The sequence below is a fragment of the Halolamina litorea genome (assembly GCF_026616205.1).
GTDB lineage: Archaea > Halobacteriota > Halobacteria > Halobacteriales > Haloferacaceae > Halolamina > Halolamina litorea.
Window position 1 is genome coordinate 1 of the sequence record NZ_JANHGR010000001.1, and the last position, 56123, is coordinate 56123.

Sequence of the window (56123 nt, forward strand, 5' to 3'; positions counted from 1 at the left end):
AGAAGAGGAGTTAGATAGACTCGGGATGTACGCGCCAAGGCAACGAGGCGTTGAGTCCGCGAGCACTAACAGACCGAAGCCATCACTCATCCGGTGATCGCTCTGCACTGTACCCGTATTGTACGGGTCCAGGTGCGAACTGGACTACGCTTACACACGGTTGTGGACCCTACCGAGCCTGGTATGATCGCGGTTCGATTCCGCGACTCGGCGTGAGACGGCCAGAGTGGTGAGGTAACACCCGTACCCATCCCGAACACGGAAGTTAAGCTCACCCACGTGTGGAGGAGTACTGGCGTGGGCGACCCGCTGGAAAACTCGACTCGCCGTCTCTCCATTCATTGCGGTTTTCATAACGATCGAAGAGCGGCCGCGTTCGCGACCGTTCTCGCTTTCCATCGTCGACTAGCGAGAGCGTTCGATACGGTACGCTTAAACGACTGAATATCCAACGAGAAACTGCGCCAAGGTGGCAGAGTCCGGCCTAACGCAGCGGCCTGCAGAGCCGCCCATCGCCGGTTCAAATCCGGCCCTTGGCTTTCTACTTCGTCGCTTCAGGCGTCTTTCGCGACTGCTTCGACCTCGATTTCCAGACACAGATCCGGGGCGGGAAGCGATGCGACCTCCAACAGCGTCGTCGCCGGCTTGACATCGCCGAAGAACTCCCGGTGAGCCCGGCCGATCGGCTCCCAATCGTCGAAGTCGACAACGTACACCCGAGTCACGACCACGTCCTCCGGGGACGCATCGAGTGCGTCCAGCGCCTCGTCGACGACCTCGAAGATGTGGCTTGCTTGCCCGTACGGGTCGTTCGGGGCCACCGTTTCGCCGTCCTCCACAGCAACGGTACCCGAGACGCGAACGGTGTTGTCGACCCGAACAGCTCGTGCGTACCCGAACTCCGCTTCCCAATCAGTGCCGCTGGTATGCTCGATCCGTCGTGGCATACCGTCCCATCCGCCTACTCGCTCGTAAACCCCGTTGCTCAGATGACGGCTCCCTCGGCGTCGACCTCCCCGTCGAACCGATCGCTCGACAGCGAATCGATGTCGACGAGGCTCGCACGTCCATCGACGATCAGTTCGGCGACGATAGTCCCGACTGCCGGGGCGTGCATGAACCCGTGGCCGGAGAAGCCGACGGCGTTGATCAGCCCCGGGAGGGTTTCCTCGATCACGGGGTTCGCGTCGGGTGTCGTCGCGTAGAGGCCGGTCACGGTGTCACGGACCGCCGACTCCGGCCCGAAGTAGCCACACATCTCGGCGACCGCTTCGAGGGTGTCGAGCGTCCACTCCAGATCGGCCGACTGTGGGAAATCGTCCGGGTCCGCGACGGGATGGCCGCCCGCGTTCCCGCCGACGGCCGCCAGCCCGTCGCCTTCCGGTCGAAACACCGCCCCGCCGTCCACGTCGATCGTGAGCGGCACGTCGTCGGGTAGCGGCGTCTCCGGTTCGGCGATCGCCAGCCGGTGGAGTTCCGGCGATATCGGTAGATCGACGCCCGCCATCGAGGCGACGCGCCCGGCCCACGGTCCCGCAGCGTTGACGACGAAGTCCGCATCCAGCCACTCACCAGCGGCGCGTACACCGGTCACCGTGCCGTCCTCGCGCCGGATGTCCGTCACAGCCGTCTTCGGCCGTACGTCGACGCCTCGTTCCCGCGCAGCCTCGGCGTAGCCCTGCAAACAGAGGTACGGGTCGACGAACTCGTCCTCGGCGTTGTACGACGCGCCGACGAACCGCTCGTGGTGCAACTCCGGGCAGTGTTCTCGGGCGGCCGCCGCCGACAGGTAAGTCGAGGGGACGCCGTGCTCGTTCTGCATCGCCACGTTCTCCCGGAGCGCGTCGGCGGTGTCCGGTTCGCGGGCGAGAAAGAGGTAGCCAACCCGTCGGCGGCGGATATCGACGCCGAAGCGCTCCTCGAACTCGTCCCACACGCGTTTGCTCGCCTGCGAGAGTTCGACGTTCACCGGCGTCGAGAACTGCGAGCGGATGCCGCCGCCGCTGCGCCCCGTGCTCCCCGACCCCAGCGTCCCCTTCTCCAGAAGCGTCACGTCGGCGCCACGGCCGGCGAGTTCGTACGCACTCGCGAGCCCGACGATCCCACCACCGATAACCACGACAGCGTCACTCATACCTCCTCACTCGGCTCCGTCTGCTTGAAGCTGTGGTCGAGGTGACGCACCACACAGTTATCCCCCCGCACGCAGAGCGACCCGTATGGATATCGAGACGTGGCGCGAGGCGTTCCCCGCCGTCGCCGAGGAAGGGCGAATCCACCTCAACAACTGCTCGGCCTCTCCGCTGCCCCAGCGCGGCATCGACGCCCGCCGGGAGTGTGAACGGGTGTGGGTGACCGAGGGGAACCCGTGGGAGACGTGGCTCGGGAAGGTGAACGAGGCCAAAGGACGGTTCGCGGGGCTGATCAACGCCGACCCCGACGACGTGGCGGTCCTCTCCTGTGCGACTCAGGCGTTCTCACAGGTCGCCAGCGCGCTGGAGTACGACGACCGCTCGGGAGTCGTCCTCTCGGAGTTGGAGTTCCCGACGACGCCACAGTTCTGGGGCGCACAGGAGCGCCGGGGCGCCGAGGTCCGGGTCGCCGAGTCCGACGACGGCATCACCGTCCCGGCGTCGGCCTACGAGGCCCACATCGACGACGACACCGCGTTGGTCTGTACGTCCCACGCCTACTCTTTCACCGGCGGGCTCTGTCCAGTCGACGCCGTCGCCGATGCGGTCCACGACGCCGGTGGCTACCTCTTTCTCGACGCCTACCAGTCACTGGGCGTCGTCCCCATCGACGTGGACGACCAGGACATCGACATGCTCGTCTCGGGGTCGCTGAAGTTCCTGCTCGGTGGCCCCGGCATCGCCTTCCTCTACGTCGACCCCGACGTGGCCGCCGAACTGGAGCCGACGAACCTCGGCTGGTTCGGCGTCGACGACATCTTCGGCTTCGAGACGGAGTCGCCCGAGTACGCCCCCGGCGCCCGGCGCTTCGAGCAGGGGACGCCGCCGGCGACGGCCGCCTATCAGGCGGACGCGGGCATGAGCATCATCGAGGAGGTCGGTATCGACACCATCCGAGAACGCACTCGTGACCACACCGGCTACCTCGTCGACGGCGCCCGCGACCGAGGGTTCACCGTGCGAACCCCCACTGATCCCGAGCAGCGCGGCTCGGTTGTCAACGTCCAGGTCACAGACCCCGCGGACACCACGGGCGCCCTGCTCGACAACGGCTTCAACGTCAGCCACCGGGGCGGCGGCGTGCGACTCTCGCCGCACTTCTACAACACGACGGCGGAACTCGACCGAGCCCTCGACGCCATCGAGGGGTACGGCACCCCGGTCTGAACGGGCCGCGGTCCCGCGGTCAGTCGTTCAGAGGTCGTACAGCTCGCCGTACTTCTCGGTGACGTAGTCGACGAAGTAGTCCGCCGTCAGCGGCTCGCCGGTGGCGACTTCGATCAGTTCGTCAGTCGGGTAGCGCTTCCCGTGGCGCTGGACGTTCTCGACCAGCCAGTCGTGGACGGCGTCGAACTCGCCGTCGGCGATGCGGGCGTCCACGTCGGGGACGTCCTCACGAAGCGCCGCCCAGAGTTGGGCTGCGATCACGCTGCCGACGGTGTAGGAGATGAAGCCGGGGAAGCTCTTCGACCAGTGGATGTCCTGTAGACAGCCCTCACGGTCGGTGTCGGGCGTGATCCCGAGGTACTCGTCCATCTTCTCGTTCCAGACTCGCGGCACATCCTCCACGTCGATATCCCCGGAGACGAGCGCGTCCTCGATCTCGGTCCGGAGGATGATGTGCATGTGATAGGTGAGTTCGTCGGCCTCGACGCGGATGAGGTTCGACTCCTTGACCTGATTCACCGCCTCGTAGGCGTCGTCAACGGTCACGTCGGCGGTCTCGGGGAATCGCTCCTGCACCTTCGGGAGGAACGCCTCCCAGAACGGCCGCGAGCGACCGATGTGGTTCTCCCAGAAGCGGCTCTGGCTCTCGTGGACGCCCAGCCCGCGCGGTTCGCCGATGGGCGTACCGTAGGCGTCCAGTTCGAGGCCGTGGCTGTAGTCGGTGTGGCCGAACTCGTGGAGCGTACTCGTCAGCCCGTCGATCAGTTCGGTCTCGTCGAATCGCGTCGTGATCCGCACGTCGGCCGGGGTCCCGTAGGAGAACGGGTGCGTCGAGGTCTCGAGTCGCGCGCGGTCCCAGTCGAGCCCCACCAGATCGAGTGCGTCACGGGAGAGGGCCTCCTGCGTGTCGGTGTCGAAACTCCCCGCGAAGGCGTCCGTGGCGAGGTCCGCGTCGCTGGCTCGGATCTCCTCGATCAGCGGCACCAGCGCCTCACGGAGTTCGTCGAAGACTTCCTCGACGCGTTCGTAGGGGACGTACGCTTGGCTGTGGTAGCCGACGGCCTGCTCCCAGAGCGCCTCGTAGGGGTCGGCGTCGGGGTCCGCGTGTTCGCCCCAGCGCCGGCGGGCGTCGACGTGGCGCTCGAAGTAGGGGGCGAACTGCTCGAAGTCGTCCTCGGCGCGCGCCTCGCGCCAGACGCTGCCGGCCTCGGCTGTGACGCTGCTCAGTTCCTCGGTCAGGTCCTCGGGGATGCGGGCGGCGACCTCGTGTTGCCGGCGCACCTCCCGGACGTTCGCGGCCTCGTCGGCGGTGAGCGCGTCGTCGTCGACGGCGTCGAGCCACTCCGCGAGCTCGTCGTCGGCGAGCAGCTCCTGCCCGAGCTGTTCGAGCGTCGAGCGCTGACTCGCCCGGACCAGCTCACCCTTGGGGGGCATCATCACTTCGGCGTCCCAGAACAGCAGGAACCCGGTCGTCTCCAGATCGGCGACCCGTCCGTACCGATCGACGATCCGTCGGTAAGCCTCGTCGGTGTCCATGCCCGCCGGTACACCCACCGGGGCATAAGCGTTCACCCGGGAGGTGGGGGTTGCCGGTTCAGAGGCCGATCCCGAACACCCGGTTCGCACCGATCGCGAGCGCACAGACCGTCAACAGCCCGGCGAGGGTACCGATCGCGACCGGCCACCCCGCGAGGTCCGCCAGCGCACCGACGCCGACGTTCCCCCCGGCGCCGATCAGGAGGTAGGAGCCCCGAGCCAGCCCGAAGCCCGCGCCCCGGTCGGCGTCGTCGAACTCCGTGAGCATGCGCGACTCCAATGCGGCGGGCCAACTCATGCCGACGCCGACCAGCGCGGTCCCGAGCGCGGCCGCCGGCAGCCCGATGCCGACCCCGCCGAGCAACAGCCCGTAGCCACCGACCGCGACCACGAACAGCAGCCCCGCGGCGCCGTCGCGGCTGATGACGTCCGAGACCGACCCCGCGATCGGCGTCGAGAGCGTCAGCGTCACGAAGAACACCGAGAGTAGCCCGCCGGCGGTCGTCGGGCTGAGGCCGTACTCGGCGCCGACGAACGTCGGGAGGAACGTCGCCGTCCCCTGCCAGGCGAACGAGCCGATACCCGCGAGCGCGATGACGTAGAGCACGCGACGGTTCCGGAGCGGCGGGAGAACCCGCTCGGCGGCGAACGCCCGGCGGACCGACGCCTCGGGGTTCGAGGGCGGGGTCGGCTCCACGCGCCACGCGAAGAGGACCAACGCGATCGACGTGGTCACGACCCCGAACGCGATCCCGGCCCGCCAGCCGTAGCGCACCGCGATGGCGACGACGACCACCGGCGTCGCTAGCCCCGCCAGTTGGCTCCCGGTGAGGTGGAGGCCGATCGCTCGGCCGGTTCGCTCGAACAGCGACTCCAGCAGCATCGCCGCCACCGGGTAGTAGAGGCCCGCACCCGCCCCGAGGAACAGCGCCGACATGAGGAACGTCGCGTACGTCGGCGAGACCGCGAGCAGGCCGCTCCCGACCGCCGTCAGCCCGACCGCCGCGAGCACCACCCGGCGCGCGCCGTAGCGGTCCCCGAGCACGCCGCTCGGGTAGGAGCTCAGCGCGTAGGCACCCCACATCCCCGTCAGCACCAGCCCCATCGCCGCGTTCGAGACGAGGAACTCCTCCCGGATCGACGGCAACACCGGGCTGACGGCGGTCCGGGCCGCCATCGTCGCGAAGTACGAGAACAGGCAGAACGCGAGGACCGTGTAGCGGTAGCGCCGCCCGTGGCTTCCGCTCACTCCAGGGGCTCCCACGTTCGCGGGGAGCCGTTGAGCCGTTCGGCACCGTCCTCGGTGGCGACGACGAGGTCCTCGACGCGGACGCCGAACGCGTCGGTGTAGATGGCCGGTTCGATGCTGAACACCATCCCCGGCTCCAGTTCGACGTGGTTCCAGCCTTCGAGGTAGGAGCCACCGATCAGGAACGGGGGCTCGTGGATGTCGAGACCGACCCCGTGGCCGGTGACGTGGGGGAAGCAGTCACCGTAGCCCGCGTCCTCGATCACTGCCCGCGCGGCGGCGTCGACTTCGTCGGCTCGAACCCCGGGTTCGACGGCGTCGACGGCGGCGTCGGCGGCCTCGATGACCGTCTCGTGGGCGTCGACGAACCCCTCGGGGGGCTCGCCGCCGACGACGACGGTTCGTGTCTGGTCGCTCAGGTAGCCGTCGACGATCGAGCCGAAGTCGAGGATCACCGGGTCGCCGGTTTCGAGTTCGCGGTGGCCGGCCCGATAGGGGGGGCTGGCGCTGTTGGGACCGCTGGCGACGATCGTCTCGAAGGAGGCACCCTCCCCGCCCTCCCCGCGCATCCGGTACTCGATCTCGCCGACCACCTCGTTTTCGGTCATCCCCGCGAGATCGAGTCCCCTGACCGCGCGGCTCACGTCGTCGGCGATCACGGAGGCCTCACGGATCGCGTCGAGTTCGGCCTCGTCTTTGGTCATTCGCAGCGGCGTGAGCACCTCGCCCGCCCGGTCCACGCCGCCGGCGACGGTCCGGAGGTCCTGGGCGAACGTCGACCACATCCGTTCGTTGACGAGCACGTCGCCCCCGAGGAGGTCGTGGCTCTCGAAGCTCTCCCGCAGGGCGTCGACGGGGTCATCGGTGTCCTCCCACGTGTGGTAGGTCTCGACCCAACTGGCGGCCCGTGCGCCGTCGGCGAACATCGCCGGGAGGAAGAAGAAGGGCTCGCCCTCGGCGGGCACCACCAACAGCGTGTGGCGCTTGCTCTGTTCCGTTCCGAACCCTGATAGGTACTGCTGCTCCGGGCCGGGTGACAGTACGAGCGCGTCGGCGCCGTGGTCGCGGAGCCGGTCGCGTGCCTCGTCCGTTCGCCGTCGTTCGTGATCCATGAGGTATGCCCATCTCCCCCACGACATAGCTTTGTCCCTGATTCCACACTGGTGGCTGTCAGGATCGCTCCGTTCACTACCTCTCGGACAAAAATCCGATCCAATTATAGACGGTATGTTTACAATTTCCGATAGATACTTTATGCCCCAGACATTCCTCAGTCCATGGCTCACGATAACAAGCCACTGACGCGTAGACGGCTACTCCGTACCGGCGCAGGCATCACTGCTGCCGGGGTACTTGCCGGCTGCACCGGTGGCGGCGGTGACGACCCGACCGACACCAGCGGCGGTGGCGGCACCGCGACCCCCCAACCGGGCGGCAGTCTGAGTATCGGACAGGCAAAGAGCGGGGTCCACTTCGACCCGATCCGGCAGATGAGCGTTCCCGCGTTGCTCGTCGCCAACCGGATGTACAGTTCGATCTACACCTACGGCGAGGGGACGGACCTCGAGCCACAGATCGCCACGGAGCTCCCCGAAGTCAGCGACGACGGCACCCGTTGGTCGTTCGACGTCCGGGAGGACGCCTACTTCCAGAACGGCGATCAGGTGACGCCCGAGGACGTGGCGTACTCGATCGAACAACCGGTCGTCGAGGAGACCCAGCTCGCGGCCGACTTCAACATGGTCAACTCCGTCTCGGTCGACGGCCAGACGATCACGATCGACCTGGACTTCCCTTACGCGGTGTTCCAGCACTCGCTGACCCAGAACGTCGTCCCGAAGTCGGTCCGTGAGGAGACGAAGACCGACGTGGGCTGGACCGAGGGCTACGTCGGCTCGGGGCCGTTCGAGCTCGTCGAGTTCCGCGAAGGTGAACACGCCCAACTCGCGTCTTGGAGCGACTACTGGGGGAAGGCTCCCAACCTCAGCGAGGTGGAGTTCGTCCCGATCCCGGAGCCGACGACCCGGCTCACCAGCTTCCAGAACGACGAAGTGGGCGTCATTCAGGACATCCCGCCGAAGCTCTGGGGCACCATCGAGGGCATGAACGACGCCACCATCTTCGAGCGGCCGGCTATCAGTTACTTCTACGGCTCGTTCAACTGCAACGAGGGGCCGACGACGGACCCCGAGGTCCGTCGCGCCGTCGACCTCGCGTTCTCGATGGACGACGCGGTCTCGAACTTCGTCGAACCCGCAGGGGTTCGCGTCAACAGCCCGATCCCGGCAGCGGTAGCCGACACGTGGGACTTCCCGACCGACGAGTGGGCCGACATCCAGTCGGACAAGAACGTCGACGAAGCCAAAGCGATCCTCGACGACCACGAGGAGATCCCCGCTGACTGGGAGATGAACATCATCGTTCCCCCGGACAACAAGCGTGAACAGATCGGTGTCACGATCGGGAACGGCCTCAACGAGGCCGGATACGGGGCGAACGTCCAGCGGCTGGACTGGGGTACCTACCTCGAGAAGTTCCTGACGGGCGACCCCAACGACTACCACATGTACGTCCTCGGTTGGTCCGGTCCGCCGGACCCGTCGGACTTCATGTACAACCTGTTCGCCCAGGACATGGCCGGGGTCAACCAAGGCCACTTCTACGAGAACGACGAGCTGGACGGCTACATCAACCAGGCTCGTGAGAGCTCCGACCGCGAGGAGCGAAAGGAGCTCTACGAGAAAGCCGTGCCGATCGTACTCGAGGAGCGCGTGAACCTCCCCTCCTACACGCTGAAGAACACGTGGGCGGTGAAGGACTACGTTACGGACTTCACGAACCACCCGATCGGGTACATCAACCCGCGGCTGGTGTCGAGCTACAACAACGTCGGCGTCCAGTAGACCGCGCGGCAACCACCCCCCCTTTCGGACCCTCAATGAGACTCTGCCACTATACAAATACGACCCCGGAGGTGATCTGACCGTGGGAATGGCACGCTACGCCGTTCGACGGTTGGTCCAGTCGATCCCCGTCCTCCTCGGTATCGCTACGATAACGTTTCTCCTGATAAACGCCATCCCGGGAGACCCGATTCGCATCATGGTCGGCCCCAACGCTGACGCCTCGATGGTCGAGGCGATCCGGGCACAGTACGGGCTGGACGAACCGATCCACATCCGCTACGTGACCTACCTAGGGAACCTCATACAGGGCGACATGGGCCGGAGTATCCACTTCGGCCAGCCGGTCTCCCAGAAGATCGCCGAGCGCCTGCCCGTGACGCTGTTGCTGTTGGTGTCGAGTTTCACTTTCGCCATCGCGACGGCGGTGCCGATGGGCGTCATCTCCGCACAGAAACGCAACGAACTGCCCGACCACGTCTCGCGTATCCTCGGGCTGATCGGTGTGAGCACCCCCTCGTTCTGGATCGGGCTGATGCTCATCATCATCTTCTCGTACCACATTCAGCTACTGCCCGCGACGAACCTCATCATGCCGTGGGCCGACCCCTCGACGGTCGACGGCGCCTCGAACGCCGTCGACGTGTTCGTCACCTCGATCGAACACCTGATCATGCCGACCATCACGCTCGGCACGCTCCAGATGGCCGCCATCATGCGCGTCCAACGCTCGTCGATGCTCGAAGTGCTCCAACAGGAGTACGTTCAGCTCGCGCGAGCCTACGGCGTCAGGGAGCGCACCATCCTCCGGAAGCACGCGTTCCGGAACGCACAGCTACCGGTCATCACCATCGTCGGCCTCCAGATCACGACCGCACTGGGTGGCTCCGTGTTGACCGAGACAGTGTTCAACATCAACGGTATGGGCCGACTGATCATTACCGCGATCAACAACCAGGACTACCCGCTCATCATGGGCACGACCCTCTTCTTCGGGGTCATGTTCGTCATCGGGGTCATCGTGACCGACCTCTCGTACGCGTACATCGACCCACGGGTTACCTACGACGAGGTGGACTGAAATGGCGACCGAAACAAGCGACGGCGAGAACCCGACTCGGGGCACCGTGAACGAGGGCGCCGCGCCCGACGCCGACGAGCAGGCCCGCCCGGAAGCCCGGGTCGGCTGGCGGTACACGCTCTCGCGGGTTCGCCAGGACTCGACGGCCCGCCTCGGGCTCTACATCATCGCGTTCATGACGTTCGTGGCGCTGTTCGCGTTCGTCGACTCGCAGTTACTCGACTACGCCATCGCCGAGCGGTTCCTCTACAGCCCCGTTGCCGACCCGGCGAACCCGCAGATCCTCCAGCCGCCGGTGGGGATCACCAACGAGTTCGGTACCGGCACCTGGGCGCACCCGCTGGGCACCGACCACCGCGGTCGCGACATCCTCGTCCGCCTGATCTACGGCACCCGGATCGCCATTCAGGTGGGGATCATCGCGACCGGCATCGGCGTCGTCATCGGCACCCTCGTCGGCGCCGTCGCGGGCTACTACGGCGACTACGTCGACGACGTGCTGATGCGCGCCGTCGAGACCATCTACGCGATCCCCTTCCTCGTGCTGGTGATCGCCTTCATGACCGCCTTCGGGCGGAACATGACCTTCGCCATGATCGGCGTGAGCATCACCACGGTTCCGGTGTTCTCCCGCCTGATCCGCTCACGCGTGGTGAGCGTGCGCGAGGAAGACTACATCGAGGCCGCCCGCGCGGCGGGGGTCCGTGACCGGAACATCATCCTCCGGCACGTCATCCCGAACAGCTTCGCGCCCGTGCTCGTACAGGCCACGCTCCAGATCGGCGTGAACATCCTGATCGTCGCCGGCCTCTCGTTCCTCGGCTTCGGCGCCCAGCCGCCGACGCCGTCGTGGGGACAGATGCTGTCGAACTCCCGCGGGTTCATGCTGCCGGACCCGTGGTTCAGTATCTGGCCCGGCTTGGCCATCCTGCTGACGGTGGTCGGCTTCAACCTCCTCGGGGACGGACTGCGCGACGCGTTCGACCCCAGACTCAACAACTAACATGTCCGAAACTCCACTCCTATCGGTTCGCGACCTGCAGACCCAGTTCTTCACCGAAGAAGGCACCGTCCGTGCGGTGGACGGCATCTCCTTCGACGTGAACGAACGCGAGATCGTCGGGTTGGTTGGCGAGTCAGGTGCCGGCAAGTCCGTCGCCGCCGCCAGCCTCCTCCAACTCGTCGAGGACCCCGGCCGCATCGTCAACGGCACCGTAGAGTACAAAGGCGAGACCATACTCGACGTGCAACAGGAAGACGGCGAGATCGTCGCCGGCGAGGGCTCTCTCTCCCCCGAGCAGATGCGGAAACGGATCCGCGGCAACGAGATCGCGATCATCTTCCAGGACCCGATGGAGAGTCTGAACCCCGTGTTCACAATCGGCGGGCAACTCCGGGAGGTCATCGAGATCAACCGCGGGCTCTCGGCGAAGGAGGCCCGCAAGGAGGCCGTCGACATGCTCCGCGAGGTCGGCATCCCCGAACCCGAGGAACGGTTCGAGGACTACCCCCACCAGTTCTCCGGCGGGATGCGCCAGCGCGTGCTGATCGCCATGGCGCTGGCTTGCGAGCCGAGCCTCATCATCGCCGACGAGCCGACGACGGCCCTCGACGTGACAGTCGAGGGCCAGATCCTCGAACTCGTCGAGGAACTCCAGGACCGCTACGACACCAGCTTCGTCTGGGTGACCCACGACATGGGCGTCGTCGCGGAGATCTGTGACCGCGTCAACGTCATGTACCTCGGCGAAGTCGTCGAGCAGTCGACCGTCGACGACCTGTTCTACGACACCAAACACCCCTACACGCGGGCGCTGCTGGAGTCGATCCCACGCCCCGACGTCACCGTCGACGAACTCAACCCCATCACGGGGGTGATGCCCGAGGCCATCGACCCGCCGTCGGGCTGCCGGTTCCACACGCGCTGTCCGGACGCTCGGGAGGCCTGCCGCGAGGTGGCCCCGACGTTCAAGGACGTGAGCGAGGCCGACGAGGCCCGCCACGCGACCGCGTGTCTGCAGTACGAGTCGGTCGGCTACGAGGACTCGACGCCGCTGGAGACCGAAGCCACCGCCGGCTTCGGTGCGGGGCTGACCGCCGGCTTCGGCGACGACGCGACTGCCGGGGGTGAGGACGATGAGTAGTCCCGCCGTCGAGGGCATCCTCGGCGACCGTGAGGTCGCCCCCGGCGAGCCGTTGCTCGAAATCGAGAACCTCACCAAGCACTTCTCGACGAACTCCGGGCTCCTCGGTGGGTTCGGGATCGAACGGGACGGGTTCAAACTGTCACTCAGCCGCGCGACCGACCCCGTCCGGGCCGTCGACGACGTGTCCTTCACGGTGCCGAAAGGCCAGACCGTCGGGCTGGTCGGCGAATCCGGCTGCGGGAAATCGACGCTCGCGCGGACGGTGCTCCGACTGATCGAGCCGACCGACGGCAGCATCAACTACAAGGGGACCGACGTGACCGACCTCTCGGGCGAGGAACTCCGGGCGCTCCGGAAGGACGTCCAGATCATCTTCCAGGACCCCCAGTCCTCGCTCGACCCCCGGATGAAGGTCGGTCCCATCGTCGAGGAGCCGATGCGCGCCCACGGCATGTACGACGCCGAGGGCCGCGAGGAACACGCCCGCGAACTGCTGGAGAAGGTCGGCCTCGACCCCCAGCACTACAACCGCTACCCCCACGAGTTCTCCGGCGGCCAGCGCCAGCGGGTGAACCTCGCGCGGGCGCTCTCGGTCGAACCGGAGTTCATCGTCTGTGACGAGCCGACCAGCGCGCTCGACGTGTCGATCCAGGCGCAGGTGCTCAACACGATGAAGGAGCTCCAAGCGGAGATGGGGCTGACCTACCTGTTCATCAGCCACGACCTGAGCGTCATCCGGCACATCTCCGACCGTGTCGCGGTGATGTACCTCGGCCAGCTCGCGGAAGTCGCCGACAAGGAGGAGCTGTTCGAGAACCCCAAACACCCATACACCGAGGCGTTGCTGGGGTCGATCCCCAACCCCGACCCGCGTTCCTCCGGGGACCGCGGCGTCCTCCGGGGCGACGTGCCCTCGCCGATCAACCCGCCGTCAGGCTGCCGGTTCCGGACGCGCTGTCCGGACCTGATCGCGCCGGCCGACCTCGACGTGAGCGGGGGCGAGTGGGACCGCATCCGAACGTTCGTCCGCGCGGTCGACCGCCGAACGTTCGAGGCGACCGGCCCGGACGACATCGCCCAGGAGTTCTTCCAGGGCACACTCCCCAGCGGGGAAGTCGGCGACACCGTCGACACCGCCATCGGCCACCTCGCCGAAGGGCGCTGGGACGACGCCGGGGAGTTGCTGAAGGACACCTTCACCGAGCCGTCGGTGTGTGCGACGGAGGTCCCGGCCTACGAGGTCGACCCCGACCACGGCGACGGCCGCCACTTCGCGGCCTGCCACCTGAACACCCCCGGCGGGCCCGAGGGAGCGACCGGTCCGTGAGCCTGCTGGACGGCCGAACCGCGGTCGTCACCGGCGGCGCCTCCGGCATCGGTCGCGGGATCGCGCTCGCCTTCGCCGACCACGGCGCCGACGTGGTCGTCGCGGACCTGCGCGAGCGCCCGCGCCGCGGCGGCGACCCGACTCACGAGGCCGCCCGTGAGCGCGGCGTCGAAGCCCGATACGTCGACTGTGACGTCTCCGACCCGGCCGACGTCGACCGCGTTTTCGCCGCCGCCGCCGCGCTCGGCGGACTGGACGTGTGGGTCAACAACGCCGGCGTGTTCGCAACGACCGACCCGACCGAGCCTGCGGAGGCCGCCGATGGCGACGCTGCCGCGGTTTCGGGGGTCTTCGACGTGAACGTTCGCGGGACGTACGACTGCACCGCCCGGGCCGGTCGCCGGATCGCCGAGGCCGGCGGCGGCAGCGTCATCAACGTCGGCTCGACCAGCGGGATCCGCGGCGGCGCCGACGGCGCCATCGCGGCCTACTGCGCCTCGAAGGCGGCGATCCATCAACTCACCCGGTCGTTCGCCCGCGCCTTCGGCGACGCGGGCGTCCGGGTCAACGCCGTCGCGCCCGGCGCCGTCGACACGGCGCTGGCCCGCGACCGGACTGAAAGCGAACTCGCGGCGCTGGAAGCGGAGGTCCCGGTCGGTCGGATCGGCCATCCCGACGACGTGGCGGGGGCGTGTGTGTTCCTCGCTTCGGGGTTGGCCGCGTACGTAAGCGGCGAGGTACTGGTCGTCGACGGCGGACTGACCGTCTGAAAAAAGGTGGTTCGTGACGTTAGCTGATCGTCCGAAGTTCCCGCTGGGGTGGGATGATGTACTCGTTGCCCTCCTCGGTCACTTCCACCATCTCCTCCAGTCCGAGGTAGCCCCACTCGGTGTCGACGCCCAGTTCGACCGTGTAGATCTCGCCCTCGCGGATCTCGGCCATCGGTGACTCGCCGTAGCGCTCCCAGCGCGGGCCCAGGAGCGTCCCGCCGTCGTGGGCGTTCCGGCCGACTTGGTGGCCGAGGGCGTGCTGGTACTCTTCCCAGCCCTGCTCGGTGAGGTACTCGCGGGCGGCGTCGTCGGCTTTGTAGCCCTGTACCCCCGGCTCGACCAGTTCCCGCCCGGCTTCGATGGCGCCGCGGACGTCGGCGAAGGCGTCGACGAGTTCGTCGGGGATCTCCTCGGCCTCCCCGTGGTAGTAGAGTCGCTGCATGTCGGCGGCGTAGCCGTCCTCGTTCACGCCGAAGTCGATGTGCAGCACCTCGCCTTCGGGCAGCGTCAGGTCGCCGGGGAGGGTGTGGCCGAGGTCGGACTCGGCGCCGTGGTGGACCGTCGGGCAGTAGTCCCACGACCACGCCGACCCCAGCCCGCGGTCGGTCATGTGGCCGTGGAGCCAGTCGCAGGTGTCGGCTTCCGTCCAGTCTGGCTCCCACGACTCGGTCATCGACGCCAGCAACTCGGCGCTGGTCTCGGCGGCGGTGACGATCCGCTCGCGCTCGGTCGGGGACTTCACCCCGCGGAGTTCGGCGACGACGGGGTCGGCGCTCACGAGCGAGCCCTCGTAGTCGGTCCCTTCGAGCAGTCCCGTCAGGCGTCGATACATGCCGTAGGTCAGGCCGTCGGCGGTGTTGTTGTCCTCGGAGAAGTTCACCGCGATCGTCTCGGGCTCGACGTCGTCGAGGATCTCCATGAACGGCTCGCGGAGCGACTCGTCGTAGGGGTGGACCTCGTGAACCCCGAGATCCCGGGCGTTCGGCGCGTCGTGGCGGCCGATGATGACGTGGCTCCCGTCTTCGGTGTAGAGGACCATCGTCGGCCAGACCACGTCGAACCCCAGCACGAACGGCAGGCAGGGTTCGGCGATCTCGACGGTCTCCCGGCAGAAGGTGAGCCACGCATCGGCGTCGCTTCCTTCGAGGATCTCTGTCGCCTGTGCGGACTTCTCTTCGACGATGACAGTGTCAGACATTACCTACCTGACGTGACGGGTACGAGGCCATCAACCTATGGGTCCCGGGGACCCGTGCAGCCGTCCGGAACCGACGGCAGGCTGCCTCAGTGGATACTGTTAACACGACTGTCGGCTATCCACGTACGATGTCCGATTCAGACTCCGCCTATGACCGACTCCACGAGCGCGCCGAGCGCGTCGGCGGCCTCGAAACCATCGACAACCTCCTCTTCTGGGACCAGCAGGTGATGATGCCCAGCGGCGGGACCCCCGGTCGCTCGATGCAGCGGGGCCTCGTCTCCGCGCTCCAACACGAGGCGTTCACCGGCGACGACGTGGCCGGCTGGCTCGACGCCGTCGACGACGCCGACCTCGACGACGATCAACAAGCGATCGTTCGGGAGGTCCGGCGCGAACACGAGCGGAAGGCCGCCGTCGACCGGGACCTCATCGAGGAGACCAACGCCGTCATCTCCGAGGCCAACGATGCCTGGGAGACCGCCCGCGAGGAGGACGACTTCGAGGTGTTCGCGCCCTATCTCGAACAGTTGGTCGAACTCAAGCGGGAGTACGCGAACCAGATCGACCCCGACGCCGAACCGTTCTCGGTGATCCTCGAGGAGTACGAACCCTACGTCGGCGTCGACACCGCCGAGTCGATCCTCGACTCCCTCCGCGAGCGACTCGTCCCGCTGATCGAGGAGATCCGCGAGAGCGACGTGGACCTCGGCGGCGCGTTCGTCGAACACGGCCCCTACGACGACGACCGGCAGATGGCCCTCTCGGAGGACGCCCTCTCCTTTGTCGGCTGTGACTGGGACCGCTCGCGCCTCGACACCTCCACGCATCCCTTCTCCTACGGGAACCGCTACGACATGCGGATCACCACCCGTTTCCACGACCACTCGCCCGTCGACGGCCTGATGAGTTCGCTCCACGAGTACGGCCACGCCTCCTACGAACACGGCCTCGACGAGGACCGCTTCCCGGACCCCCTCGGCCAGTCCCGCAGCCACTCCATCCACGAGAGCCAGAGCCGCTTCTGGGAGAACCACGTCGGCCGCTCGGAGGCGTTCTGGGGGGAGTTCCTCCCGATCGTCCGGAAACACTTCCCGCGGCTCGCGGAGGTCTCGCCCCGCGAGGCGTTCGAGGCGGCCAATCAGGTGTACGAGGACAACCTCACCCGCGTCGAGGCCGACGAGGTGACCTACCACCTCCACATCCTCGTCCGCTTCGAGATCGAGCGCGCGCTGGTCAACGGCGACCTCGACGTGGCCGACGTGCCCGCGGTCTGGAACGACAAGTACGAACAGTACCTCGGGATCACCCCCGAGAACGACACCGTCGGCTGCCTGCAGGACATCCACTGGAGCATCGGCCGGATCGGCACGTTCCAGGGCTACACCCTCGGAACGGTGTTCTCCGCCCAACTGCAGGAAGCGATGGAGGCGGAACTCGGCGCGGATCTCGAGGAACTCGTCGGCGACCGCCGCTTCGACGACATGCGGACGTGGATGAACGAGAACGTCCACCAGCACGGCAAGCGCTACCGGACCGACGAACTCGCGGAGGTGGCGACGGGCAAGCCCCTCACCGCCGACCCCTTCCTCGACCGGATCGAGTCGAAGTACCGCGACCTCTACGACCTCTAGGCGGACCGCCAGCGACCCGTCGACGAGGGCGGGCCGCCCGCCGGTGACCCGTTACCGAAAGAGGAACCGTTTTTACGCCGGGTCTACCACCATCGGGCATGCAACGACGCGCTGTGGCAGTCGCCGCCGCCCTCTTCCTCGTCGTCGGGGCGCTGTCGCTCGGACTCGTCCTCACCGCCGAGGCGCCGGAACTGACACTCGAGGACGACAACACGTTCCAAGAAGGGGACAGGTTCAACTTCGACGGCCAGACCTACACCGTGACGACCGTTGAGGCGTCCGAGTCCGGCGAGGGCGGCGAGACCACCTACGAGGCAGTGATCGAGTGGCAGACCGATGACGGGACACAGAGCACGACGCTCAACCAACACACCCGGACCACTCTCGGTGACGAGGAGTTCTTCGCCCACTTCGAGTCGGGCGAGGAGGTCACCCTCTCGGCGAACACCCTGGTGCTGAACCAGTACACCTTCGACACCGAACAGTACAACACCCACACCAACGGGCTCTGGGGCGTCACGATCCTCAGCGGCATCGTTGCGATCCTCCTGATGGGGATCGGCTACATGCCCTCGCGGTACTGAGTCGGCCTCAGCTCCCGTCTCCGAACAGCTCTTCGACGAAGTAGCGGTCGTAGTGGGTCCGACAGCCGGGGTTGAACCCCGCCCCACAGTCCGGGCACCTATCCTCGCAGGCCACGTACTCCGCCACCGTTAGCACCGAGCCACAGACCCCACACAGCACCGCGTCGGCGTCCGTGCCGTCTGCGGTGGCGTCGCCGTCGTCGTCGCTCGGGCCATCAGTCGTTGATCCGTCCCCGGCGCCGCCGTCTTCGCCATCCCGGTGGCTGTCGGCCGCCGATCCGCCCGTGGTGGCGCCCCACCGTTCGGCCTCGTGGTCGGCGACCGCGCGGTGACACTCGTAGCACGGGTAGAACGTCCCACAGCAGGGAAAGCGGATCGCGATCACGTCCAGGTCGCTGTCGTAGTGCCCACAGCGGGTCTCCGGGCCGACGCCCACGCCGCGGACCTCGTGGCCGTGTACGTCCATGCGTTCGCTGGTGGGCGGCGCCGAAAGGCTCTGTCGGCACGTCGCGCCGCAACAGCCGCTCACGGGGAGTGGGGGAAACGTTGGAAAAAGAACGGAAGCCGCGCGGTCAGGGCGCCTCGCCCGTCTCCAGCGTGAACTCCGCACGCGGGTAGGCGACGCAGGTCAGCGTGTAGCCGTCGTCGAGTTCGTCCTCCGAGAGCATCTCCTGGTTGTCGTGCTCAACGAAGTCCTCGCTCGGGCCGTCCGTGATGTGGCCCGCACAGGAGACACACTGGCCCTGTCGGCAGGCGTAGGGGAGGTCGAACCCTTCCTCCTCGCCCGCGTCGAGGATCGTCTCGTTGTTCGGCAGTTCGATCGTCTCGCCCTGCTTGACGAACTCGACCTCGAAGTACTCGACCTCGTCCTCCGGGATATCGCCCGGGCCGGAGCCGGTCTCACCCTCGCCTTCGAGTTCGCCTTCCTCGCCCGCTTCGCCGCCGACCGCGGCAGCGGGCGCGCCGCCACCGCCGATCGATCGGTTGTACGGCTCGGGGAACTCCGTCTCGGGCACGCTCGCGGCCCGGCGTTCGAGCACCTCCTCGGAGATGTCCGGAGCGGCCTCCCACTCCTGCCCGCGGACGAAGTGGAGCGCCGCCAGCGTCCCGCTGAGAAGGACGGCGAGCCCCAGCGCGGTCGTGTTCACAGCCATATCGGGGCTATCGATTCCCCGGGTTAAGGTGGTTGTGATTCCGTGCGTCGCCGGCCGGCTTCACGTCGCGGGCGGGTACTCGATCCCGCGGTCGGCCAACAGCGACGCGAACTCCCCCTCGTCGAGGACCGGAACCCCCTCGTCGTCGGCGTCTTCTCGCTTGGTCGCCCCCGGGTTCTCGCCGGCGACGAGGTAATCGGTGTTGCTCGACACCGAGCCTGTCGCGTTCGCGCCGTGGGCCTCGACCAGCGACTCGGCGTCGTCGCGCGTGACCGCGAGCGATCCGGTGAACACGAACGTCAGCCCGTCGAGTTCGTCGCCGGCGTTCGTCGCCGCGGGCGGTTCAGGGTCGACGCCGGCCTCGCACAGCCGTTCGATCACCCGGCGGTTGCGCTCGTTCCGGAAGAACTCCGCGACGTGGGAGGCGACCGTCGGGCCGAACCCCTCGACCCCACGGATCTCGGCCTCGGCGTCGTCGGCGTCGGCGAGGTCGAGCAGGGCGTCGAGGCTCCCGAACGCCGCCGCGAGGTCAGTCGCCATTGTCGGCCCGACCTCGGGGATCCCCAGCGCCGAGAGGAACGCGCCGAGCGACGGCGACTTCGTCGCCTCGATCTCGTCGATCAGTTTCTCGGCGCTGCGTTCGCCCCAGCCCTCCAGTTCGGCGAGCCCTTCGGCGTCGATTCGGTAGAGGTCGGCGACGGAGTTCTCGATCAGCCCCGCGTCGACCAACTGGCCGGCGGCCTCCTCGCCCAGCCCCTCGATGTCGAGGCCGCTGTCGCTGCCGTAGTGTTCGACGGCCCGTTTCAACTGCGCCGGACAGGAGAGCCCGCCAGTACAGAACTGCAACGGCCCGTCCCGCTCCACCTCGCTCCCACAGACCGGACACGTCTCGGGCAGTTCGAAGTAGCCCTCGGAGTGGTCCTCGACGACTTCCGAGACGTACGGGATCACGTCGCCCGCGCGCTCGACCCGGACCACGTCGCCGACGCCGACGCCGAGGTCGGCGATCTCAGACTGGTTGTGGAGGCTCGCCCGCGAGACTGTCACGCCGCCCACGTCGACGGGATCGAGTAGCGCTACCGGGGTGAGCCGGCCGGTCCGGCCCACTTGGACGACGATGTCGGCGATCCGGGTCTCCTCCTTTCGGGCGGGGAACTTGTAGGCGTACGCCCAGCGGTAGTGTCGCGAGGTCGTCCCCAGCCGCCGGCACTGCGCGCGGTCGTTGACCTTCAGCACCGTCCCGTCGATCTCGTAGTCGAGCGTGTCGCGCTCGGCCATCAGGTCGTCCCGGAACGCGAGCGCGTCCTCGATGTCGTCGACCAGTTCGTGCCGATCGTTGACCTGCAGGCCCCACTCGGGCAGTGCCCGGTGTTCGGCCCAGTGGCTGTCGAGGCCGGCGACGCCGTCTGCGCCGGTGGAGGCTCCGTCGTCGTCGGGACCGATCTCCCCGAGTGGCGCCGACTCCTCGCTCGCCCAGAGCACGTCGTAGAAGAAGCAGTCGAGCGGGCGCTCGGCGGTCACCGACGGGTCCAACTGCCGCAGGCTCCCCGCGGCGGCGTTCCGAGGGTTCGCGAACGGGTCCTTCCCCTGCTCGACGCGGTCGGCGTTGTGGGCCTGAAACGCCCGCATCGGCATGTGGATCTCGCCGCGAACGACGAGCACGGCCGGCGGGTCACCCCGCAGTCGCTGGGGAACCGAACTGATCGTCCGGACGTTCTCGGTCACGTCGTCACCGACCTCGCCGTCGCCCCGCGTGGCCGCGCGCTCGTAGCGGCCGTCGAGGTAGACGATCTCGATCGACAGCCCGTCGAACTTCGGCTCACAGACGTACTGCACGTCCTCACCGACCTCCCGCCGGACCCGCTCGTCGAACCCCCGCACGTCGTCGGCGTCGCCCGAGGAGTCGAGCGACAGCAGCGGCACGATCAGCTCAACGGCTTCGAGTTCGTCGACCGGCTCGCCGCCGACGCGTCGGGTGGGCGAGCCATCGGTATCGAGGTCGAAGGCGTCCTCTAACTCCTGCAGCCGGCCGAACAGGTCGTCGTAGGTCCGGTCGGCGATCACGGGATCGCTCTCGACGTAGTAGCGGTAGTCGTGATAGCGGATCGCCTCGCGGAGCCGGTCGGCCTGCTCGCGGGCCTCGGCCTCGGTCAGCTCCCCCGTCGGGACGAACTCCGTGTCGGGGTCGCGGACGTAGGGGTTGTCGGGCGGCGCCTCGGTCATGGCTCGGCGTTGCAGCGGCGGGGGTAAAAATCGGTGCCAGACGGGACGTCGATGCTCCCTGTGCCGCGGCCTCACTCCGTGGCCGCGATCTCACGGACCCGTTCGCTCCCCTCCTCGACGAAGCCGCCGTGGAAACAGATCGTCCGGTCGAAGTCGAGTTCGCCGAGCATCGCGACGGACTCCATCGCCCGCTCCATCTCCGGGGTGTGCTGTGCGGCGGGGCCCTGCAGCCCCTCCTCGTCGGCAGTCAGGGCGTCGCCGGCGATCAGCAGGTCCGCCTCGGGGAGGTGGAACGACGAGTGGCCGGGCGCGTGGCCGAACGTCTCGACCAGTTCGAGCGGGCCGGCGAGCGTGCTGAAGCCGACGCCGTCGAGCACCTCCACGTCGACACGCGCCGGCGGGTAGCGTTCGTCCTCGGCCTTGATCGGGAACTCTCGGCCGTCGACGTAGGGCGCTTCGGCCCAGTGGACGAACGTCGCGGCGTTCGTGTGCTCCTGCACGGCCGAGAGCGCGCCCGCGTGGTCGCCGTCGTGGTGGGTCAGGACGACGAACCGCACGTCGTCGAAGCCGAACCCGTGCTCGGCCAGCGCGTCCTCCAACGCGTCGGCGTGGCCCGGCAGCGTCGTGTCGAAGAGGATCAAGCCGGTCTCGGTCTCGACGGCAGTCGGGGTGAACGTCCGCTCGGCGCCGCCGAAGTCGATGGTGACGGGCAGGCTGTAGACGTGGTCGGTGATCTCCATAGCCCGTGTTCGGCCGCGCGTACCGTAGGCCTGACGGCAGTGGTCCCGGCTGCCGCGCGATGCTGTGCGACGAAACCGCCCCCGGGTGCGTGCTTTATGCGTCGCTACTGTGTTGGCGGGACAACTGCCGTATGCCCGCATCGCTCCCCATTCTCGTCGGCGCCGGCCTCGTGAGCCTGTTCGTCGCGTGGGCCATCGGCGCCGGCTCCTCGGGATCGACGCCCTTTGCCCCCGCGGTGGGTGCCGACTCCATCACCATCTTCCACGCCGTCGTCCTCGCGGGGATCATCTCCTTCGTCGGCGCGGTGTTGCAGGGCGGCGCCATCACCGAAACCGTCGGCACGGGGCTCGTCGACGGCGTCTCCCCGACGCCGCTGCTGGGGTTCCTCTCGCTGGCGACCGCCGGGACGTTCGTCGCCTTCGGCGTGGTCACGGGCTACCCCATCTCGACGGCGTTCAGCGTCTCCGGCGCGGTCACGGGCGCCGGCGTCGCCCTCGGCGGGGCCGTCAACTGGGAGGTCTATCGGACCATCCTGCTGACGTGGACGCTCGCCCCGTTCGCGGTCGGCCTGATCGCCTACCTCACCGCCGAGGCGCTCTGGCACTTCGAGGAGCCGAACTCACTGCCCGTGCTGTCGGCGGTGCTCGGCGCCCTCCTCCCACATCTCCGGCTCGGATTCCTCGGCGACGGCGGGGCGTCGATGGCCGCGGTGGCGCCGACGCCCGCCGGCTCGCCGGTCTCAGGCGGTGTCCTCCTCACTGTCGGCCTCGCGCTGGCCCTCGCGGCGCTCGTCCGGTACGACTCGACCCACCACCCCGAGCGCTCCGAGGACCGCTTCCTGATCGCGCTGGGCTGTCTGGTGGCGTTCTCGGCGGGCGGTTCGCAGGTCGCGTTCGCCATCGGCCCGCTGTTGCCGCTGCTCGACGGCTCGATCCCGCTGCGGTGGGTGCTGGCCGGCGGCGGCCTCGGCCTCGTCGCCGGGACGTGGACCGGCGCGCCGCGGATGATCCGCGCGATGGGGACGGAGTACGCCGACCTCGGCACCTACCGGTCGATTGCGGCGCTGCTGCCGGCGTTCGTGCTCACACAGGGGGCGGTGCTGTTCGGCATCCCGATCTCCTTCACGCAAGCCATCGTCTCGGCCATCTCCGGGTCGGGCTACGTCGCCGGCATGGCCAGCGTGAGCGAGCGGAAACTCGGCTGGACGGCGGTCGGCTGGGTCGGCTCGTTCGTCGGCGCCTTCGCGGTGGGCTTTGCGGCTTTCACGCTCGTCGGCTAAGCCCGGAGCCGTGCGACCTCCTCCCGGACCACGTCACGTTCGAGCAGCGCCACGCCCGCGAGCACGACGAAGAAACCGATCACGGTCGTCGCCGTGATCGGCTGCTGGAGGACGAGGTAGCCCGTGATTGCGGCGACGATCGGGACGACGTAGGCAACGAGGTTGGTCCGGACCGGCCCGACCTTCCCGATCAGGGCGAAGTAGATGGGGTAAGCCAGCGCAGTCGACGGCAGGCCGAGAACGAGCACCGCCGCGACCACCTCTCCGGTGACCGGGCCGGCGGGATGCTCCCCGACCGCGACGCTCGCGAGGTGGAGCAACAGCGCGCCGCCGGCCATCGACCAGCCCGTGAGCGCGACGCTGTTCATCGACGCGCCGATCCGGCGCAGCAGGACGCTGCCGGCGGCGATGGCGACGGCCGCACAGAGAACGTAGAGCTGGCCGAGCGCCGCGCCGCCGGCGAACGTTTCGGGGCCCGGCTGGACGATCACGATCACGCCGACCAGGCCGAGGCCGACCCCGGCGGCGTCGCGCAGGCCGATCCGCTGGCCCAACACGGGCACCGCGATCACCGGCGCGAGGATCGGGTTCAGCCCGTACATCACCGACGCCGCCGCGGGCGTGGTGTAGCCCTGTCCGAGGAAGAGCAGGCCGTTGTTGAGCGCGATCAGCGCGACCGCGCCGGCGGCGATGCCGGCGTAGTCGGCGCGGTTCCCGGGCAGCCAGTCGTCGTGACGGATCGCCGCGTAGCCCAGCAGGAGCGGCGCCGCCACGTCGAAACGCAGGCCGGCGAAGAACAGCGGCGGCAGCGCGCCGAGCCCGGTCTTGATGGCGACGAAGGAGATACCGAACAGCGACGCGAGCGAGAGGAAGCCGAGCGCGTTCCGGTAGCGAGAGTGCACGTACCCCCGCTACCGGATCGGGGTTGAAACGTTCGGCCATCCCGGCACGGCTGCTGTCGCCCGCCCGTGAGCGCCAACGGTCGCCGCCGTGCCTGCATTTATTGCCGTTGCATGGGTTACTCGCGTATGACTCCGCGCGAACCGCCGGCGTGGCAGACCGTCGAGACGCCGGCGCGGAACACGCTCTACGGCGTGACGGTGTTCGGCTCCGGCGCCGTCGCCGTCGGCGAGAGCGGCGTCGTGTTCGGCCGGCCCAACGGCGAGGGCTGGCAGCCGATCATCGAACACGGCCCCGCCGGGAACTCGCGCACCCTCGCGGCCGTCGCCGCCACCGGCGAGGGCGCCCGCGTCTGGTTCGCCGGCGAGAGCGGCGCCGTCGGCACGTACGACGTGGCCGGCGCCGTCAAACGGGACTTCTCGAACGTGGACGGGATCGACGCCGACTGGCAGGCCGTCGCCGTGACCGGCGCCGCCAACGAGGAGACGGTCTACCTCGCGACCGACGAGGGCGCCGTCCTCCGACTCTCAATCGTCGACCGCTCGCTGGAGGTCGGCGAGTTCGTCCGGCCGCCCACCCTCGCCACGGGGCTCGCGGGGCTGGAGGCGCTCGACGACGGCCGGCTGGTGGTGCTCTCCCGCGGCGGCCGGCTGTTCGTCACCGAGGACCGCGAGCAGTGGACCACCGTCCAGTTCCAGCCCGACGAGTTCGTCGACGTCGCAGCGCAGAGCGCTGCGGGCAACCAGAAATCGGCGACTTCTGGTGACGTGGGCGCCGACGGCGAGGCGATCACCGCGATCCGCGCGCCGGGCGAGGGCTACCGATACGCGGACGGCGACTCCTTCTCGTTTCCGTTCGGCCAACCCACCTTGACGGCCGTCTCGGCGGCGGTCGGTCGGACCGTCGCCGTCGGCACCGGCGGCGGCGTCTACCGCCGCGCACCGGACGGCTGGGTCACCGTCACCACCGACAACGACCGCACGCTCCGGGACGTGGCAGCCGTTCCTGCCGGCGACGAGGGCGGCGCTCGGGACGTGGCCGTCGGCGCCGCTGGAACGATCCTGGAACGCGGCGGCATCCCCGACGGGACGGCCGACTGGAGCGAGCCGCCGGGCGGCGACGACGAAGAGGGCGGCAGTATCTACTGAGGCGGTTCGTCTTCGAACGCCGCGACAGTCTCGAAGCTCCCGTCCGCTATCGACTCGCTCAGGCCCCGGTAGTCGACGCTGTCGGGCATCTCCCCGGGGTACTTCCGCTGGAAGAAGCTCACGACGTTCTCCACGTCGCGGGCCAGCAGGTCGTCGGCGTTCTCGTGGTCGGTCGGGACCGCCTGGGGCCAGTCGAAGACGGTGACGCCGCTCTCGGCGACGGCGACGTTGTGCTGGCTCATGTCGCAGTGGACGTAGCCCGCCTCGTAGGCGTCCTTCATTTCCCGCAGCACGAGGTCACAGACCGCGACGACCTGTTCGGAGGGGAACGAGGCGCGTTCGAGTTCGACGCCCTCGAACTTCTCCATCAGGATCGCGTGGCGGTTCTGGTCGACCGGTCGCGGGACCGACACCTCGGGGTAGAGTTCGGAAAGCACCTCGTGTTCCCGTTCGGCGGCCTTCCGGGCGGTGTAGAACCACGAGACGTGGTCGTTCTCGGAGGTGTAGTCACGCTCCTTGTGGATCTTCCGGAAGCCGGTGTACCCCTCGCGGTGGTACTTCAGCGCCATCGGGCGGTAGGACTGCACCTCGTAGACGTCGCCCTCCTTGCCGACGCCGAGGGGGGCGCCGACGCCCTCGATGGTCCCGCGCTCGGAGAACGTCCGGAGTGCGAGGCAGTCGTACCCCTCGAAGGTGAGGCGATACCCCTCGTACTGCATCGTCTTGCGCTCGATCAGTTCGCGTTCCGAACAGCGACCCAACCGATAGTCGACCTCCTCCTCGGTCATGTCGGCGTAGTCGGGGAGCTTCCCGCGGTTGACCCACTCCGAGAAGCGCATCCCCTGTTCGAGCCCCGAGAGGAGGTAGAAGTCCTCGTCCTCCAACTCGGCCATCACGCTCGCGACGTTGCCGACCATACGGGCTCTCGGTGGTCCGTGGGAAAAAGCGTGCCGCGTTATACGTGGATGGTGTTTGGGGTGGTTCTGTTGTGAACAGAGTCAGCAACACCTCGAAAGCCCCCGTTCGCTCGGCTCGCGCGGCTCGCTGTGCGCGCTCCCGTCGGTCGCGTGCTTGCGTCGCCGTGCTTCCCCGAGCGAACGGCCCCTTTCAGTCCCGCCCCTACTGCACCGGCCACGAACCTCCCCAACCGACTCGGTCGCTGACGCTCCCTCCTCCCTCGCGCTCGCGTCGCGCACGGAGGCGTTGTGCGGGCGACCCATGCGTCGCCCGCACGGCCAGTGAGAGCTTCGCTCTCACTCTGCTCGCGCTTCGCGCCGACCGCACGAGAAACGTCGACGGCCCACCGGAACCGCTTTTCGCCTCCCCCGCCCATCGCCGGCCATGACCGACCACGCCGACCGGGAGTGGCGCCTGATCCGCGAGGAGGCCCGCCCCGGCCCGCTGCAGATGGCGCTTGACGAGGTGGCCGCCGAGACCGCGGCCGCGGGCGGCCCGCGCACGGTCCGGGTCTACCGCTGGGCCCCCTCCTGTCTCTCGATGGGCTACGGGCAGGCCGTTGACACCGTCGACTGGGAGCACTGCGAGGCCGCCGGCGTTGACGTGACCCGGCGCCAGACCGGCGGCGGTGGCATCTACCACGACAACGAGGGCGACATCGCCTACTCCATCGCCGCCCCGGCCGACGAACTGCCGGGCGAACTCATCGAGAGCTACCACGAACTCTGCCCGCCGATCCTGGACGCCTTCGCCCGCCTCGGCGTCGACGCCGACTTCGTCGAGAGCGAGCGCCCGTCGATCTATCACCCCGCCTGCTACCTCCGCGCGCTCCACCCGGCCCACGACATCGTGAGCGACGGCGGGGCGGGCCGGAAGCTGGCCGGGAACGCCCAGTACCGCCGGAAGGAGGCCGTCATCCAGCACGGCTCACTGACCTACGACTCGCGCCCCGAAGCCCACCTCGCAGTGTTCGCCGATCCGGACGTGACCGTCGAGCAGTTCGAGGAACGCGTGACGGGGATCACCGACCTCGTGGACGTTACCCGCGCCGAGGCCGTCGACGCCGTCGAGAGTGCGCTACAGGATTGGGCCGACGCCGAGGAAGGTTCGTGGACCGAGGCCGAACTGGAGCGTGCCGAGGAGATCGCCGACACGAAGTACAGGAACGACGCGTGGATCCGGGACCGCGAGGCCGAGCGGTAGTCAGAACGCCGGCTCGGCCTCGCCGCCGAGTTCCCGGACGATCGCTTGGTGGATCTCGTCGACGGGCGGCGTGTCCCGCGTCGGGTCGAGCCAGTGGTCGCCGAGCCACTTGTACCGGACCGTCCGGTCCGTATCGATCAGGAAACAGGAGCGCCGGGCGCGCCGGAACAGCCCCATCGCGCGGTAGTCGACCTCGAAGGCCTCGCTTATCTTCAGGTCGGTGTCGGCGTAGAGGGGGTACTTGAGGTTCAGCGAGTCGATGAACCGCCGGTGCATCGTCGGCCCGGACTTGCTGATGCCGACGACGCCCACGTCGTCGTTGCTCGTGAACCACTCGAAGTCCCGGAACGAACACCATTCGGATACGCAGTCCGGGCTGAAGTCCATCGTGTAGAAGTTCAGCAGGATCGGCCGCTCGGCGAGCAGCCGCGAAAAGCGCATCTGGGCGGTGTCGCCGTCGGGGGTGACGAACGTCGCCTCGAAGTCAGGAGCTTTCTCCCCCACAGCGAGCCCGTCCGATTGCGACATTAGCGGCGCTACGGAGCCGAACGGCATGGGTCTTTGGCTCCCCCGACCGTGGATAGCGAACAGCTTTTGCCGGTCGCTCGCCGACTCCGACCATGCTCAGGATCGGCGCTCACGTCTCCATCGCGGGCGGGGTCGACAATGCGGTCGAGCGACAGGTCGAGATCGACGGCAACTGCGGGCAGGTGTTCACCCACTCCCCACAGGTCTGGGACCACGGCGAGATCACCGACGAGGAGGCCGCACGCTTCCGCGAGGAGACCGCCGAGGAACTGGCGGGGCCGTGGGTCATCCACTCCTCGTACCTCGTGAACCTCTGTACGCCCAAGGAGGGGCTGCGCGAGAAGAGCCGCGACTCGATGCAACAGGAGGTCGACGCCGCCGCCCGGCTGGGGATCGACTACGTCAACGTCCACCTCGGCGCCCACACCGGCGCCGGCGTCGACGGCGGGCTGGAGAACGCCGCGGGCGTCGTCGACAGCCTCGACGTGCCCGACGACGTGACGGTCCTCATCGAGAGCGACGCCGGCAGCGGCACCAAACTCGGCGGGCAGTTCGAACACCTCGCGCGGATCATCGACGAGACCGACGAGGAGATCGGCGTCTGTATCGACACCGCCCATACGTTCGCGGCGGGCTACGACCTCTCCACCGCGGAGGCCGTCGACGAGACCGTCGCGGAGTTCGACGACGTGGTCGGCACCGAGTACCTCCACGCGATCCACCTCAACGACTCCAAACACGAGTGCGGGACGAACAAGGACGAACACGCCCACATCGGCGACGGCTACATCGGCGACGAGGGGATGGGCCGGATCATCAACCACCCCGAGTGGCGCGACGTGCCGCTCGTGCTCGAAACCCCGACGGAGGACGGCCGTAGCTTCGCGTGGAACGTCGAACACGTCCGGGAACTCCGGGAGTAGCTGACACTCTCGGAGAAACGTATATACGTCCCTACCAGTTCCCAACGAGTATGACTGGGAGGCGACGATGAGCAACGGAGCCGTCTCCTTCTCGCTCGCCGACGGCGTGCTGACGGTCCGTGACGAGGCCGGCGGCGGCGAACTCTCGCTGGAAGTCGACGAGGGCGCCTCGACGACGCCCGCGACGGGCGCGTGGTTCGACGTCCCCGTCGACGGTGCGGTGAGCCTCGAGACGACGGCTATCGAGATGCGAAACGCGACCTCCGCACAACTGCGGAGCGACGACGGCGAGCACTACGGCTCGGTCGACGGCGCGTTCGAACTCAGCGGCGGCGTCTACGCCGACGTCTCCGCGGCGGTGAAGCTCCTCGTCTACGTCGAGGAGGGGCCGATCGAGGGGCGCCTCGTCGGCGACCCCAACAACCCGGACTCGCTGCTCCTGACCTTCGAGGAGCCCACGCGAGTCGTCGTCGGCGCCCGGTCGTTCCACGAGACGCCGGTCGCGACGATGACGATCCGGGACGACCCCGCGGACCTGATGACGGCCGTCTCCCACCTCGGCTCGTCGATCAAGGAGTGGTCGGCGGAGCGGTCGTGGCCGACGCTGCGGGGGCACCCGCCCGGGATCGAGGTCGGCGACGAACGACACATCCCGGACGGCCTCTCGATCCCCGATACCGAGGTCACCGTCGGTGTCCCACTCGACGTGGCGGACGTGCTCCGCGTGGCGCCGTTAGCACACTACTTCGGCGCGGAGGTGGTCCCTGCCGACCGTGCGGAGCTGCGACTCGGCAGCCAGCACGTCGAGGCCCTGGGGTCGGGCGCCGAACTGGAGCAGTCGGTGGACGACCTGCTGGCCCACGCGCTCGTCCTCGACAGTCTCGTTCGGATCGGCGGCTACTACTCGCTGCCCCGCTACGAGTACGAGGAACTCGCGCCCGAACTCCCGTTCTACCCGCCGGAACTCTACGACGAGCCGGTCCACCGACAGCTTCTCGAGTACCTGGAGGTTTCCGTCGACACCGTCGCCCCGTACGCCCCCGACTGGCCCGCGGTCGGGACCCTCCACCCGACCATCGACGACGCCGAGACGCTGCCGTACCTGCTGAACACGCTTTCGAGGGTCCACGTCACCGAGGACGCCACCCCTCGGGACCCCGCGACGCTGCACAAACCGATCGACATCTCGACGAACCTCTCGCCCCCGCCCCATGTCGCCGCGTTCCCCCCGGCGGCCCGCGAGCGCGCCACCGGCCACGAGGAGCAGGCCGCCGGTGACGCCTCGGTGCTGTTCGTCGGCTGGGACCGTCCCGAACCGGACTCGTTCGCCCGGGCCGATTGGGGCCGCTTCCGTCTCGAGGGGGTCCCGACAGCGACCTACCGTCGATCGGTCACGCGGACGGAACTGCGCTCGTTGCTGGCCGAGCCGTACGCGTACGTCCACTACGGCAACCGCGTCTCCGCGGACGGATTCGTCTGTTCGGACGGCGTCCTCGCGTTCGATGACCTCCCCGATGGGACCGCGGGAGCGATCTCGTTCCAGTGGGACCGCCCGACGGTCGCGCCGCTCACGGGGCTGTTCGATACCGTGTCGGTCGCCTGCCTGTCGGCCGAGTCCCTCCGGTACGACACCACGCGGGCGCTCGCCGCCTATCTGATGGTCGGCCGGTCCGTTGCGTCGAGCGCCCGCCTCGCCGGCGCCGACGAGACGCGGTTCGTCGGCGACCCTACGCTCTCGGTCACGCGCCGCCCGATCGGGCACTGCCCCCCGATCTTCCACGTCGAGCGGAGCGGCGCCGACGAGTACCAGCTCTCGGTCGAACTCGACACGGACGAACACGACCCCCTCGGACGCGTCATGTGGGCTCGCTTCGAGAACGGCCCGGACGGCCATCGGCTCGCCGGCACGCACGACCGGCTCGGCCACCCTCTTTCGGCGGCGGAACTGGAGCACCTCCTCGATTCGGACGGCATCTTCCGGTTCGGCTGGGGGCCGACGTCGAACGGCCTCCCCGACCCCCCGATACTCAAGGACTACCTCCCCGAGTAGACCGCTTCCGAGGCTGACTTACGACTCCACGCCCAACACCCGCTATGCGACCGCTCCTCCTCGTCGCGCTGCTCTCGCTGCTCGTCGCGCCCGCCGCGGGTGCGGCCGCGCCGGCCGACGCGTCGGCGCCCGATCGGGCGGCGATCCAGTCGGACACCACGCTCAGCGGTACCGTCTCCTACCTCAACGGCACCGCCGTCGCCGACGCAACGGTGCTGGTCGGGAGCGAAGCCCGGCTCGGCAACGCGACCGAAAGCGAACTCCGTGAGATCGCCGCCGAACAGCCCGACGGCGTCGCCGCGACGACGACCAACGCCTCCGGGGGGTACGAACTGACTGTCCCCGCCGAGATCGACGCCGAGACCGTCGTCGCCGTCTCCGAGGCGGGCGTGAGTGCGCCACGGAACTACGTCGCCGGCCGGATGGACCTCACCGTCCGCACGACGAGCACGCTGACCTTCGAGTCGCCGACCGTCCCCGCCGAACCCGGCGGCCGGATCGACCTCCCGTTCACACTCACCCACACCGGCGACCAGCCCCTCGAAGGACTCTCGCTCTCGCTGACGACACCCCAGGGCTGGAACTTCGTCTCGGCGTCCTCCGACACCGGGACGTTCCACGAGAGCAACCGCACGTTCACGTGGGACACCATCGAGCCCGGTGAGACCGTCGAAGCGAACTTCCGGATCTTCGTCGGCCTGAACGCGATCAACGACTCCGCGCAGGTGTACGACCTCACCACCTTCGCCGCCAGCGACACCCACTCGATCGAGTCCTCCGCACAGGTCCGGGTGCGCTACCCGACCGAGCGTAGCGACGCCGAAGCGCCTGGCTTCGGCACCCCCGCCGCGCTGATCGCCGTCGCCGGCGTCGCCGCGGCCGCGCTGGCCCGCCGCGACTGACCGACCCACTTTTCCACGATCCGGTGCCATCGACGCCCGTGCGGGAGTTCACCCCGGAGTACCTCGAACACACGCGCCGCGGCATGTGGGAGTCGACGGCGGCGCTCGACGCTCTCGCGCTCGACGACCGGGAGCGCGTGCTGGACGTGGGCTGTGGCACGGGCGAACTCTCCCGGGTGCTCGCGGCCGAAACCCCCGGCGAGGTCATCGGCGTCGACGCCGACCCGCGGCTGCTCGCGGTTGCCAGCGAGGAGACCGGCCTGCCGACCGTCGGCGGTGATGCGACCCGGCTGCCGTTCGGCGACGGCGTCGCCGACCTCGTCGTCTGTCAGGCGCTGTTGATCAATCTCCCCGACCCCGCCGCAGCCGTCCGGGAGTTCGCCCGCGTCTCGGAGGATCTCGTCGCGGCGATCGAGCCGAACAACGCCGCCGTGGCGGTCGCCTCGACGGTCGACACTGAGGAACGACTGGAGCGGGAGGTGCGGGAGGCGTACCTCGACGGCGTCGAGACCGACGTGGCGATGGGCGAGCGTGTCCCCGACCTGTTCGAGGCGGCCGGCGTCGACGTGATCGACCGACGTACCTACGAGCACGAGAAGCTTGTCGAACCGCCGTACTCGGAGCCGGCGCTGGAGGACGCCGCCCGGAAGGCAAGCGGTGCCGGGATCGCCGAGCACGAGACCGAACTCCGCGCCGCGGGCGTCGACTACGACGAGCTCCGCGCTCGCTGGCGCGAGATGGGCCGAGAGGTCGTGGCCGCGATGGGTGAGGAGCGCTACCGCCGGCGCGAGGTGGTACCCTTCGAGGTGACGGTGGGGCGGGTCTGAATCGCGCTCCCCCGGCTATTTACCGCTCCCACTGGAGCTACCCCTGATGCCCTCCCGAATCAGCGAGATCGTGTTCAGCGAACCCTCCGGGCGCCTCCACTCGATCGTCATGTTCGTGAGCGCCATCTTCTTCGTCGGGTTCTACGGCTACACCCACGCCGACACCTCGGCGTGGTGGCTCCTCGTCATGGCGGCCGGGAACGCGCTCTCCGGGGTCGCGGAGTCGCTCCCGTCGGACCGACGGCGCGCGGCCGGCGCCTTCCGGATCGCGGCGGTCTCGGTGTTTCTCTGTCTGTTGATCGTGATGGTGGTCGCGCCCGACTCCGTCGTCGGGTAGCCTTACACCGCTTCCATCGACGCCAGCAGCCGGCACTTCCGGCAGACGTCCCCCGACGTCGTCGAGCCACAGCGTTCACACTCGCCCAGAGCGGTCGCCTCGTCGCCGTCGTCGTAGGCGTCGGAGGCCAACTCCGCCAGCTCCTCGTAGCCCGCCATGATCGAGTGTCGCGTCCCGGGATGGTTCTCCTCCAGTTTGAGGAGCAGTTCCTGAATCTCGCCCCGATACGCCTCGCTGGCGTGGGGGCACTCGGTGATGTGGGCCGGCAGATCGTTCAGGTGGGCGTACAGCGCCACCTCCTTCTCGGGGATGTCCCGCAGGGGCTTCGCCCGTGGGACGAACGCCTCGCTCTCGGCCCGGTCCTCGAAGCCGCCGATGGAGGCGTCGAAGTGTTTGGCGACCTGCTTCACGTCGCCCTCGAGGAAGTTCATCAGCGCCGTCTGGGCCTCGTCGTCGAGGTTGTGGCCCGTCAGTAGTTTGTCGGCGCCCAACTGCTCGGCGTAGTCCTCCAGCAGGTCACGGCGGAAGACCCCACAGTAGGCACACGGCGCCATGTTCTCGGGGTCGTCCTCGACCACGTCGTCCATGCGGACGCCGAACTCCTCCTCGTAGCCGACGACCTCGTGGGCGATGTCGAGGTCGGCGGTGAGTTCCTCGCTCGCCGCCAGCGACTCGTCGCGGTAGCCCTCGATTCCCTCGTGGATCGACAGCGCGACCAACTCGATCCGGGGGTCCTCGCCGAACGTCTCGGCCAGGATCTCCGTGAGGACGACCGAGTCTTTCCCCCCGGAGAGGCCGATCACCCACGTCTCGGGGTCGTCGGGGGTCGCGTCGGCGCCGATGAGGTCGTCCTCGCGGATGCGCCGTCGCACCCGCTTCTCGACGGACCGGGAGAGGTGTCGCTCACAGAGGTGGGCGCCGGAGTAGGCGGCGTGCATCACCGCGTCGGCGCCACAGCGGTCGCAGTCCATTTGTCGGCGCTAGCCGACCGGCGGGGATACCGGTTTCGCTCGCGGGAGGGCCAACGGGGCTTCGGGGCCGGCCTACCGGAACAGCCCGAGGAACTTGTAGGGTTCCTCGGCGTCGTAGGCCCGGAAGGCGATGCTGTTGAGCAGCACCGAGAAACTGGAGAACGACATCGCGCCCGCCGCGTAGATCGGCTGGATCAGCGCGAGACTCGCAAGCGGCACCATCGCCGTGTTGTACGCCAGCGCCCAGAAGAGGTTCTGCTTGATCTTCGAGATCGTCCCCTCCGAGATGCGGATGGCGCGCACGGCGTCCATCGGGTCGCTGCTCATCAGCGTCACGTCGCCGGCCTCGATGGCCACGTCGGTCCCCGAACCGATCGCCATGCCGACCGCCGCGGCGGCCAGCGCGGGGGCGTCGTTGACGCCGTCGCCGACCATGCCGACGGTGCCCGATTCGGAGAGTTCCTCGACGGTCGCGGCCTTCTCCTCGGGCTTGACGCCCGCCCGGACGTTCGCCTCGTCGATGCCGACCTCGCGGGCGACCGCGCGGGCGGTCCGCTCGTTGTCGCCGGTCAGCATGTGGACCGCCGTACCGCGGTCGTCGAGGGCGCTCACGGCCTGCCGGGCCGACTCCTTGACCTCGTCGGCGACCGCGAGCACGCCGGCGAGCTCGCCGTCGACGCTCACGAGGACGGCGGTCTTCCCGTCACCCTCCAGTTGCTCGGCGCGGTCGGCGAGCGGGCCTGCCGCCACGTCGTCGCGGGCCAGCAGGTCGCGGTTGCCGATGACGACGCGCTTGCCCCGGACCGTCGCACGCAGGCCGTGGCCGGGGACGTTCTCGAAGTCCTCGGGGTCCGAGAGTTCGACGCCGCGCTCCTCGGCGCCGGCGACGATGGCCTCGCCGATGGGGTGTTCGCTGCCGGACTCGGCGCTGGCGGCGAGCGAGAGCAGTTCGGTCTCGTCGCCGGTGTCGGGCCCAGCGTCCTCGTCCTCGCGGTCAGCCAGCGCACCGCCGTCGGGGCGGGCGTCGTTGCCGACCGCGACCACGTCGGTCAGCGTCATCTCGCCGTGGGTCAGCGTCCCCGTCTTGTCGAACACCATCGTGTCGATGTTCCGGGTGTGTTCGAGCACGTCGCCGCCCGAGAACAGGATCCCGTTTTTCGCCCCCAGTGCGGTGCCGACCATCGTCGCCGCGGGCGAAGCCAGCCCCACCGCACAGGGGCAGGCGATGACGACCGCGCTGGTGAACGCGATGATCGCGAACTCGCCGACGGCGACGGTGCCGCCGGCGGCCGTCGGGCCGCCCCCGACCATATCGAGGACGGGCAGCGCTCGGGCGACCCCCGCGAGCGTCTCGGGGAACAGGAACCACAGCAGCCCCCACAGCAGCGCGTTGGCGATGACCGCCGGGACGAACCGCGCCGACACCCGGTCGGCGAGCCGCTGGATGTCTGGCTGGGTCGCTTGGGCCTCCTTCACCGTCCGGACGATCTGCCGGAGGGCGGTCTCCTCGCCGACCTTCGTCGCCTCGACCGTCAGCAGGCCGTTCTCGTTGACCGTGCCGCCGACGACCTCGTCGCCGGGTGCCTTCTCGACGGGCACGGACTCGCCGGTGACCATCGACTCGTCGACGGCCGACTCGCCGGACTCGACGACGCCGTCGGTCGGGATGCTCTCGCCGGGCCGGACCTTCAGCCGGTCGCCGGCCTCGACCTCACGCAGGGGCACTTCCTCCTCGCCGTCGTCGGTGATCCGGGTCGCGGTGTCGACCTCCAGGCTCAGTAGCTCACGGATCGCCGAGGAGGCCTGTGACTTCGAGCGGGCTTCGAGGTAGTTGCCCGCGGTGACGAACAGGAGGATGAACGCCGCGGTGTCGAAGTAGTGGCCCCCCTCGAGCGCGCCGAACAGCACGGTCGTCGAGTAGAGGAAGGCCGCCGTCGAGCCCATCGCCACGAGCACGTCCATGTTCGCGCTGCGGTTGTTGACCACCGCGCGGTAGGCGTTCTCGTAGTACTGCTTGCCGACGACCGCCTGCACGATCAGGCCGAGGCCGAACTGGTACCAGAGGTCGTCGACCCCGAACAGCGAGCCGGGAACGACGTTCGGGAAGAGGTTCCCCCCGACTGCCAGCACCAGGATCGGCACCGAGAGGACCAGCCCGAAGCCGAACAGCCGGAGCTGTTTGTCGGCCTCGCTCGGGCCGTCATCGCCGTCGTCGTCCTCACCTTGCCGGACCGGCTCGTAGCCGGACTGTTCGATCGCGTCGTACAGCGTCCGGATATCGACGGTCTCGGGGTTGTACCGGACGATGGCTTCGTCGGTGGCGAAGTTCACCGAGGCGTCGACGACGCCGGGAGTCCGTTCGAGGGCGCTCCCGACGGCCTCCGAGCAGTTCGCACAGGACATCCCCTGGACGGCGATCGTTCGCTTCTCGATCTCGGGGGTGTAGCCCGAGTCCTCGATGGCATCGACGACCGCCGACAGCGAGGTCGTCTCGGGGTCGTACTCGATCGACGCCTCGTCGGTGGCGAAGTTCACCGACGCCGACTCGACGCCCTCGAGCCCGGAGACCGCGCTCTCGACGGTGTCCGAACAGTTCGCACAGGACATCCCGCGGACGCGGATGTGTTCTTTTCGTGTCTCGTCACTCATTGGTCGTACATAGGGGCTCCCCGTTCAACGCGGTTTCGCTTACGAGAACGCCGAACGCGGCCGAACGGAGTTTCCGTTCGAAAGCCGGCCGGCCGACGGGACGCCGTCGCCGGCGGTATTCGGTCGATAACGGGCACTATTGGGCCGTTTCCCGCGGGAGACCCGGCGTTCCCGGAACGCAAGGTCGGTCGCTTATAAAGAGGGCCGATCAGCGGTTGTGTCGCCGGCGGCCGTCGATCTCGACGGTCGCCCACGCGGTGTCCGGCGGCGCGTCGTCGCCGACTCAGGCCGCGGCCGCGCGGCCGGACTCGGCGGCCTGGAGGAGTTCCTGGTACCGGTTCCGGATGGTGACTTCGCTCATGTCGGTGGCCGCGCTGACCTCCGACTGCGTGAGCGCGTTGTTCGTCAGCACGCCCGCGGCGTAGATCGCCGCCGCGGCGAGCCCGACGGGGGACTTGCCCGAGTGGACGTTCTGGCGCTTCGCCGTCTCGAGGAGCTCCCGGGCGCGGCGCTCGGTCTCGTCGTCGAGTTCGAGTTCGCTGGCGAACCGCGGGAGGTACTCGAGCGGGTCGGCGGGCTGGATCTCGAGTTTGAGCTCCCGGACGATGTAGCGGTAGGCCCGCTTGAACGTCGCCTGATCGACGCGGGAGACGGCGCTCATCTCGTCGAGGCTTCGGGGGACGTTCCCCATCCGGGCCGCGGCGTGGAGGCTCGCGGTGGCGATCCCCTCGATCGAGCGGCCGGGGAGCAGGTCCTTGTTCAGCGCCTGTCGGTAGATCACCGACGCGGTCTCACGGACGTTCTCCGGGAGGCCGAGCGCGGAGGCCATCCGGTCGATCTCACCCAGCGCCTGCTTGAGGTTCCGCTCCTTGTGGTCGCGGGTGCGGAAGCGCTCGTTCCACGTTCGGAGGCGCTGCATCTTCTCGCGCTGGCTGGCCGAGAGGCTGTTGCCGTAGGCGTCCTTGTTCTGCCAGCCGATGTTGGTCGACAGCCCGTCGTCGTGCATCATCTTCGTCGTTGGGGCACCGACGCGGGACTTCTGGTCTTTCTCGCCGGCGTCGAACGCACGCCACTCGGGCCCGCGGTCGATCGCGTCCTCGTCGACGACGAGGCCACAGTCAGCACAGACGGTCTCTGCCTGTGCCTCGTCGGTGTTCAGGGAACCACCGCACTCGGGGCAGTGGTGTTCCTCTTCGGTCTCTGCCCGTTCCACTTCGGTCTCGCGGTGGGTCGTATTGGTACTCATTGGATTGGGTAAACGACTTCGTCCGACGCCGCTCGCCGGGGTTGTCTTCACTCATGGGTAAGGTACTGTACTATATAAATCTTGTGCCGGTGTGTGAACCCCACAAACACCCGTATCACGGTTCGAACGGGCTACAAACCGTAGAACCGCTGTAACAAAAGCTTCTTGAGTGCACTAACGCTTGGTAAACGTTACCACACGGCCGTTCAGTCGCTCGCCACTGCACAGCCATCCGCGTAGTCGACGCCCGCGAGGTCGTCGATGCCGTCGTCGCCACAGACTGGGCAGTCGGGGTTCTGTCGGTAGGGGACAGTCTCGAAGGAGAGCTCCCGGGCGTCGTAGAACAGCAGCCGCCCCGAGAGCGTCTCACCCAGCCCGAGCAGCACTTTCACGGCTTCAGTGGCCTGCAGGCAGCCGACGGTCCCCGGGAGCACGCCGAGGACGCCGGTCGTCGCACAGTCCGGGACCGTGCCGGGTTCGGGTGCCTCGGGGAACAGACAGCGGTAGCAGGGGCCGTCGGGGGTGAGGGTCGTCACCTGCCCCTCGAACTTGTAGATCGCCCCGTGACAGAGCGGGACGCCCTCGATCCGGCAGGCGTCGTTGAGCATGTACCGCGTGGGGAAGTTGTCGGTGCAGTCGACGACCACGTCGTAGTCGGCGACCAGTTTGCGGGCCTCCTCGGGGGCGATCCGGCGCTGCATGGCTTCGACGTCCACGTCGGGGTTGAGGTCGGCGACGAACTCCGCGGCGCTTTCCGCTTTCGCCCGCCCCACGTCGGCGTCGCGGTGGATGATCTGGCGCTGGAGGTTCGAGCGCTCGACCACGTCGTCGTCGACGATACCGAGCCGTCCCACGCCCGCGGCCGCGAGGTACTGGATCACCGGCGCGCCGAGGCCCCCGGCGCCGATGACGAGCGCGCTGCCCTCCAGCAGGCGCTTTTGGCCCTCCGGTCCCACGTCGTCGAGGATGATGTGCCGGGAGTAGCGGTCCAACTGCGTCGCGTCCAGCGAGAGGTCGGTCATACGCCGTGTACGGGTCCGGTCGGGGTTAAGCGCACGGACGGCGGCGTTCGGGCCGGGCCATCCGCGTCGTGCCACCGCCGTAGCGCCCTTCCCTCCGCCGCCCCTCGGTCGGGTATGGTCACGACAGAACGCTACTTCCTCGCTGAGCGACCCCAAGGTCGGCCCGACGACGACACCTTCGACCGCCGAACGGTCGAACTCGACGACCCCGGCGCCGGCGAGGTGCTCGTGAAGATCAGCTATCTCTCGGTCGACCCCTACATGCGCGGCCGGATGGCCGCCGGCGAGTCTTACGCCGACCCGTGGGGGGTCGACGAACCGCTCGAAGGCGCCGCTGTCGGCGAAGTCGTCGACGAGGCCGGCACGGAGTTCGAGGCCGGCGACACCGTCGTCGGCAACATGTCCTGGTCGGAGTACCACATCGCCGACGCCGCCGGCCTCCAGCGCATCGAGACCGGCGCACTCCCCGTCTCAACGGCGCTGGGCGTGCTCGGAATGCCCGGCCGCACGGCCTACTTCGGCACGCGTGAGGTCCTCGAACCGAAAGCGGGCGACACCGTCGTCGTCAGCGCCGCCGCGGGCGCGGTCGGTTCGGTCGTCGGCCAGCTCGCGAAGCTACAGGGTGCAACGGTCGTCGGCTTCGCCGGCAGCGACGAGAAGTGCGAGGTCGTCGAGGAGGAGTTCGGCTTCGACGCCTGTATCAACTACAAATCGACCGACGACTACGTCGAGGCGCTCGCCGAAGCCGCCCCGGAAGGCGTCGACGGCTACTTCGACAACGTCGGCGGCCCGATCACCGACGCCGTGTTCACGCACCTGAACGTCGACGCCACCGTCGCGGTCTGTGGGCAGATCGCGCTCTACAACGCCGAGGAGATGCCCACCGGCCCCCGAAAGCTCGGGAAGGTCATCGAGACCCGTGCGACCGTCGAGGGGCTGCTCGTCGGCGACTTCGCACCGCGGTTCGAGGAGGCCAGCGCCGACCTCGCCGAGTGGGTCGCCGCCGGCGACATTCAGTACCGCGAGAGCGTCGTCGAGGGGATCGAGAACGCCCCCGACGCCTTCCTCGGACTGTTCGAGGGCGAGAACATCGGGAAGCAGGTCGTGAAAGTCAGCGACTGATTCAGCTCCCGAGTCGGTCGTAGAGCACGAGCGCGACGCCCCCGACCATCGTTCCTGCCGCGAGTGCGAGTACGGTGCCCAGCAGCGGGTCTGTGACCGTCGTGCTGGCGACCCCGGCACCGACGGCACCACCTGCCCCGCCGCCGATCGCTGCCGCGGACGCGCTGTCGGTCTCGCTCATACTGGCGGCGTTCGGAACGCGGGCACAAAACGGCGACGCAGTAGCTGTCGAACGTGAATAACGGAGAAACGATCTGTGTCTACACGATCACGGCATCGGCCCCGCCGCCGCGCGACGGATCGCGCGGCAGTTCGCGCGCCGTCACCAGAACTCAGAGATCTCTGGTTGGCTAACGGGAGCTTCGCTCCCGTGAACGTGATCGGTGTTACTTGCCGCCGCGGTTGCCCGCCGCGATGCTCGGGCGGACCTTCTCGGCACCCTTGCCGCGGGTGCGAAGCCCACGGTTGGACCTGCCGGCGTTGGTCAGGCCGCGGAACGCGCGGCCGGTGTGGGAGTCGTCGCAGATCCAGTTGAGGTCGTCGTCGTTCTGGATCGCGGCGTGTTCGGGGTCCACGAGGATGGCCTCGAACCACTTCTGCGAGCCGTCCTCACCGACCCAGTAGGAGTTCATCACGCGGAGGTTGGGGTACTTCCGGGATGCGCGCTCCTCACCGATGCGCTGGATGGAGGTCCGGCGACCGATGCGGTTGACGCCCTGTCGCTTCGAACGCCGGCCGGCCTTGTGTCGGCGCTTCCGGGCCCCGCCCTTGCGGACGGCGACGCGGACCACGACGATGCCCTGCTTGGCCTTGTAGCCGAGTTCGCGGGCCTTGTCGAGGCGGGTCGGGCGCTCGATGCGCTCGATGGCGCCCTGGGTGCGCCACTCCTGCTTTCGCTGCCACTGGAGCTCGGCGAGCTTGCCGTCGCCCGGCTCCTTCCACGCGTCCTTGATGTGGGAGTAGAAACTTCGTGCCATTGTCTTGGGTTGCGGGCGCTTGCGATTCAGTCGGGGCGGCGACGTCGCCGGCTCCGACCACATTTCGTCCCGAGCTATCGGGTGCCCACTGGCGTCCCGTCGACCAGCGAGTTAGCCGTGGATACTCACGATTCGGTGGTAAGGGTTTCGAAGGGACGCAGGGGTGTGGGTCCGTGTATCAGGGTCTCAGGCGAACCGGGGCCGTCGACGCCACACCCACGGACGAACGCGGAAAAACGGGGAACCCGATCTAGACGTACGTGAACCACTCCTCGTGGTCGTCGGTGCGACGCTCCACGAGGTCGAAGAACGCGGTCTGCAGTTCCTCGGTGATCGGGCCGCGGCCGCCGTTACCGATCTCGACGTTGTCGACCTGCTTGATCGGCGTGACCTCAGCGGCCGAACCGGTGAAGAACAGTTCGTCGGCGGTGTTGAGTTCGCCACGCGAGATGCTCACGTTGTCGTGGACCTCGTAGCCGCGCTCCTCGGCCAGCGTGATCACCGTATCCCGGGTGATGCCGTCGAGGATCGACTCGCTCAGGCCGGGCGTGTAGAGTTCGCCGTCGCGCACGAGGAAGATGTTCTCGCCGGGCCCCTCCGCGACGTTGCCCTCCTTGTTCAGGACGATGGCCTCGGTGTAGCCGTGGCGGCGGGCTTCCTCGCCGGCCAGCAGACTGTTGACGTACAGCCCGGTGGTCTTGGCGTTGGTCGGGATCTGGCTGGAGGCGTGCTTGCGCCACGAGGAGACCTTCACCTCGATCCCGTTCTCCAGTGCGTCGTCGCCGAGGTAGGCGCCCCACGGCCACGCCGCGACCGTCACGTCGGTCGGGCAGTCGCCGGGCGAGACGCCCAGCGAGTCGTAGCCGTAGTACGCAAGCGGGCGGACGTACGCCGACTCGAGGTCGTTCCGGCGGATCACTTCCAGCGTCGCCTTGGTGAGTTCCTCCGGCGTGAAGTCGATCTCCATGTCGTAGGGCTTCGCGGAGTTGTAGAACCGGTCGAGGTGCTCCTCCCAGCGGAAGATGGCGGTACCCTCCTCGGTGTCGTAGGCCCGGACGCCCTCGAAGATGCCCGTGCCGTAGTGCATCGCGTGGCTGAGAACGTGGACGGTGGCGTCCTCCCAGTCGACGTACTCGCCGTTCATCCAGATCGTCCCGTCTTCTTCCATCTGCTCGAACGCGCTCATGACCCCGAGTGGGACCGGCGGGGTCTTAAATTCGGCAGAAACGGCGGTCTAGCCCAGTCGGGTCAACAGGTCGCGCCCTTCGACGTACACCAACCCCTCGCGCTCGGCGTACGCGCGGGCGTCGGCGGGGGTTCGCGCGGCGCCGGTCTCGCCGTCGACCATCTCACACACGACGACTGCGGGCTCCCGGCCGGCGGCCGCCGCGAGTGCCAGCCCCAGTTCGGTGTGGCCCTGCCGGTCCGCGAGCAGGTCCGGCGCACCGCGCAGGAGCGTCACGTGGCCCGGCGAGCGGAACGTCTCGGCGAAGGCGTCGGCGCCGAACTGCCCGGCGTCGGCGGCGTCGGCGGCGGCGCCGAGTTCCCGGATCGTCAGCGCGCGGTCGTCGTCGGTGATCCCGGTGAACGTCTCGCGGTGGTTCACCGGCAGCGAGAACGACGAGCGGTCGTCGTAGTCGAGGTGTGCGGCCTCGGCCGCGGGGTGATCGAGCGCGTCCGAGAGGAACGGCAGGTCCCACGCGTCGGCGACGGCGTCGTCGATGGCCACACAGATCAGGCCACCCGCGTCGTCGCGCAGTCGGCGGACCGCCTCCGGATCGACGGCGGCCGCGGGGTAGACGATGTCTACCTCGCCCTCGCGGTCGGCGGCGTCGTGGATCAACACGGGCTCGCCACGGGCGAAGGCCGCCTCGGCGGCGGCGACGGCGTCGACGCCGGTTCGGGTCGAACTCATGCGTCCTCGATCTCCACGACGACCTCGTCGCCGTCGGCGAGTCCCAGTTCGTCCCGAAGCATCTCTGGGGCGATCAGCTCGATCTGGTCCTCGTCGTGGTGGGTCCGGTCGGGGACGATGACGTGAACCGGCTCGTAGCTCCCGGCGTCGGCCTCCAGTCGGGCGGCGTAGCACGTCGCCGAGCCGTACGTGCGCTCCTCGTCCTCCCACTCGTCGATGTCGATCCCCTCGACCGCGCTCAGCTCGCTGCGGTTCCGGGTGCTCTGCTCGTCGAGGGAGACGTTCAGCGTGCCCGGGTAGGGGTCGTAGCCCAGCCGTTCGACGAACTGGCGGTTGTACCCCGGCAGCGAGATGTAGTGGCGCCCTTCGCCGACGCCGCCCGTGACGCCGCCCGACAGCGAGAGCGCGGCGTCGCCCTCGAACAGCTTGCGGTAGTCGGCGTACTCCTCGCGGAGGCGGGACTTCCCCGCCGCCGTCAGCGACACCCACTGCCCGTCGGCGACGACCTCGCGCTCGATCAGGCCGGCGGACTCCAGTCGCTGCAGCCGTCGGGAGGCGGTCTGGCTCGAGGCGTCGAGGCGCTCGCCCAGCGCCGAACACGACACCTTTCGCTGCCCGTCGATCCCACCGGACAACGCGATCTCCTTCAGCGCCGCCACGCCGGCGGCGTCGACCCCCGCGGTCGTCTCTTGCATACTCTCCGGTTCACGATCGAGACGCTTAACGATACTGGATATTGGACGGATAACGTATCCGTGATGGTGACCGCCGGCGCCGCCGCTGGCCGATCGCTGCGTTCCGAAAAAACGACGGGCCCGACGCTTACGCTTCGGGCGGTCGCTCGATGATCGTCCCGCTGGAGCCGACGATCACGTCCGGCGTCTCCGTACCGTCCGGGTAGGTGGTTCGGCCGTAGGCCGCCTCGTAGAAGTCCGCCTGGACCGGCGACTCGACACTGTTCCACTCCTGGTCGTCGAGCTTCTCGTAGATCGTCGACGAGGAGCCGCTGACGAGCAGGTTGTCGTTCATGTCGTGTGTAACACACGAGAGCCGCTTGGTCCCGAGCCCGATCGGGGTCCACGTGTTACAGTCACAGTTCATCCGGTAGAGGTAGCCGCCGTCGGAGGCGACGTAGACGAACTCCTGATCGTTGCTGTCGATGTAGCTGATCACGTCGTAGTGCCCGACCTGCGAGTTCGGGATCCCGACGTTCTCCCACGTCTCGCCGCCGTCGCGGCTCTCGTACACCTGTGAGGAGGTGTCGACCGCGTGACCGACGCTGGTCGCCTTCTCGCGGAAGTCGACCGCGGGCACGCGCGATCCGCCGCCAGGCTTGTTCGGGCTCCCGAACACCATACAGTTCTGGTCGTCGTACGTCCCGATGATGACCTCGCCGGAGCCGTTGAACACCTGAACTCGCTCGCTGCCCTGATCCCCGGTGACGGAGATTCCCTCCCACGTGGAGGTCATCCCGTTGGGCGCGGAGTAGTTGTACTTCAGTCCCTCTTCGACGTCGTAACACCCCAGCGCGCCGGAGCCGCCGGCGAACCAGATGCGCTTGTAGTCGTCGGTGACCGCCATCGTCCGGAGCGAGTTGCTCCGGGCTGCCGGCCCCACGTCGACGACCTTCTCCCAGTTGCCGTTGCTTCGTCGGGCGACGATGTCCCCCGTCGAACCCACGGCGTGCGGGCCACGCGTGGTGTTGGAGACGCCGTACAGCGTCTTACTCGTCGGTGACTCTACTGACTGCCACTCGCTTGCTGCTGACGCGCGATCGACGGCGAACGCCCCCCCCGCCGCGACCGACACTGCCGCGCCAACCGTCTTTACGAACGACCGTCGACTGAATGGCTTCTCGGACATTGTCGGCACCTACCTCTGGAGACACAAGCCATCGTAAAAGGAGTTGGGGCCAATCGCGCCGAGAAAAGAGTACAGATATCCCTATAGGTTCTCTGCTCTTCCTAGATTTATTGTTTCTCCTAGCCGCTATCGCTCGATAATTGTCCCGCTGTTACCCACGACGATGTCGACTTCGCTGCCCTTGTCGGCCGGGGCTGCCGCCAGTAACGCGTTACCGGTGCTCGTGTTCGTGACCTTCCAGCCGGCACCGTCGCTCGCGTCGGCCTTGTGGTAGATCCGACCGCTCCCGCCGGCGCCGAGGAACCGCTCGCCCTTGTTGTTCGATTCGAGCGAGTGGATTCGCTTGCTGCCCGCCTCGGTGGGCGTCCAGATGTTGCAGTCACAGTCCAGCCGAAGGATCCGGCCGCCGCCGCCGCCGACGTAGACGTGGTTCGGTGTCGTTCGGTCCTCAGTGAGTACCGCCGTGTATCCCGTCTGGGAGGCGTCGACGCCGACCCGACTCCACGAGCCGCCGGCGTCGGCCGTCCAGTAGACGCTCCCGCCGCTGGTCGACACGTACCCCTCACCCGAGCCGAGTTGGAAGTCCACGGCCTGGACGTCGTACCCCGACCCGGTGTCCGAGAGCATCCAGTCGATCCCGCCGTCCTCGGTTCGGGTGCCGATGAGGACCTCCCCGGAGGCCTTCCCGAGATAGATGCGTTCGTCACCCGCGTCGCCGCTGACGCCGATACTGCTGAACGCGCTGCCGATCCCGAGCGGTTTCGAGTGGTCGTAGAGAGTGGCCGTCTCCGTGTCGTACTCGCCGATCACGCCGCTGTTGCCGGCGACCCAGTAGCGTTCGGCGTCGTCGGTCACGGCACCCCCGTTCAGGGTCTTCGACTGCCCGGTGGGTCCGGAGTTGACGACTGTTACCCACTCGTCGCCGTCGGTGCGACGAATAATGGCGCCCCCCTCCCCGCTCGCGTAAGCGCCGTTGCTGGTGTACTCAGCACCCGTGAGGGAGCTCCCGGTCGGCGATTCGACCCGTCGCCAACTCTGTTTCGCGACAGCCGTCGACGCCGTACCGAGAACCCCACCGAGTCCCGCGACTCCTGTGGCTTCCAGTACCCGTCGCCGGGTATAGCGTCCCCCCATGTTCACCCGGACAGACTCAAGGGACGGCAAAAACGATTGGGGCCGTCGAATCGAAACCCGCCCCGATACCCGCGCTATCCGTTGATTTTTCGCCGAGCCGACGGTTCCCGCGGTTCGGAAGCCCCTTTATCCACCGGGCGGAACGGTGGCCCATGTTCATCGAGTTCCGGTCGACGGTCGAGGACGCCGTCGCGGCCGCGCTGGCCGCACGCGACCTCCCGACCGACGACCTCGGTATCGAGGAACCGCCGGACGGCGTCGATGCCGTGCTCGCCTCCAGCGTCGCGTTCCGGCTCGCCGGCGAGGTCGGCGCGCCGCCGCCGCAGGTGGCCGCCGAGGTCGCCGCGGAGATCGACGCCGCCGACTACGACTACCTCGGCGAGATCACCACACAGGGACCCTACCTCAACTTCGCGCCGAGCGACGACTACTACGCCGACACGCTCGACGCCGCGGGCGCCGAGACCTACGGCCGGCTCCCCGAGAAGGACGAGTCGGTCGTCGTCGAACACACCTCCGCGAACCCGACCGGGCCGGTCCACGTGGGCCGCGCACGCAACCCGATCATCGGCGACGCCATCGCCAACGCGATCGATTACGCCGGCTACGACGTGGAGCGCCACTACTACGTCAACGACGCCGGCCGGCAGGTGGCGGTGTTCACGTGGGCCTACGAGACGTTCGACGAGGCCGACCTGCCCGAACCGGAACGCGAGAAGCCCGACTACGACCTCGTCCGCTACTACCGCAAGGGCAACAGCTACCTCGAGGACGCCGACGAGGCCGCCGTCGAGGAAGCCGAAGCCGAGATCGAGGCGATCATGCAGGGCCTCGAAGCGGGCGACGAGGAGACGTTCGAGCGCGTGAGCGAGGTCGTCGATACGGTGCTTGAGGGCATGACCCAGACGCTCTCGCGGCTCCCCGCGGAGTTCGACGAGTTCGTCAAGGAGACGCGGTTCATGCGTTCGGGCGCCACCGACGACGTGGTCGAGCGCCTGCAGGCCCTCGACGAGGCGTTCCTCGAGGACGACGCGTGGCAACTGGACCTCTCGGAACGCGGCATCGACAAGGAGTTCGTCTTCCTGCGCTCGGACGGCACAACGCTCTACACCACCCGCGACCTCGCCCACCACGAGTGGAAGTTCGAGCACTTCGACCGCGCGGTCACGGTCGTCGGCGAGGACCACAAGCTCACCTTCACCCAACTGCGCGAGACGCTCGAACTCCTGGACCACGACACCGAACAGCTCGATCAGGTGTTCTTCTCGTGGGTGAACCTCCCCGGCGGCGAGGGGATGAGTACCCGGGAGGGAACCGGCGTCGACCTCGACGACCTGCTCGACGAGGCCGTCGACCGCGCCCGTGCGGAGGTCGAGGACCGCATGGACGACCGCATCCGCGAGGACGACCTCACCGAGGCCGACGTCGAACGGATCGCCCGACAGGTCGGGATCGGCGCGGTGCGCTACGACATCGTCGCCAAGCAGCCGAGCAAGGCGATCACCTTCGAGTGGGAGCGCGCCCTCGACTTCGAGGCGCAGTCCGCGCCGTACGTCCAGTACGTCCACGCCCGCTGCCGGGGTATTCTCGACGGCGAGTCGGTTCCCGCCGACATCGATGCCGACGCCCTCGACGCGCCGGAGGAGCGCGACCTCCTCCGAACGATCGCTCGCTTCCCCGCGGTGATCGAGGAGGCCGCCGAGGACCTCGAACCCCACCGGATCGCCACTTACACCCGCACGTTCGCGGAGCGCTTCAACGCGTTCTACCGCGAGTGCCCGGTGATCGACGCCGAGAGCGAGAAACTACGCGACGCCCGCCTCGCGCTCGTGGCGGCCGCTGCCCACACGATCGGCAACGCGCTCGACGTGCTCGGGGTCGCCGCCCCCGAGTCGATGTAAAAGCCGGCCGGCTTAGCTGAACAGCCGGCTGATGAACCCTTTTCGCTCGGTGCTACTCTCCGCCTCCGTCTCCTCGGCCAGCGGCGCCGCCTGCGGCGCGTCCTCGAAGGCCGCGTCGTCGGTCACGTCGACGCCGCCCTCGGCGCTCGGGATGTCGCCGCCGGCCTGCTGGAGGTCCTCTGCGGGCTGTTCGGCCCACGCCGGGGAGTCCTCCCACGACCCGGCCGGGGCATCCTGCCTCCCGGTCGCGGCGTCCTGCCCCTCGACCGCGGCGTCGGCGCCGGCTTGTTGGGTCGCGGCCTGCTGACCCTGCGGCGTCCCCCGAGTGGCGCCCTCGCGGCGGTTCTGTGTTCGTGGCTCCTCGGACGCCGGCGACTCCGAGGGCTGGTCGGGCACCTCCTCGGCGGCGACGCCCGCGGTCTCGGTTCGGGCCACCGATCCCTCGATGGACTCGCCCGCGTCGGCTGCGAACTCGGCGTCGTCGCCCGGAGCCTCGACGGGGCCGTCGGCCAACGAGCCGGCGATACTTCGGAACGCTGCGGCGGCGGGAGCGTCGGCGTCGTAGTCCGTCACCGGGACGGACCCGTCGCTCGCGGCGTGGAGCGCGGCGTCCTCGGGAACCGACCCAAGTACGGGCGCCGAGAGCGGCGCCGCGTCACCCGGGGCGTCGCCGGGTGTCACCCGGGTCAGCACGACGCCGGCCACGTCCGCGCCGAGCCGTTCGGCGAGCCGTCGGGTCTTCTCGGTGTTCCCGAGGGCGTCACGGTCGGCGGTCGAAACGAGCAGTACCTCGTCGGAGAGTCCGAGCGGGAGCGCCGTCTCGTGTGAGAGCCCGGCACCGGTGTCGACGAAGACGAAGTCACGGTCCGCGAAGGAGCCGACGACCCGGCCCATCCGGCTGATGTCGGCTTCGCTGAACGATTCGAGGTCGGAACCACCCGGGACCACGGTCATCCCGTGTGGCCCCTCGTAGGACGCCTCCTCGACGCTCGCACCCGCTGCGAGAACGTCGTGTAGCGTCGCGTCAGACGCCTCCACGCCCAACTGGTCCCCGAGGTTCGCCATCCCGATGTCCCCGTCGACGACCGCCACGTCGTAACCGCCCGCGGCGAGCGTGGCTGCGAGGTTCGCCGTCGTCGTCGTTTTCCCAACCCCCCCTTTTGAGCTGGCGACTGCACAAACTCGAGCCATGTGGCTTGAGCAACTCGACACGAACGGATAAAGATACGACCCGGTTCTGTGCATAATCGTTGTGGCCGCTCAGCGGCCCGAACGCGACCGTTCGGCCGGCTCTGTGGAACCTATTTTCCATACTACTGGACGAGGCTATACGCTGCCGTCCGGAAGTGATGCTACAGGCCGCATTCGTCCCACCGCCCGCACTCACGACCCGGCCCACCCGCGCGTCGGGCGTCGGCGCCGCGTCTTCGTGCGTTACGCCCCCACAGGGGTAGTCAACAGGTACTTACACGCGTTGGCGCCTATCCTGCATTAATGAGCACTGACGCCGAGGAGACAAGCGAGGACCGGCGGAAGTACGAGTTCCGCAAAGTCCTCGAGGAACTGGAGGAGTTCGAAGGATCAGGAACGCAGCTCGTCACCATCTACATCCCGGAGGACCGACTGATCTCCGACGTGGTCGCCCACGTGACTCAGGAGCACTCGGAGGCGGCCAACATCAAGTCCAAACAGACCCGGACGAACGTGCAGGACGCTCTCACGTCCATCAAGGACCGGCTGCGCTACTACGACGTGAAGCCCCCCGAGAACGGGATGGTGATCTTCTCGGGCGCCATCGACGCCGGCGGCGGCCAGACGGAGATGATCACCCGGACGCTCGAGTCCCCGCCCAACCCCGTCGAGTCGTTCCGCTACCACTGTGACTCGGACTTCCTGATCGAGCCGCTGGAGCACATGATGGCCGACTCGGGCCTGTTCGGCCTGATCGTGCTGGACCGACGGGAGGCAAACGTCGGCTGGCTCAAGGGCAAGCGCGTCGAGCCGGTCAAGTCAGCGTCCTCGCTGGTGCCGGGCAAGCAGCGGAAGGGTGGTCAGTCCGCCCAGCGTTTCGCCCGCCTGCGCCTCGAAGCCATCGACAACTTCTACCAGGAGGTCGCGGAGATGGCCAACGACTTGATGGTGAACAAGCGCCACGAACTCGACGGCATCCTCGTCGGCGGGCCGTCGCCGACGAAAGACGAGTTCCTCGACGGCGACTACCTCCACCACGAACTGCAGGACAAGGTCCTCGGGAAGTTCGACGTCTCCTACACCGACGAGTCGGGCCTCTACGACCTCGTCGACGCCGGGCAGGAGGCGCTGGCCGACCAGGAACTGGTCGACGACAAGAACCAGATGGAGGAGTTCTTCGAGAACCTCCACACTGGCAACGAGGCGACCTACGGGTTCACGCCCACGCGGAAGAACCTCATCATGGGCTCGGTCGACCGCCTGCTGCTCTCGGAGGACCTCACCGAGGACGTGATCCCCTTCGAGTGTCCCAACGGCCACACCGAGTACGAGACCGTCGAGCGCCGCCACAACACCCCCAGCCACGAGTGTTCGGAGTGTGGCGAGGCTGCCGAGCCCGGCGAGCGCGAGGACGTGGTCGAACACCTGATGGAGATCGCCGACCAACGCGGGACCGAGACGAAGTTCATCAGCACCGACTTCGAGAAGGGCGAACAGCTGCTCAACGCCTTCGGTGGCGTCGCCGGTATCCTGCGCTACGAGACCGGCGTCTAAATCCCGACCTTTTGCTGCGGGCCGGCCCAGCCGGCCCTGGCAAAAGCTCGATCAAAAGCCTTCGTCACCCTCCTCCCCCTTCGGGGGTTCCTCGGCCCGCTCACTTCGTTCGCGGGAGTGCACGGAGCAGTTACCGCCTGACTATTCCCTTTTCAGCCTGACTACAGGCTCTCCCGCCCGAGCGGCTCGTAGAGGTAGTGGTACTCGTCGCCGAACACGACGTAGTGGCCCAGATGCTCGTCCTGAATGATCCGGGCGTTCGTGTCGGCCGCGAGGTCGACCAGCCCCTCAAGCGAAGTCGCGCGGATGCGCTCGCCCGGCGGGTCGTCGGGCACGCCGCCGATGGTCACCCAGTCCTCGAACTCCGCACGCTCCAGGGCGGCCTGCTCGTGAGTCGTCAGGTCGAGGATGCCCTCGCGGTCGGCTTTCACGCAGGCGCCGGCGCCGAGCAGGCCCAACAGGATCAACAGCGGCCCGCCGGCCGTCTCGACCGCCCCCGCCTCGACCGGTTCGCGCACGACGATGGTTCGCGTGTGCTCGGCGGCCTCGGCGTCGCCGCCGTCGACCTCGTAGACCTGTGAGCCGGGGCGGATCGTCAGGTCCTGTGTCACTGTCTCGTTGGCCGACTGGTTCGCCGCGTTCCCGCGGTAAAGCGTCTCCGCGCGCACGAGCACGGTCGTCTCCCCGGCGGTGCTCAGCGAGGACTCGATCCGACTCAGTCGCTCACGGACTGCAGTGACGTTGACCGAGAAGTCGGTCCTGACCGACTCGCCGGGGACGAGTTCGGCGGTCTCGCGGTTCAGCCGGTCGGTCTGCTCCCAGTAGACCGTCCCCGACTCGGGGTCCTCCGCCCGGAGCACGAGCGTGAGGGTCGTCTGTGTCGCCACCGTCCCCTCGTCGCCGTCGAAGTCGGCGTGGTGGGTCCCCGTCAGTATCGGCGACGCCTCCGAGAAGTACGCGCTCCGGTTCTCCAGTTCGGTGCCGACCGGGTAGACCGGGTTCTGCTGCTCGACGGTCGCGCTGTGGCCGAACTCGGTGGTCGACTCCCAGCCGTCGACGGTCCGGGTCTCCTCAACGGTGCCCGGGGCGATAACCGCGCCGTAGGTCACGCCGGCGCCGACGACCGACAGCAGGAGGAACGCGGCGACGACGATTCTGAGACGGTCCGAAAGCACTGCACGTGCCCGAACCCGCCAGTCCGGCGACGGCCACGGCCCTGATCGTTCCGACATCTGGCCGTATAACCGAGGGTGGGGCCATATGGTTTGGTGTCAGTTCCGGGCTGGCGGCCCCGCTATCGTGGGACGGCGGCACGCGATACGTGATCGGCCGTCGCCGATCACCGCTCGGTTCGATGATTCGGCTCCGCACGCTCACGGCGGCACGCGATACGTGATCGGCCGTCGCCGATCACCGCTCGGTTCGCCGTGAGCGGCTTCGCATCCGGATTTTGGCCCGCCCCAACACCGCGAGCGACAGTATCCCCGCCGCCCCCGCGAGCGCGGTGTCGATGGCGACGATGGGGAGCCACGGATGGATACCGTACAGTGCGCCGATCAGCGACGGCGGCAACACCATCAGGTAGCGGTGCTCGCTCATCGTCCGCAGGTAGTAGCCGGTCTCCTCGGGCGCCGACAGCCGGACCGCCGCCTCGACGTTCTCGCCCCCGTCGAGGGCGTAGCGCTCCTGTACCGGCTCGATCCCCGCCGTTCCCGGATCGAGGAACACCGCGACCGGCAACAGCCCCTCGTTGTTGAGGTCGACGGTCCGCTCGACGGTCGTTCCGGCCGGAACCGCCGTCCCGGCGGCGGTCTGGGACTCCGAACTCACGACCGGGAACGAGTGCCCGCCCGCGGGCGCGACCATCGTCGCCGTCGCGGGCAACACCACGAGTAGCACGATCCCGAGCACGATCTGTTCGGCGGTGATCACCCGCTCGCGCTCGCGTTCGCGCTCCCGACGGCGGTCCCGTGCGCCGAGGCCGCCGAGGCTGACCGCGTACAGCACCGCCCCGACCCCGAACACCACCAGCCCCACGCCGCTGCCGCCCGGGACGCCGACGTCGCTGCTGATACCGCCGAACACTCCGCCGAGGGCCATCAGCGCCGAGCCCAGCCCCGGCAGGACGAGCACCTCGCCGTCGAACTGGAGCGCAGTCGCGACGACACGGCTCTCTGGCACCGGCGGCTCGCCCGCCCCCTGATCGGTGAAGGGGTTGGCGTCGCCTTTCGTGACGTACCCCTGTTCGGTCTCGTCCACGACGCGGTGGGTGACGAGACTGCCCGCGTGGTCGCCGGTCTGTGCCCGATAGACGACCACGTCGCCCTCCTCGGGCGCGTCGGCGACGGCGCTCGGAAGGGCGACGAAGCCGTCGCCGGGCTCCAGCGTCGGCTCCATGCTGTCGGTCACGACGTAGCTGAGTAACACCGGTTGGCCGACCGCGCCGCCGATGGCCACCAGCGCCAGCAGGCCGACAACGCCCAACTCCAGTTCCCGGCGCATTACCACCGAAACTCAAGAGACGGGGAAAGAACTGTCGCCGGCTCAGAGCCGGCCGCCGCCGCGGCCGACGCGCCCGCGGGCGGCCAACCACAGCGAGAACAGGCCGAACACGACCACGGTGGGGCCACCGAGCCCCTGATCCAGTCGGAGCGGGTCCTGCAGCCGTTCGACGGCGGTGGCCGTGCCGGTGACGCCGGACTCGGCCGACTCGTCGTCGGTCGCGTTCTCGCCGTCGGTCGGCGTCGCCGTCGCGGTCGTCCCCGAGCCACTCTCCGCCGGGGTCGCCGTTCCGTCGGTCGTCCCGTCGCTGCCCGTCGGCGTCGACGCGGTGGTGTTGTCCGTCGTGTTGTTGGTCCCGTCGGTCGAGCCGTCGATGCCGTCAGTACTGTCGGCCGAGCCGTCGGTTCCATCCGTGCCGCCGTCTGACCCGTCGCCACTCGACTCCACCACGACAGCCACTTCGCCGAACCCGCCGAGGTCCGCGGTGAACTGGTCGCCGCCCACGTAGGTCGTCTCGACGCGCTGCCAGCCGTCGACGGTGTGGCGGTAGAACGCCACGTCGGCGGGATCCGCGCCGTCCGGAACGGCGACGCTCGCGTTCACCGAGATGTGGCTGAACGCGGAGGCCTCCACCTGATAAGCGTCGGCGCGGAAGTAGCTGATCGCGTCGCCGTCGATGGCCGGTGCGTCCTGCGGTTCGGCGGTGGGTTTCGTCAGTTCGACGCGCCAGTTCTCGCGTGTGAACGTCATCTCGTAGGCGTTGGCGGTGAGCTCGGTGTCGGTGCCGGCGACGAACGACTCGCCGTTCTCGGTCAGGCTACTGGTGAACGGGTCGGAAGACAGCGCTTCGCGGACGTTGACAGTGGCGCCCTCGCTCGTGTCGTAGACGGTGTAGCTGGAGTCGGAACTGTCGCCGGCCTGCCCGCCGCCCGTGCCACCGCCGGTATCGCCGCCCATGTCGCCGTCGCCGCCGTTCGGTGCCGGCGTCGCGGTCGCCGTGCCGTCAGGTGTGTCCGCCGGATCGGCCGTGTCGGCGGGGTCGGCCGTATCGGGTCCGTCGGAGGCGTCCGGCGCGTCGGTGGTGCTGGTCTCCGTCGTGTCCTCGACCAGCGTCCGGACGGCGAAGGCGCTCGTCGACTCGACCTCCGCGGGGTCGGTGCCGCGGGTGTCGACGCTGACGCCGACGGTCAGCGTCTCGCCGGCCGAGAGGTTCCTCGCGTTCGCGCGGGCGTCGATGCGCTCGCCGGTCTCCGTTTCGTAGAAGCCGAGCGCGGAACTGTTGTCGGTGATCCACACCGGCGCCTCGTAGCTCCGGTCGTTGGTCACCACGAACACCGCGTCGAGGCGGGTGATGGCGTCGTTGCTGACGCCGCCGCCCTCCGAGAGGTCGAGCATCAGTTGGTCGCCCGAAAGCGCCGCGTAGTCACCGTTGGGGCCGTCGGCGGCGTCGATGTACAGCCCGGAACCGGTGTTGTCGCCGGCGTAGACGCCGCCGAACGCGCCCGCACCGACGAGCGCCAGGAGCGCGAGCGCGAGTCCGGCGGCGGCGAGCCGACGGCTCACACCATCCCTCGCGTGCCCGTCGGGTCGCGGATCGACTCGACCATCCGATCTGTTACTGGGAGGTCGTGTTCGTCTGTGCCGTGAACGTGATCTCGTTCACCAGATCGCCGGTGAGGCCGGTCTCCCGCAGGTCGAACTCGATCTCGACCCACCCACCCTCCCCGACGGGGAACTCCACCCACTCGGTCGCGTTCTGGGACTCGTCCCAGAGCAGGTCGTAGGTGTTGTCGTTGGTGTCCGTGTAGGTGAACGTGATCGCCTGTTTGACCGCCAGCTCGTCGCCGCTGGTCACGTCGGCGCCGAACCCGTCGCTGGGGATGTCGGCTTTCACCTGGATCGTCTCGGTCCCGTAGTTGTAGACCTCGAACGCGTTCGGGACGGTCGTCACCGACTCCGGGTTGAGCCCCGAGCCCTCGGGCGCGCTCGCGGAACTGTTGACGGTCCCGCCGGCGAAGTCGAACGCGATGGTCCCGTTGGCGTCCTGTTGCCCGACGAGGTCGGAGGCGCTGTTCGTCGCGTCGATACGCAGGAACGCCTCGGAGTCCGAGGCGACCGATATCTGGGCGTCACGTGGCGCGGTCACTTCCGAGAACGCGCCGGTACCGATCGCCCCCCCGGCGAGCGTTGCGAGACTACCCAACCCCAACAGCACCTTCCGTCGGTTCATTCGCATCTGTGTATCCCCCTTGGCCTCGCAACACAGTCGACGCTTATAGGGTTTGGCGGGGCCCTCCCCGTGTTTTCACTCCGTGAGCGCCGTACGTTTCCGTTTCCTGGAACGAACCACGCGAAGCGTTTTCCCTCTGTCCGGAGTTGTCCGTCCAAGCGAATCATGAGCGAAGCGTTCGGCGTCGACGACTGTTCAAGTGGGGTGAGCCGGTGAACTGGCGGCGCCTCGGCGTCGCACTGATGCTGGTCGGTCTCGCGGTCGGCGCGACTGGTACGTACAGTGCGGTCAGCCTCGACGCCGACCGCGGGTTCAGCATCGGCGCCGCCGGCGATGACCCGGACCAACAGAACGCGAACTACTTCGACACCGCCGACCGGACGGCCTCCTACACCACGATCGGTGACTGGCCCAAGACCGTACTCGCGGTGTTCAATCAGTTCGGCCAGCCGGTCACCGCTACGGAGGTCGCCGTCGTCGACCTGCAACCGGTGAACGCGAGCGCGAACAACACTACGACGAACCGTTCGGCGCTTTCGGTCGCCGACAGCGCCTTCTCAAAGGGTAGCACCCTCGGCGCCGGCAACGACGCGCCCGTTGCCATCGAGTGCAACCCCGACTACAACAACACTGTCAGGGGCGACCACGAGATCGGCCTCTCCCTCGTCGTCGTCGGCGACGACAGCGGCGCCGAGATCGCCCTCGACCGGACCGTCACCGCGACCGTCGAGTGTAACTAGCGGAACGACGCCAACTGCGACGTTCGACGCTCGATGTCGAACTGCGGCTCCAACCCTTCTGCCAGTGCCAGCCGCTCCAGCGCCAGCCGTACGTCGGTGCCGGCGCGCTCCGCCGCCTCACAGAGCTCCTCGATCGACTGCCGTTC

General features: G+C 68.4%; 51 protein-coding genes, 1 tRNA gene and 2 rRNA genes (1 of these 54 running past the window's edge). 24 read left to right on the forward strand and 30 right to left on the reverse strand.

Going from position 1 to position 56123, the window contains the following annotated elements; genetic code table 11:
• The 3 genes from NO998_RS00005 to NO998_RS00015 form a co-directional block, all read left to right on the forward strand.
• Positions 1-89, forward strand: a 23S ribosomal RNA gene (locus NO998_RS00005); the annotation flags it as partial.
• A 124-nt stretch (positions 90-213) separates the two neighbouring features.
• Positions 214-335: ribosomal RNA gene (gene rrf / locus NO998_RS00010) — 5S ribosomal RNA — on the forward strand.
• A 128-nt stretch (positions 336-463) separates the two neighbouring features.
• A tRNA-Cys gene (locus tag NO998_RS00015) sits at positions 464-539 on the forward strand.
• A 15-nt stretch (positions 540-554) separates the two neighbouring features.
• Here the strand turns inward: NO998_RS00015 and NO998_RS00020 are convergent.
• Together NO998_RS00020 and NO998_RS00025 are read right to left on the reverse strand one after the other, a co-directional pair.
• Entirely contained in the window at positions 555-947 is a 393-nt protein-coding gene (locus NO998_RS00020; protein ID WP_267644933.1) for a Rid family hydrolase, read from the reverse strand.
• 38 nt (positions 948-985) lie between these two features.
• Complete coding sequence (locus NO998_RS00025; protein ID WP_267644934.1) at positions 986-2134, reverse strand: NAD(P)/FAD-dependent oxidoreductase; 1149 nt, start codon at positions 2132-2134, stop codon at positions 986-988.
• Between the two features lie 85 nt (positions 2135-2219).
• Here NO998_RS00025 and NO998_RS00030 point away from each other — a divergent pair, with 85 nt between their 5' ends.
• On the forward strand, positions 2220-3359 hold the full coding sequence (locus NO998_RS00030) for an aminotransferase class V-fold PLP-dependent enzyme (protein WP_267644935.1): 1140 nt from the start codon (positions 2220-2222) through the stop codon (positions 3357-3359).
• A 27-nt stretch (positions 3360-3386) separates the two neighbouring features.
• Here NO998_RS00030 and NO998_RS00035 read toward each other — a convergent pair whose 3' ends face one another.
• Genes NO998_RS00035 through NO998_RS00045 form a run of 3 tightly spaced genes read right to left on the reverse strand, consistent with a single transcriptional unit; the run spans position 3387 to position 7256 of the window.
• Positions 3387-4895 (reverse strand): carboxypeptidase M32, encoded by a 1509-nt coding sequence (locus NO998_RS00035; RefSeq protein ID WP_267644936.1) that lies wholly within the window; start codon positions 4893-4895, stop codon positions 3387-3389.
• 58 nt (positions 4896-4953) lie between these two features.
• Positions 4954-6144: an MFS transporter gene (locus tag NO998_RS00040; protein ID WP_267644937.1), complete on the reverse strand. Its 1191-nt coding sequence runs from the start codon at positions 6142-6144 to the stop codon at positions 4954-4956.
• Positions 6141-7256, reverse strand: coding sequence for a M24 family metallopeptidase (locus tag NO998_RS00045; RefSeq protein ID WP_267644938.1), 1116 nt, complete (start codon positions 7254-7256; stop codon positions 6141-6143). Before NO998_RS00045 ends, NO998_RS00040 begins: the two co-directional genes overlap by 4 nt.
• 165 nt (positions 7257-7421) lie before the next feature.
• Between NO998_RS00045 and NO998_RS00050 the strand changes: the two genes are divergently transcribed.
• The 6 genes from NO998_RS00050 to NO998_RS00075 all read left to right on the forward strand — a co-directional run bounded on the left by NO998_RS00050 (position 7422) and on the right by NO998_RS00075 (position 14372).
• The gene (locus tag NO998_RS00050; protein ID WP_267644939.1) at positions 7422-9047 is read left to right on the forward strand and encodes an ABC transporter substrate-binding protein; all 1626 of its coding nucleotides are present in this window, start codon (positions 7422-7424) and stop codon (positions 9045-9047) included.
• Positions 9048-9135: 88 nt separating this feature from the next.
• On the forward strand, positions 9136-10128 hold the full coding sequence (locus NO998_RS00055) for an ABC transporter permease (RefSeq protein WP_267644940.1): 993 nt from the start codon (positions 9136-9138) through the stop codon (positions 10126-10128).
• Between the two features lies 1 nt (position 10129).
• Positions 10130-11131 carry an ABC transporter permease gene (locus NO998_RS00060; protein ID WP_267644941.1) on the forward strand — a complete coding sequence of 334 codons (1002 nt, stop codon included), beginning with the start codon at positions 10130-10132 and terminating at the stop codon, positions 11129-11131.
• A 1-nt stretch (position 11132) separates the two neighbouring features.
• Positions 11133-12272, forward strand: coding sequence for an ABC transporter ATP-binding protein (locus NO998_RS00065; protein ID WP_267644942.1), 1140 nt, complete (start codon positions 11133-11135; stop codon positions 12270-12272).
• Complete coding sequence (locus NO998_RS00070; RefSeq protein WP_267644943.1) at positions 12265-13602, forward strand: ABC transporter ATP-binding protein; 1338 nt, start codon at positions 12265-12267, stop codon at positions 13600-13602. The genes NO998_RS00065 and NO998_RS00070 overlap by 8 nt, the downstream gene beginning before the upstream one ends.
• Positions 13599-14372 carry an SDR family NAD(P)-dependent oxidoreductase gene (locus tag NO998_RS00075; protein WP_267644944.1) on the forward strand — a complete coding sequence of 258 codons (774 nt, stop codon included), beginning with the start codon at positions 13599-13601 and terminating at the stop codon, positions 14370-14372. Before NO998_RS00070 ends, NO998_RS00075 begins: the two co-directional genes overlap by 4 nt.
• A gap of 19 nt (positions 14373-14391) precedes the next feature.
• Here the strand turns inward: NO998_RS00075 and NO998_RS00080 are convergent, their stop codons facing one another.
• Positions 14392-15570 (reverse strand): M24 family metallopeptidase, encoded by a 1179-nt coding sequence (locus tag NO998_RS00080; protein WP_267644945.1) that lies wholly within the window; start codon positions 15568-15570, stop codon positions 14392-14394.
• A 128-nt stretch (positions 15571-15698) separates the two neighbouring features.
• Between NO998_RS00080 and NO998_RS00085 the strand changes: the two genes are divergently transcribed.
• On the forward strand, positions 15699-17204 hold the full coding sequence (locus NO998_RS00085) for a carboxypeptidase M32 (RefSeq protein WP_267644946.1): 1506 nt from the start codon (positions 15699-15701) through the stop codon (positions 17202-17204).
• 98 nt (positions 17205-17302) lie between these two features.
• A complete protein-coding gene (locus NO998_RS00090; protein ID WP_267644947.1) occupies positions 17303-17788 on the forward strand; it encodes a DUF3592 domain-containing protein in 486 nt (161 codons plus the stop codon).
• 7 nt (positions 17789-17795) lie between these two features.
• Here the strand turns inward: NO998_RS00090 and NO998_RS00095 are convergent, their stop codons facing one another.
• From NO998_RS00095 to NO998_RS00110, 4 genes are all read right to left on the reverse strand, one after another.
• Positions 17796-18254 (reverse strand): CHY zinc finger protein, encoded by a 459-nt coding sequence (locus NO998_RS00095; RefSeq protein WP_267644948.1) that lies wholly within the window; start codon positions 18252-18254, stop codon positions 17796-17798.
• A 106-nt stretch (positions 18255-18360) separates the two neighbouring features.
• Positions 18361-18942: a 2Fe-2S iron-sulfur cluster-binding protein gene (locus NO998_RS00100; protein WP_267644949.1), complete on the reverse strand. Its 582-nt coding sequence runs from the start codon at positions 18940-18942 to the stop codon at positions 18361-18363.
• A 60-nt stretch (positions 18943-19002) separates the two neighbouring features.
• The gene (ligA, locus tag NO998_RS00105; protein ID WP_267644950.1) at positions 19003-21165 is read right to left on the reverse strand and encodes an NAD-dependent DNA ligase LigA; all 2163 of its coding nucleotides are present in this window, start codon (positions 21163-21165) and stop codon (positions 19003-19005) included.
• A gap of 71 nt (positions 21166-21236) precedes the next feature.
• Positions 21237-21905, reverse strand: a complete 669-nt coding sequence (locus NO998_RS00110) for an MBL fold metallo-hydrolase (protein WP_267644951.1) — start codon at positions 21903-21905, stop codon at positions 21237-21239.
• 131 nt (positions 21906-22036) lie between these two features.
• Here NO998_RS00110 and NO998_RS00115 point away from each other — a divergent pair, with 131 nt between their 5' ends.
• Complete coding sequence (locus NO998_RS00115) at positions 22037-23185, forward strand: inorganic phosphate transporter (RefSeq protein WP_267644952.1); 1149 nt, start codon at positions 22037-22039, stop codon at positions 23183-23185.
• Here NO998_RS00115 and NO998_RS15760 read toward each other — a convergent pair.
• On the reverse strand, positions 23182-24087 hold the full coding sequence (locus tag NO998_RS15760) for a DMT family transporter (protein WP_267644953.1): 906 nt from the start codon (positions 24085-24087) through the stop codon (positions 23182-23184). The genes NO998_RS00115 and NO998_RS15760 overlap by 4 nt on opposite strands.
• A 126-nt stretch (positions 24088-24213) precedes the next feature.
• Between NO998_RS15760 and NO998_RS00125 the strand changes: the two genes are divergently transcribed.
• On the forward strand, positions 24214-25233 hold the full coding sequence (locus NO998_RS00125) for a hypothetical protein (protein WP_267644954.1): 1020 nt from the start codon (positions 24214-24216) through the stop codon (positions 25231-25233).
• Here the strand turns inward: NO998_RS00125 and NO998_RS00130 are convergent.
• On the reverse strand, positions 25227-26150 hold the full coding sequence (locus tag NO998_RS00130; protein WP_267644955.1) for a serine/threonine-protein kinase RIO2: 924 nt from the start codon (positions 26148-26150) through the stop codon (positions 25227-25229). The genes NO998_RS00125 and NO998_RS00130 overlap by 7 nt on opposite strands.
• 424 nt (positions 26151-26574) lie before the next feature.
• On the opposite strand from NO998_RS00130, the gene NO998_RS00135 reads away from it, so the two are divergent.
• Positions 26575-27393 (forward strand): lipoate--protein ligase family protein, encoded by an 819-nt coding sequence (locus tag NO998_RS00135; RefSeq protein ID WP_267644956.1) that lies wholly within the window; start codon positions 26575-26577, stop codon positions 27391-27393.
• Here the strand turns inward: NO998_RS00135 and NO998_RS00140 are convergent, their stop codons facing one another.
• Positions 27394-27921: a redoxin domain-containing protein gene (locus tag NO998_RS00140; protein WP_267644957.1), complete on the reverse strand. Its 528-nt coding sequence runs from the start codon at positions 27919-27921 to the stop codon at positions 27394-27396. It abuts the gene before it with no gap.
• A gap of 92 nt (positions 27922-28013) precedes the next feature.
• Between NO998_RS00140 and NO998_RS00145 the strand changes: the two genes are divergently transcribed.
• From NO998_RS00145 to NO998_RS00165, 5 genes are all read left to right on the forward strand, one after another.
• Positions 28014-28844 (forward strand): deoxyribonuclease IV, encoded by an 831-nt coding sequence (locus tag NO998_RS00145; protein ID WP_267644958.1) that lies wholly within the window; start codon positions 28014-28016, stop codon positions 28842-28844.
• Positions 28845-28911: 67 nt separating this feature from the next.
• Entirely contained in the window at positions 28912-30894 is a 1983-nt protein-coding gene (locus tag NO998_RS00150) for a hypothetical protein (protein ID WP_267644959.1), read from the forward strand.
• A 44-nt stretch (positions 30895-30938) separates the two neighbouring features.
• Positions 30939-31796: an NEW3 domain-containing protein gene (locus NO998_RS00155; RefSeq protein WP_267644960.1), complete on the forward strand. Its 858-nt coding sequence runs from the start codon at positions 30939-30941 to the stop codon at positions 31794-31796.
• A gap of 38 nt (positions 31797-31834) precedes the next feature.
• Positions 31835-32623, forward strand: a complete 789-nt coding sequence (locus tag NO998_RS00160) for a class I SAM-dependent methyltransferase (protein WP_267644961.1) — start codon at positions 31835-31837, stop codon at positions 32621-32623.
• A 46-nt stretch (positions 32624-32669) separates the two neighbouring features.
• Positions 32670-32960 (forward strand): DUF8011 family protein, encoded by a 291-nt coding sequence (locus NO998_RS00165; RefSeq protein ID WP_267644962.1) that lies wholly within the window; start codon positions 32670-32672, stop codon positions 32958-32960.
• 2 nt (positions 32961-32962) lie between these two features.
• Here NO998_RS00165 and ncsA read toward each other — a convergent pair whose 3' ends face one another.
• From ncsA to ubaA, 4 genes are all read right to left on the reverse strand, one after another.
• Positions 32963-33931: a tRNA 2-thiolation protein NcsA gene (gene ncsA / locus NO998_RS00170; protein WP_267644963.1), complete on the reverse strand. Its 969-nt coding sequence runs from the start codon at positions 33929-33931 to the stop codon at positions 32963-32965.
• 72 nt (positions 33932-34003) lie between these two features.
• Positions 34004-36580, reverse strand: a complete 2577-nt coding sequence (locus NO998_RS00175) for a heavy metal translocating P-type ATPase (protein ID WP_267644964.1) — start codon at positions 36578-36580, stop codon at positions 34004-34006.
• Positions 36581-36863: 283 nt separating this feature from the next.
• Positions 36864-37826: a transcription initiation factor IIB gene (locus NO998_RS00180; RefSeq protein WP_267644965.1), complete on the reverse strand. Its 963-nt coding sequence runs from the start codon at positions 37824-37826 to the stop codon at positions 36864-36866.
• A gap of 206 nt (positions 37827-38032) precedes the next feature.
• Positions 38033-38848 carry an SAMP-activating enzyme E1 gene (gene ubaA, locus NO998_RS00185; RefSeq protein ID WP_267644966.1) on the reverse strand — a complete coding sequence of 272 codons (816 nt, stop codon included), beginning with the start codon at positions 38846-38848 and terminating at the stop codon, positions 38033-38035.
• 114 nt (positions 38849-38962) lie between these two features.
• Here ubaA and NO998_RS00190 point away from each other — a divergent pair, with 114 nt between their 5' ends.
• Entirely contained in the window at positions 38963-39970 is a 1008-nt protein-coding gene (locus NO998_RS00190; protein WP_267644967.1) for an NADP-dependent oxidoreductase, read from the forward strand.
• 1 nt (position 39971) lies between these two features.
• Here NO998_RS00190 and NO998_RS00195 read toward each other — a convergent pair whose 3' ends face one another.
• The 7 genes from NO998_RS00195 to NO998_RS00225 form a co-directional block, all read right to left on the reverse strand.
• Positions 39972-40151: a hypothetical protein gene (locus NO998_RS00195; RefSeq protein ID WP_267644968.1), complete on the reverse strand. Its 180-nt coding sequence runs from the start codon at positions 40149-40151 to the stop codon at positions 39972-39974.
• A gap of 205 nt (positions 40152-40356) precedes the next feature.
• Complete coding sequence (locus NO998_RS00200; protein ID WP_267644969.1) at positions 40357-40947, reverse strand: 50S ribosomal protein L15e; 591 nt, start codon at positions 40945-40947, stop codon at positions 40357-40359.
• Between the two features lie 250 nt (positions 40948-41197).
• Positions 41198-42133: a branched-chain amino acid transaminase gene (locus tag NO998_RS00205; RefSeq protein ID WP_267644970.1), complete on the reverse strand. Its 936-nt coding sequence runs from the start codon at positions 42131-42133 to the stop codon at positions 41198-41200.
• Positions 42134-42181: 48 nt separating this feature from the next.
• Positions 42182-42862 carry a 3,4-dihydroxy-2-butanone-4-phosphate synthase gene (gene ribB, locus NO998_RS00210; protein WP_267644971.1) on the reverse strand — a complete coding sequence of 227 codons (681 nt, stop codon included), beginning with the start codon at positions 42860-42862 and terminating at the stop codon, positions 42182-42184.
• Complete coding sequence (locus NO998_RS00215; RefSeq protein WP_267644972.1) at positions 42859-43557, reverse strand: CTP-dependent riboflavin kinase; 699 nt, start codon at positions 43555-43557, stop codon at positions 42859-42861. Before NO998_RS00215 ends, ribB begins: the two co-directional genes overlap by 4 nt.
• Before the next feature lie 127 nt (positions 43558-43684).
• Positions 43685-44725 carry a beta propeller repeat protein gene (locus NO998_RS00220; protein WP_267644973.1) on the reverse strand — a complete coding sequence of 347 codons (1041 nt, stop codon included), beginning with the start codon at positions 44723-44725 and terminating at the stop codon, positions 43685-43687.
• 126 nt (positions 44726-44851) lie between these two features.
• The gene (locus tag NO998_RS00225; protein ID WP_267644974.1) at positions 44852-45859 is read right to left on the reverse strand and encodes a sialidase family protein; all 1008 of its coding nucleotides are present in this window, start codon (positions 45857-45859) and stop codon (positions 44852-44854) included.
• A gap of 152 nt (positions 45860-46011) precedes the next feature.
• On the opposite strand from NO998_RS00225, the gene argS reads away from it, so the two are divergent.
• Positions 46012-47760, forward strand: coding sequence for an arginine--tRNA ligase (gene argS, locus NO998_RS00230; RefSeq protein ID WP_267644975.1), 1749 nt, complete (start codon positions 46012-46014; stop codon positions 47758-47760).
• Positions 47761-47772: 12 nt separating this feature from the next.
• Here the strand turns inward: argS and NO998_RS00235 are convergent, their stop codons facing one another.
• A complete protein-coding gene (locus tag NO998_RS00235) occupies positions 47773-48951 on the reverse strand; it encodes a nucleotide-binding protein (protein WP_267644976.1) in 1179 nt (392 codons plus the stop codon).
• Between the two features lie 303 nt (positions 48952-49254).
• On the opposite strand from NO998_RS00235, the gene prf1 reads away from it, so the two are divergent.
• Positions 49255-50505: a peptide chain release factor aRF-1 gene (gene prf1, locus NO998_RS00240; protein WP_267644977.1), complete on the forward strand. Its 1251-nt coding sequence runs from the start codon at positions 49255-49257 to the stop codon at positions 50503-50505.
• A gap of 161 nt (positions 50506-50666) precedes the next feature.
• Here prf1 and NO998_RS00245 read toward each other — a convergent pair whose 3' ends face one another.
• From NO998_RS00245 to NO998_RS00260, 4 genes are all read right to left on the reverse strand, one after another.
• Positions 50667-51737, reverse strand: coding sequence for a DUF5305 family protein (locus tag NO998_RS00245; RefSeq protein ID WP_267644978.1), 1071 nt, complete (start codon positions 51735-51737; stop codon positions 50667-50669).
• A gap of 178 nt (positions 51738-51915) precedes the next feature.
• Complete coding sequence (locus tag NO998_RS00250; RefSeq protein WP_267644979.1) at positions 51916-53007, reverse strand: signal peptidase I; 1092 nt, start codon at positions 53005-53007, stop codon at positions 51916-51918.
• 42 nt (positions 53008-53049) lie between these two features.
• Complete coding sequence (locus tag NO998_RS00255) at positions 53050-54570, reverse strand: hypothetical protein (protein WP_267644980.1); 1521 nt, start codon at positions 54568-54570, stop codon at positions 53050-53052.
• A gap of 52 nt (positions 54571-54622) precedes the next feature.
• Positions 54623-55237, reverse strand: coding sequence for a hypothetical protein (locus NO998_RS00260; RefSeq protein ID WP_267644981.1), 615 nt, complete (start codon positions 55235-55237; stop codon positions 54623-54625).
• A 212-nt stretch (positions 55238-55449) separates the two neighbouring features.
• Here NO998_RS00260 and NO998_RS00265 point away from each other — a divergent pair, with 212 nt between their 5' ends.
• A complete protein-coding gene (locus NO998_RS00265) occupies positions 55450-55977 on the forward strand; it encodes a hypothetical protein (RefSeq protein WP_267644982.1) in 528 nt (175 codons plus the stop codon).
• Here NO998_RS00265 and NO998_RS00270 read toward each other — a convergent pair.
• On the reverse strand, positions 55974-56123 hold the end of the coding sequence (locus NO998_RS00270; RefSeq protein WP_267644983.1) for a DUF6276 family protein. It continues 255 nt past the right edge of the window; the window shows 150 of its 405 coding nt (coding positions 256-405); its start codon lies beyond the right edge, outside the window; the stop codon is at positions 55974-55976. The genes NO998_RS00265 and NO998_RS00270 overlap by 4 nt on opposite strands.

Bases quoted from the DNA above. Each gene is read 5' to 3' on its own strand.
- NO998_RS00025 (WP_267644934.1), bottom strand. From the start codon at position 2,134: ATGAGTGACGCTGTCGTGGTTATCGGTGGTGGGATCGTCGGGCTCGCG.
- NO998_RS00110 (WP_267644951.1), bottom strand. From the start codon at position 21,905: ATGGAGATCACCGACCACGTCTACAGCCTGCCCGTCACCATCGACTTC.
- ubaA (WP_267644966.1), bottom strand. From the start codon at position 38,848: ATGACCGACCTCTCGCTGGACGCGACGCAGTTGGACCGCTACTCCCGG.
- NO998_RS00180 (WP_267644965.1), bottom strand. From the start codon at position 37,826: ATGAGTACCAATACGACCCACCGCGAGACCGAAGTGGAACGGGCAGAG.
- NO998_RS00035 (WP_267644936.1), bottom strand. From the start codon at position 4,895: ATGGACACCGACGAGGCTTACCGACGGATCGTCGATCGGTACGGACGG.
- NO998_RS00235 (WP_267644976.1), bottom strand. From the start codon at position 48,951: ATGGCTCGAGTTTGTGCAGTCGCCAGCTCAAAAGGGGGGGTTGGGAAA.
- ncsA (WP_267644963.1), bottom strand. From the start codon at position 33,931: ATGGACTGCGACCGCTGTGGCGCCGACGCGGTGATGCACGCCGCCTAC.
- NO998_RS00100 (WP_267644949.1), bottom strand. From the start codon at position 18,942: ATGGCTGTGAACACGACCGCGCTGGGGCTCGCCGTCCTTCTCAGCGGG.
- ribB (WP_267644971.1), bottom strand. From the start codon at position 42,862: ATGAGTTCGACCCGAACCGGCGTCGACGCCGTCGCCGCCGCCGAGGCG.
- NO998_RS00130 (WP_267644955.1), bottom strand. From the start codon at position 26,150: ATGGTCGGCAACGTCGCGAGCGTGATGGCCGAGTTGGAGGACGAGGAC.
- NO998_RS00225 (WP_267644974.1), bottom strand. From the start codon at position 45,859: ATGGGGGGACGCTATACCCGGCGACGGGTACTGGAAGCCACAGGAGTC.
- NO998_RS00155 (WP_267644960.1), top strand. From the start codon at position 30,939: ATGCGACCGCTCCTCCTCGTCGCGCTGCTCTCGCTGCTCGTCGCGCCC.
- NO998_RS00065 (WP_267644942.1), top strand. From the start codon at position 11,133: ATGTCCGAAACTCCACTCCTATCGGTTCGCGACCTGCAGACCCAGTTC.
- argS (WP_267644975.1), top strand. From the start codon at position 46,012: ATGTTCATCGAGTTCCGGTCGACGGTCGAGGACGCCGTCGCGGCCGCG.
- NO998_RS00215 (WP_267644972.1), bottom strand. From the start codon at position 43,557: ATGCAAGAGACGACCGCGGGGGTCGACGCCGCCGGCGTGGCGGCGCTG.
- NO998_RS00165 (WP_267644962.1), top strand. From the start codon at position 32,670: ATGCCCTCCCGAATCAGCGAGATCGTGTTCAGCGAACCCTCCGGGCGC.
- NO998_RS00090 (WP_267644947.1), top strand. From the start codon at position 17,303: ATGCAACGACGCGCTGTGGCAGTCGCCGCCGCCCTCTTCCTCGTCGTC.
- NO998_RS00145 (WP_267644958.1), top strand. From the start codon at position 28,014: ATGCTCAGGATCGGCGCTCACGTCTCCATCGCGGGCGGGGTCGACAAT.
- NO998_RS00200 (WP_267644969.1), bottom strand. From the start codon at position 40,947: ATGGCACGAAGTTTCTACTCCCACATCAAGGACGCGTGGAAGGAGCCG.
- NO998_RS00250 (WP_267644979.1), bottom strand. From the start codon at position 53,007: ATGCGCCGGGAACTGGAGTTGGGCGTTGTCGGCCTGCTGGCGCTGGTG.
- NO998_RS00080 (WP_267644945.1), bottom strand. From the start codon at position 15,570: ATGTCTGACACTGTCATCGTCGAAGAGAAGTCCGCACAGGCGACAGAG.
- NO998_RS00175 (WP_267644964.1), bottom strand. From the start codon at position 36,580: ATGAGTGACGAGACACGAAAAGAACACATCCGCGTCCGCGGGATGTCC.
- prf1 (WP_267644977.1), top strand. From the start codon at position 49,255: ATGAGCACTGACGCCGAGGAGACAAGCGAGGACCGGCGGAAGTACGAG.
- ligA (WP_267644950.1), bottom strand. From the start codon at position 21,165: ATGACCGAGGCGCCGCCCGACAACCCCTACGTCCGCGACCCCGACACG.
- NO998_RS00220 (WP_267644973.1), bottom strand. From the start codon at position 44,725: ATGTCCGAGAAGCCATTCAGTCGACGGTCGTTCGTAAAGACGGTTGGC.
- NO998_RS00020 (WP_267644933.1), bottom strand. From the start codon at position 947: ATGCCACGACGGATCGAGCATACCAGCGGCACTGATTGGGAAGCGGAG.
- NO998_RS00195 (WP_267644968.1), bottom strand. From the start codon at position 40,151: ATGAGCGAGACCGACAGCGCGTCCGCGGCAGCGATCGGCGGCGGGGCA.
- NO998_RS00125 (WP_267644954.1), top strand. From the start codon at position 24,214: ATGACTCCGCGCGAACCGCCGGCGTGGCAGACCGTCGAGACGCCGGCG.
- NO998_RS00150 (WP_267644959.1), top strand. From the start codon at position 28,912: ATGAGCAACGGAGCCGTCTCCTTCTCGCTCGCCGACGGCGTGCTGACG.
- NO998_RS00055 (WP_267644940.1), top strand. From the start codon at position 9,136: ATGGCACGCTACGCCGTTCGACGGTTGGTCCAGTCGATCCCCGTCCTC.
- NO998_RS00070 (WP_267644943.1), top strand. From the start codon at position 12,265: ATGAGTAGTCCCGCCGTCGAGGGCATCCTCGGCGACCGTGAGGTCGCC.
- NO998_RS00140 (WP_267644957.1), bottom strand. From the start codon at position 27,921: ATGTCGCAATCGGACGGGCTCGCTGTGGGGGAGAAAGCTCCTGACTTC.
- NO998_RS00095 (WP_267644948.1), bottom strand. From the start codon at position 18,254: ATGGACGTACACGGCCACGAGGTCCGCGGCGTGGGCGTCGGCCCGGAG.
- NO998_RS00050 (WP_267644939.1), top strand. From the start codon at position 7,422: ATGGCTCACGATAACAAGCCACTGACGCGTAGACGGCTACTCCGTACC.
- NO998_RS00045 (WP_267644938.1), bottom strand. From the start codon at position 7,256: ATGGATCACGAACGACGGCGAACGGACGAGGCACGCGACCGGCTCCGC.
- NO998_RS00115 (WP_267644952.1), top strand. From the start codon at position 22,037: ATGCCCGCATCGCTCCCCATTCTCGTCGGCGCCGGCCTCGTGAGCCTG.
- NO998_RS00190 (WP_267644967.1), top strand. From the start codon at position 38,963: ATGGTCACGACAGAACGCTACTTCCTCGCTGAGCGACCCCAAGGTCGG.
- NO998_RS00260 (WP_267644981.1), bottom strand. From the start codon at position 55,237: ATGAACCGACGGAAGGTGCTGTTGGGGTTGGGTAGTCTCGCAACGCTC.
- NO998_RS00135 (WP_267644956.1), top strand. From the start codon at position 26,575: ATGACCGACCACGCCGACCGGGAGTGGCGCCTGATCCGCGAGGAGGCC.
- NO998_RS00245 (WP_267644978.1), bottom strand. From the start codon at position 51,737: ATGTCGGAACGATCAGGGCCGTGGCCGTCGCCGGACTGGCGGGTTCGG.
- NO998_RS00030 (WP_267644935.1), top strand. From the start codon at position 2,220: ATGGATATCGAGACGTGGCGCGAGGCGTTCCCCGCCGTCGCCGAGGAA.
- NO998_RS00205 (WP_267644970.1), bottom strand. From the start codon at position 42,133: ATGAGCGCGTTCGAGCAGATGGAAGAAGACGGGACGATCTGGATGAAC.
- NO998_RS00060 (WP_267644941.1), top strand. From the start codon at position 10,130: ATGGCGACCGAAACAAGCGACGGCGAGAACCCGACTCGGGGCACCGTG.
- NO998_RS00085 (WP_267644946.1), top strand. From the start codon at position 15,699: ATGTCCGATTCAGACTCCGCCTATGACCGACTCCACGAGCGCGCCGAG.